Origin of the sequence: Ignatzschineria cameli, assembly GCF_003121895.1 — a bacterium.
Lineage (GTDB): Bacteria > Pseudomonadota > Gammaproteobacteria > Cardiobacteriales > Wohlfahrtiimonadaceae > Ignatzschineria > Ignatzschineria cameli.
This window is the reverse complement of record NZ_QEWW01000010.1, coordinates 1-48,328: the sequence shown is the minus strand read 5'-3', so window position 1 is coordinate 48,328 and position 48,328 is coordinate 1. Positions and strand designations below refer to the sequence as shown.

The 48,328-nt window shown below is 43.1% G+C and carries 37 protein-coding genes and 1 tRNA gene; 27 read left to right on the top strand and 11 right to left on the bottom strand.

Translation table 11 applies throughout. From position 1 onward, the window contains the following. A partial coding sequence (locus DC077_RS10980; RefSeq protein ID WP_204758306.1) for a hypothetical protein occupies nt 1-252 on the top strand: 252 nt, incomplete at its 5' end. Continuing rightward, nucleotides 174-431, top strand: a complete 258-nt coding sequence (locus DC077_RS09620; protein WP_109218001.1) for a hypothetical protein — start codon at nt 174-176, stop codon at nt 429-431. The genes DC077_RS10980 and DC077_RS09620, both read left to right, overlap by 79 nt. 68 nt (nt 432-499) lie before the next feature. Here the strand turns inward: DC077_RS09620 and DC077_RS09615 are convergent, their stop codons facing one another. Continuing rightward, a complete protein-coding gene (locus DC077_RS09615) occupies nt 500-919 on the bottom strand; it encodes a RidA family protein (protein WP_192874937.1) in 420 nt (139 codons plus the stop codon). A 168-nt stretch (nt 920-1,087) separates the two neighbouring features. Between DC077_RS09615 and DC077_RS09610 the strand changes: the two genes are divergently transcribed. After that, entirely contained in the window at nt 1,088-1,762 is a 675-nt protein-coding gene (locus tag DC077_RS09610; RefSeq protein WP_109202251.1) for a PadR family transcriptional regulator, read from the top strand. A 68-nt stretch (nt 1,763-1,830) separates the two neighbouring features. On the opposite strand, the gene DC077_RS09605 is transcribed toward DC077_RS09610, so the two are convergent. Beyond that, nucleotides 1,831-2,163, bottom strand: coding sequence for a hypothetical protein (locus DC077_RS09605; protein WP_109202250.1), 333 nt, complete (start codon nt 2,161-2,163; stop codon nt 1,831-1,833). 237 nt (nt 2,164-2,400) lie between these two features. On the opposite strand from DC077_RS09605, the gene DC077_RS09600 reads away from it, so the two are divergent. Next, on the top strand, nt 2,401-2,721 hold the full coding sequence (locus tag DC077_RS09600) for a YecR-like family lipoprotein (RefSeq protein ID WP_109202249.1): 321 nt from the start codon (nt 2,401-2,403) through the stop codon (nt 2,719-2,721). Nucleotides 2,722-2,832: 111 nt separating this feature from the next. Here DC077_RS09600 and DC077_RS09595 read toward each other — a convergent pair whose 3' ends face one another. After that, on the bottom strand, nt 2,833-3,237 hold the full coding sequence (locus tag DC077_RS09595; protein WP_109202248.1) for a type II toxin-antitoxin system HicB family antitoxin: 405 nt from the start codon (nt 3,235-3,237) through the stop codon (nt 2,833-2,835). A 389-nt stretch (nt 3,238-3,626) separates the two neighbouring features. On the opposite strand from DC077_RS09595, the gene DC077_RS09590 reads away from it, so the two are divergent. Then, a complete protein-coding gene (locus DC077_RS09590; RefSeq protein WP_109202247.1) occupies nt 3,627-4,643 on the top strand; it encodes a hypothetical protein in 1,017 nt (338 codons plus the stop codon). A gap of 51 nt (nt 4,644-4,694) precedes the next feature. Next, the gene (locus tag DC077_RS09585; protein WP_109202246.1) at nt 4,695-5,684 is read left to right on the top strand and encodes a DUF4365 domain-containing protein; all 990 of its coding nucleotides are present in this window, start codon (nt 4,695-4,697) and stop codon (nt 5,682-5,684) included. A gap of 272 nt (nt 5,685-5,956) precedes the next feature. On the opposite strand, the gene DC077_RS09580 is transcribed toward DC077_RS09585, so the two are convergent. Next, nucleotides 5,957-6,040 (bottom strand) — tRNA-Leu (locus tag DC077_RS09580). Between the two features lie 53 nt (nt 6,041-6,093). Then, complete coding sequence (locus DC077_RS09575) at nt 6,094-7,398, bottom strand: phospholipase D-like domain-containing protein (RefSeq protein WP_109202245.1); 1,305 nt, start codon at nt 7,396-7,398, stop codon at nt 6,094-6,096. 421 nt (nt 7,399-7,819) lie between these two features. Here DC077_RS09575 and DC077_RS09570 point away from each other — a divergent pair, with 421 nt between their 5' ends. Further along, nucleotides 7,820-8,782 (top strand): DNA cytosine methyltransferase, encoded by a 963-nt coding sequence (locus tag DC077_RS09570; protein WP_109202244.1) that lies wholly within the window; start codon nt 7,820-7,822, stop codon nt 8,780-8,782. Between the two features lie 131 nt (nt 8,783-8,913). Here the strand turns inward: DC077_RS09570 and DC077_RS09565 are convergent, their stop codons facing one another. Together DC077_RS09565 and mutS are read right to left on the bottom strand one after the other, a co-directional pair. Beyond that, entirely contained in the window at nt 8,914-9,687 is a 774-nt protein-coding gene (locus DC077_RS09565; RefSeq protein WP_109202243.1) for an alpha/beta fold hydrolase, read from the bottom strand. 66 nt (nt 9,688-9,753) lie between these two features. Next, on the bottom strand, nt 9,754-12,417 hold the full coding sequence (mutS, locus tag DC077_RS09560; RefSeq protein WP_109202242.1) for a DNA mismatch repair protein MutS: 2,664 nt from the start codon (nt 12,415-12,417) through the stop codon (nt 9,754-9,756). Nucleotides 12,418-12,784: 367 nt separating this feature from the next. Here mutS and DC077_RS09555 point away from each other — a divergent pair, with 367 nt between their 5' ends. The 8 genes from DC077_RS09555 (at nt 12,785) to tsaA (ending at nt 22,687) form a co-directional block, all read left to right on the top strand. Continuing rightward, nucleotides 12,785-14,371: a TerC family protein gene (locus tag DC077_RS09555; protein WP_109202241.1), complete on the top strand. Its 1,587-nt coding sequence runs from the start codon at nt 12,785-12,787 to the stop codon at nt 14,369-14,371. After that, a complete protein-coding gene (hslO, locus tag DC077_RS09550) occupies nt 14,364-15,260 on the top strand; it encodes an Hsp33 family molecular chaperone HslO (RefSeq protein WP_109202240.1) in 897 nt (298 codons plus the stop codon). The genes DC077_RS09555 and hslO overlap by 8 nt, the downstream gene beginning before the upstream one ends. A gap of 258 nt (nt 15,261-15,518) precedes the next feature. Beyond that, the gene (modD, locus tag DC077_RS09545; protein ID WP_109202239.1) at nt 15,519-16,364 is read left to right on the top strand and encodes a ModD protein; all 846 of its coding nucleotides are present in this window, start codon (nt 15,519-15,521) and stop codon (nt 16,362-16,364) included. A 137-nt stretch (nt 16,365-16,501) separates the two neighbouring features. Beyond that, the gene (locus DC077_RS09540) at nt 16,502-17,152 is read left to right on the top strand and encodes a UbiX family flavin prenyltransferase (protein WP_109202238.1); all 651 of its coding nucleotides are present in this window, start codon (nt 16,502-16,504) and stop codon (nt 17,150-17,152) included. Between the two features lie 123 nt (nt 17,153-17,275). Beyond that, complete coding sequence (locus DC077_RS09535) at nt 17,276-18,358, top strand: RDD family protein (RefSeq protein ID WP_109202237.1); 1,083 nt, start codon at nt 17,276-17,278, stop codon at nt 18,356-18,358. A gap of 177 nt (nt 18,359-18,535) precedes the next feature. Next, a complete protein-coding gene (locus tag DC077_RS09530) occupies nt 18,536-19,531 on the top strand; it encodes a cell division protein ZipA C-terminal FtsZ-binding domain-containing protein (protein ID WP_109218000.1) in 996 nt (331 codons plus the stop codon). A gap of 214 nt (nt 19,532-19,745) precedes the next feature. After that, nucleotides 19,746-21,812 (top strand): NAD-dependent DNA ligase LigA, encoded by a 2,067-nt coding sequence (ligA, locus tag DC077_RS09525; RefSeq protein ID WP_239990277.1) that lies wholly within the window; start codon nt 19,746-19,748, stop codon nt 21,810-21,812. 2 nt (nt 21,813-21,814) lie between these two features. Next, on the top strand, nt 21,815-22,687 hold the full coding sequence (tsaA, locus tag DC077_RS09520) for a tRNA (N6-threonylcarbamoyladenosine(37)-N6)-methyltransferase TrmO (RefSeq protein ID WP_109202235.1): 873 nt from the start codon (nt 21,815-21,817) through the stop codon (nt 22,685-22,687). Between the two features lie 153 nt (nt 22,688-22,840). On the opposite strand, the gene DC077_RS09515 is transcribed toward tsaA, so the two are convergent. Continuing rightward, entirely contained in the window at nt 22,841-23,197 is a 357-nt protein-coding gene (locus tag DC077_RS09515) for a DsrE family protein (RefSeq protein WP_109217999.1), read from the bottom strand. A gap of 393 nt (nt 23,198-23,590) precedes the next feature. Here DC077_RS09515 and DC077_RS09510 point away from each other — a divergent pair, with 393 nt between their 5' ends. The 5 genes from DC077_RS09510 (at nt 23,591) to DC077_RS09490 (ending at nt 30,662) form a co-directional block, all read left to right on the top strand. Further along, nucleotides 23,591-25,666 carry a RelA/SpoT family protein gene (locus DC077_RS09510; RefSeq protein ID WP_109202233.1) on the top strand — a complete coding sequence of 692 codons (2,076 nt, stop codon included), beginning with the start codon at nt 23,591-23,593 and terminating at the stop codon, nt 25,664-25,666. Nucleotides 25,667-26,533: 867 nt separating this feature from the next. Further along, nucleotides 26,534-27,691 carry a methionine ABC transporter ATP-binding protein gene (locus tag DC077_RS09505; RefSeq protein ID WP_109217998.1) on the top strand — a complete coding sequence of 386 codons (1,158 nt, stop codon included), beginning with the start codon at nt 26,534-26,536 and terminating at the stop codon, nt 27,689-27,691. A gap of 4 nt (nt 27,692-27,695) precedes the next feature. Next, nucleotides 27,696-28,370 (top strand): methionine ABC transporter permease, encoded by a 675-nt coding sequence (locus tag DC077_RS09500; protein WP_109202230.1) that lies wholly within the window; start codon nt 27,696-27,698, stop codon nt 28,368-28,370. Nucleotides 28,371-28,481: 111 nt separating this feature from the next. Further along, entirely contained in the window at nt 28,482-29,726 is a 1,245-nt protein-coding gene (locus DC077_RS09495) for an acyl-CoA dehydrogenase family protein (RefSeq protein ID WP_109202229.1), read from the top strand. A gap of 75 nt (nt 29,727-29,801) precedes the next feature. Next, entirely contained in the window at nt 29,802-30,662 is an 861-nt protein-coding gene (locus tag DC077_RS09490; RefSeq protein ID WP_109202228.1) for a MetQ/NlpA family ABC transporter substrate-binding protein, read from the top strand. A gap of 113 nt (nt 30,663-30,775) precedes the next feature. On the opposite strand, the gene DC077_RS09485 is transcribed toward DC077_RS09490, so the two are convergent. Then, nucleotides 30,776-31,351, bottom strand: a complete 576-nt coding sequence (locus tag DC077_RS09485; protein WP_109202227.1) for a hypothetical protein — start codon at nt 31,349-31,351, stop codon at nt 30,776-30,778. A gap of 265 nt (nt 31,352-31,616) precedes the next feature. Here DC077_RS09485 and dbpA point away from each other — a divergent pair, with 265 nt between their 5' ends. Both dbpA and DC077_RS09475 read left to right on the top strand, forming a co-directional pair. After that, nucleotides 31,617-33,017, top strand: a complete 1,401-nt coding sequence (gene dbpA, locus DC077_RS09480; RefSeq protein ID WP_164488754.1) for an ATP-dependent RNA helicase DbpA — start codon at nt 31,617-31,619, stop codon at nt 33,015-33,017. A gap of 300 nt (nt 33,018-33,317) precedes the next feature. Beyond that, nucleotides 33,318-38,675, top strand: a complete 5,358-nt coding sequence (locus tag DC077_RS09475) for a tetratricopeptide repeat protein (protein WP_109217997.1) — start codon at nt 33,318-33,320, stop codon at nt 38,673-38,675. A 74-nt stretch (nt 38,676-38,749) separates the two neighbouring features. Here DC077_RS09475 and DC077_RS09470 read toward each other — a convergent pair whose 3' ends face one another. After that, nucleotides 38,750-39,511: a YdcF family protein gene (locus tag DC077_RS09470; RefSeq protein ID WP_109202224.1), complete on the bottom strand. Its 762-nt coding sequence runs from the start codon at nt 39,509-39,511 to the stop codon at nt 38,750-38,752. Between the two features lie 220 nt (nt 39,512-39,731). Continuing rightward, on the bottom strand, nt 39,732-40,991 hold the full coding sequence (glyA, locus tag DC077_RS09465; RefSeq protein WP_109202223.1) for a serine hydroxymethyltransferase: 1,260 nt from the start codon (nt 40,989-40,991) through the stop codon (nt 39,732-39,734). Nucleotides 40,992-41,637: 646 nt separating this feature from the next. Between glyA and DC077_RS09460 the strand changes: the two genes are divergently transcribed. The 5 genes from DC077_RS09460 (at nt 41,638) to ychF (ending at nt 47,684) form a co-directional block, all read left to right on the top strand. Then, entirely contained in the window at nt 41,638-42,303 is a 666-nt protein-coding gene (locus tag DC077_RS09460) for a protein-L-isoaspartate O-methyltransferase family protein (protein WP_109202222.1), read from the top strand. A gap of 678 nt (nt 42,304-42,981) precedes the next feature. Continuing rightward, nucleotides 42,982-45,231 (top strand): DNA topoisomerase IV subunit A, encoded by a 2,250-nt coding sequence (gene parC, locus DC077_RS09455; RefSeq protein WP_109202221.1) that lies wholly within the window; start codon nt 42,982-42,984, stop codon nt 45,229-45,231. A 78-nt stretch (nt 45,232-45,309) separates the two neighbouring features. Further along, complete coding sequence (locus DC077_RS09450; RefSeq protein ID WP_109202220.1) at nt 45,310-45,966, top strand: 50S ribosomal protein L25/general stress protein Ctc; 657 nt, start codon at nt 45,310-45,312, stop codon at nt 45,964-45,966. Nucleotides 45,967-46,003: 37 nt separating this feature from the next. Next, nucleotides 46,004-46,564, top strand: a complete 561-nt coding sequence (gene pth, locus DC077_RS09445) for an aminoacyl-tRNA hydrolase (RefSeq protein ID WP_094567763.1) — start codon at nt 46,004-46,006, stop codon at nt 46,562-46,564. Nucleotides 46,565-46,589: 25 nt separating this feature from the next. Next, entirely contained in the window at nt 46,590-47,684 is a 1,095-nt protein-coding gene (gene ychF, locus DC077_RS09440) for a redox-regulated ATPase YchF (protein ID WP_109202219.1), read from the top strand. The last annotated feature ends 644 nt before the right edge of the window (nt 47,685-48,328 follow it).

The following is a 48,328-nucleotide window of genomic DNA, read 5'->3' as shown; positions in this document are numbered from 1 at the left end:
GGCTCCCGCCGTTCAACAAATCTTCTTAAGAATCATCTCCTCAAGAGTGACTCATCAAAAGAAAAGAGGCTGAACGTTGCCGGTCCTCACTATCACATGCTTCCACAAATCGCGCGCCGGCAGTTGGCATTATCGATGCCAAACCGCGGGCATGCACCGGTGAAAAGAACGAAATGGTCGGCTCCCGCCGTTCAACAAATCTTCTTAAGAATCATCTCCTCAAGAGTGACTCATCAAAAGAAAAGAGGCTGAACGTTGCCGGTCCTCACTATCACATGCTTCCACAAATCGCGCGCCGGCAGTTGGCATTATCGATGCCAAACCGCGGGCATGCACCGGTGAAAAGAACGAAATGGTCGGCTCCCGCCGTTCAACAAATCTTCTTAAGAATCATCTCCTCAAGAGAGACTCATCGAAACAAAAGAGGCTGAACGTTGCCGGTCCTCACTATCACATGCTTCCACAAATCGCGCGCCGGCAATCTCTATTTTTTACTCTTTTATCGATCTTCTGCCTCATCATTGATCACCGCTTGCGCTTCAATTTCAATCAACCATTCAGGAAGAGCTAATCCTGTTACTACAATCCAAGAAGAGGCCGGCATCTGCTCACCAAAAAAGGCTTTGAGGGCCGCAGAGATCTCTTCTTGTGCTTCTGGCGTATTAGCACTCTCTTTGATATAGAGACGTAACATCGCAATGGCGTGTTTGCTGGTTTCGGCGGCGATTAATACTTTTTCAATATTTTCTAAACAGATGCGTGTCTGCTCGCCCATCGTTGTAGCGATTGTTACTTGATCTTTATCGGTCGCAACTTGCCCAGAAAGAAAGAGTTGCCGGCAACCTTTCGTTAAAATAGCCTGACTAAAACCATACTGTAAGCTATTAAAGACGGTGGGGGGATTGATCAATTTATGCATTATAAGACTCCTCAATAACGGTTATTAGGTTATGAAGAGAGATTATAACGAAGGGTGAATATAGAGGAGGAAATAGTTAGAGCAAAATCTTTACATATCTCAAGACATATCTTAAGATACATATATCAACTATATCTTAAGATATAAAATCATCAACAAAAGGAGTCTATGATGAGAGAATTATCAAGAACAGAATATGATCTATTAAGATGTGAAGATCGAGCTGCACGAGGCCATCATCGCGGAAGAGGTGCCGGAAGAAGAGGGCGCCACCACTTTTCAGCACACTGCCGGAGAGATGATCGCTTTGAAGGTGGTCGCGGTGGCGGTCGGAGAAGAGAAGGCGGACGGGGTCATGGCCGTTTTGGTGGTGGAAGACGCATCAGTAGTGAAGAGCTACAACTACTGGTCTTAATGCTTCTTTCAGAAGAATCACTACACGGCTATCAGATCATTAAAGAATTAGAGGAGCGCTCACTTGGATTTTATAAACCGAGCCCCGGCATGATCTATCCCTTATTAGCCTACCTTGAAGAGAGCGAGCTGGCAGAAGTGACGATGGAGGGCGCGAAAAAAGAGTTCTCGCTCACTAAAAAAGGGAAAGAGGAGATCAGTGAAAAGCTCGATGAGGCAGAGATTCTCTTCTCTTGGCTCAAAGCTCAAGGCGAATTGATCAACGCGATGGAGCAAGCCTATGCCGTTGAACAAAAAACAGCAGAGTCGCCCCACAGAGCAAAATTGAGAGAGCTTCGTCAACTGCTAAAAGAGCAGAGTGGTAAAGAGAATGAAGCAGAAATCAGTACGATTTTAGAGGAAGCGATTGCTAAAATTAAAGCGCTCTAAGTATCGATGTCATTGATAGGTATGATTTAGATATCACAATTTAGGCGATAGCTTTGAGCTGTCGCCTACTATCTTCCAAATGAAGCAGATAAGATTAAGGGCTGAACAGACGGCTCTTTTAGCAATTGACCTGCATCATCTTTTAAAAAAAGCGTGAGCTGATGCGTTGTAGAGATCAGTTTTAGAGCATCGATCTCGGCAACCGCTTCTGTAGCGATCACTCGAGCAACATCATCAATAGTGCGATTTGCCTCAGCAAGATCACTCTTGTCAGCAATCGAGATGACAGTTTCCGGGCTTTGGTAGATTCTCCCCTCATATTCACATACACTCTGAATCGAAAGATGTGCGCGCTGAGTTTTAAGAGCCTCAAGTTCAAGAGCGTCGATATAGTGATGCATTTTAAGATCCTTCTCTATAAATCTATCTAAATTTAATCTATTCGTTAGCGTAAAAGATAAAGTGACTGCCGGCGCACGATAAGGCAAAGCGCTTTGGATCACGATGATACATTATGAAATATCATTATTAAAATATCTTTCTATTTTATATTGTGTAATAGCCGTTTTAAATTGTTATTTAATCATTTTATGAGGTATACAGGTACTCATAGCGCTAATTTAACGTAGGAGTATCAAATGACAAAACGGTTACTATTCTTATCAGCCTTAGCTTCAGTTGTGATTATGGGATGTGCAACACAAGAGGCAGAGTGGCGCGTTGGACATGCAAGCAGATCAGAAGCGATCGTTGAGATCTATGCCGAAGGGGTAGAAGGCTTTAAAAAGATAGTCACCGCTCCTGATACCGAAGCTGATGAAGAAGCCAATAAAATCTGCCAAGGATGGGGCATGAAGGGCGCGAGATTGATCGATCAGCGTGTCGATAAAAGCACTAAAAAAGAGAACGCACCGCTCGTAACAGTCGATTATGTGAAGAAGTATCAGTGTTTGGAGTAATGAGTAAAGCACGAAGATAAGAAAAACCCCAAAATTTCCGCTTAATTTTGGGGTGTCGATTCAAGTTAAAGACTGGTTTATGGGAGATTTATGGTATCTATGGGGGATCGATTAAGGATTCTGCTCAATATACTTCTTAGCCGCTTTAGCTAGAAAGCTCGAACGAGTATCAGGATGCAAAGTGGTATAGCGATCAACCTCTCTAATTAGATACTTTGGCCAACTAACATTGAAGCGTTCAGGTTTAAGCGTATAAGAAGAGGTATCAATATCAACAGAGATCAGATCAGCACCTCGATAATCAGGATGTGCCTTAATCTCATCTAATGTGAAATATTTAAATTCAGGTTCGAGACCATCTTCAAGAATCCCTGCAAGATGAAATTTGATCGCTTCCTTTGCGTTCGATACAGCCTCTTCTAGTGTATCTCCATAAGAAAAAGCACCCGCTAAGGAGGGGATAGTTACTCCATAGGTGCTATTTTCATCTTTATGAATAACTAAGTGAATTAACATCGTTTTCTCCTGTGTAAGACTATATTTAGCATTTGAAGATTAAGTTAGATACCAGCTGCTCTTATACAGAATTTATCTTGTAAACTTTATGTGACATTTCTTAACTATAGTCGATTATCTGAAGAAGTATCAGTGTTTGGAGTGGTAAGATGCTGTTGTATAAAGATCGGAAGGATGATTGGTAGAGGCTAACGCGCTGTGGGCTGACTGTTGACAGATTGGGATTAATCTAATATTCCTTCACTTCTCCAATAATTTGTTAAAGTAAAACATTAATCTGACAGATATAGTGAGGATTTTTAGTACCTATTTCTAGCTATTAAGTATTTTTGATATGCTGACTGTGTTTACATATTGAATAAAAGTAATTCTAACTAAATGGTAGCGTAATGAAGGCTTTAAAAAATGTTTTGGAGTTAAAAAAAAATCTTGAGCAGCTTAAATCTAGAATTAAAGGATTGATTGCTGGACATGCTGGAGAGAATAGCAAATTATCTAAATTAGATTCTGAGTCGATGTTGGCATTAAAGGCAGCAGCTAATAGTGCATTAGAAATCATTGATGCGATGGATAGTTTGGAGGGGCAAGATTATAGCTCTTTATATTTAAATATTAAGTTTGCAGAAAAAATGCTTGAGGATTTAACATATAGTTTGAATTCAAGAGCTGTTTATAGAGATGGAAAAATGTTGCGTCTAAGCGAGGAAGCAGGTGCTATTTTAGTCCCTCAACTTATTTCTGGATTAGTGGCTTGTTTAAATAATGCAAAAATGGATTGTTTTTTCTTTAATGGTGGCTTTTTAGGAAAATCCCCTTCGGAATATAATAAGTTTATCGATATCATAGATACAGTAGAAAATTTTGAGAGTGAAATTACAGATAAAAAAAAAGAGGCAGATATACTGCTTAAGCGAATGGAATTGACAGAAAAAGCTGTTTTAAGAGTGGGGTTAGCTGTAGCTTTTAAGCAGAGGGTATCTAGATTATTTTGGAGAATACTGGGCTTAGATTTTTTTAATTATATTACTTTGTTTTCCGTATTTATTTTAACAATAGGGATTATTATTGATTTAGAGAGTATCGGCTTTTTATCCTTTTTTCAGTTAAAAAACATAGGTATGTATGAAAGATTTTTAGTTATAGTGCCTCTTTTATTTATATCATGGTTTATTAGTAAAAGAAGTCAGTTTTTATATCAGATAAAAGAGGAGTATTCTTATAAGCAAACTTCTGCTTTAGCGTATGAGGCATACAAAAATGAAGCAGAAAAAGATGAATATATGTTAAATAAGCTTTTAGAAGTAACTATAGATAATCTGGGAAGAAGTCCTCTAGAGCAGTTCGATAAAAACTCAGATCATGCCCCTTATACTCAACTTATTAGAGAATTTAGAAAAAAAGATTAATCAATCTTATCCTGTATTTATAGTGAAATATATAGAGTGTAGAGAATAGCTATGTGGATGGACTTGCCAAATTACAATGATACAGCAGCGCGTTCAAGAAAAGGTGTTTGCTTTTTAGAAGAATATGCAGCCGATAACCAATTGATATGGAGAGAAACTTCCGGGTCGGACGTTGGTATTGATGGGCAAATGGAATATGTGAAGAGATATGCTAATGGCAAAGGAAAGGTAACAGGGGATTTATTGGCATTTCAAGTTAAAACAGGGAAATCATATTTTCAATATGAAACTAAAGATGGTTGGAAGTATTATCTAAATGATCAAGAAACAAACTATTGGAAATATTATCCTATTCCTGTAGTGCTGTTTTTATTTAATGATCAAACTAGAAAAGGGTATTTTGTAGATGTACGTCAAAAGTTAAGGTCTCGGCTTAGGAGTTCTAAAGAAAAATATATTATTGTGCCTAAAGAAAATATTCTCAATGAAACTAAGCCGGAATTATTATTTATGAATTGTGGCGTAACTGAGAATGAGTATAACTTTAAAGATTTGGATGATGTCATACAATTTATGCAATCTAAGCGTACGAAAAGTTATGATTGTTATATTTCTTTCTTTGAAATGTTTATGATGGGAATAACTTGTCAAGGAGGATCTATATTTTTTGGCATAGATTTAGTAATGAGGTTATCTGAGTATTATATTGACAAGTATTCTTCTAATTTTCCAGATTTGACAGTTAGCCCATCGATAAATTTTGAGTCAGATACTTTAATTACAGAATATTTAGATTTTTTGGTGGGTTTTAATATTATTTATTTTGATGCGTCTTATATTTATTTAGATTTAAAAGAAGATTCTATTTATCCAACATTTATAGCTAAGTTGACAGAGAAAGGCATTTTATTAAATCAATATATTAAAAAAAAGTATAGTAGTTTATTAGGGTACCCATTAAGGCTGACAATAGATGTATTGAATCCAAACTTCTTTTTTAAGTTAAAATTACTTGATAAAGTAATGCATCCAGCTGAATGATTTAGTGTTTATTTTACTAGTCTGTAAACTTATCCTTAGATGTGTAATTCGCAACTAGAAACTTTTTTGTTTTATAACTATGATTAATGATTCTAGTTTAGCTTACTTAAGTTAATATACAGATAATAATTATTTATATATTATTTTTAAAAGTCAAAGAAGTCATTTCATTATCATTATCGATACGAATCATTAAAAGTATCTTTCTATATATCCTAAAACAAAAAAGAAGCTTGCAATCTATTGATATGCAAGCTTCTTTTTATTAAAAATGGTACCGAAGAAGAGACTCGAACTCTTACGCCTTTCGGCAAGGGATTTTGAATCCCTCATGTCTACCATTCCATCACTTCGGCGCTATTAAGAGGGGTATTTTAGAACCTTGAGACCTTTTTTGTCAATGAAAATTTTAGTCATTGATCAAATCAAACCTAAATTTAGGTTTAGTGATAACTTCAGGGCAGGCCTCTATCTTAGATTGTAATTCTATTTTCCATTTTTCGAAGGCGTTTGTATCTGCTAAATCTATTTTGAAGTTATGATTATCTAATCTAACGATCTTTAAAGAATCCACACCTAATAGCTGTAGTTTCTCCATAGTCAAAGGCTCTTTAGGTTGTAAGCCAAAGACATCATGAAGTATCCATTTTCCGAGTATTGATTGTGGATTGGTCTGTAAACCTTTTCCATTATCTTGAGTGACGATAGCCGTAATTTTATCACCACTGGGTAAGTGTAAGTTAAATCCTGTTGTTGCGGCTTTCCGTCTTTCTTGAGGATCTAATGCATTAAATCCAAAGAAAGAGGGAAATAGTTGGTGAATCCAAATAGGAATAGGGATATAGGCCTCATAATCTGGTCTTGGTATATTAGATCCTTTAGCTTTTGGGGCGGCTAAAGAGGCATTGAATCCAGATTTTTCTTCAACCTTATAAGATCGATCGGAATAGATCGGTAAATAGATTAAGTTATCTTTTTCATGAGTTGAGGATGGCGTATTATCCATCTGAATTTGTGCTAAAAGCTCAAAAGGATCTGTAAATTGTGTGATAGGAATGGTATGAGAAATAATTGAAGGGGAGGCATCAAACTCTTGTAATAAAACGCTTTTACTAGCATAAAATTTATATTTTTTATGCTTATCTTCAAAGTCAAAGACACCTTTATTGTTGTTCCCATTTATGATCTTTAGGGACTCTAAGTCGATATAGTCATATTTACATTCTACGATATTCATTATATTGCTATCACGAGTAATATTGTGATAGATCATATGATCTGTTTTATAGAGACGTTGATCTAAAGCGATTCGTTCATTTCTAAGAGTAGCGATGGTCTGAGCGACTTCAAGAGAAGAGGCATTTTCAATGAGAGGGCGAATGACTGTATTTGATAGCTTATTAAATTCAGCAACTTTTTGGAAAGTGATCGCTCTTGAGTGAATCCATGTTTTTAATCCTATCCCTATTCTTTCTCCAGATATTAATGCTATTGCATCAAAGGCAGAATCGAGTCGAGTTAAATCTTCTACATCAAATACTCTAGCGAATAGTTGTTCATGATTACGGTAATATAGATAGGGTTTATCTGCATTATCTCCATTTTCAATATCTTTAAAGAGTCCCGATAATGCACCGAAAATTTGTAGAAACTTTATATATTCCTGTTTTTCATTTCCCGGTAGATGATTCCATAAGTTGAAATAATTAGACATAGCATTACACCCTTAACAGTTTTATTTTCACTATGCTAAACAATTTAGCATGGATAGATTTTTAATTTATAAGATCTCAGTATAGAGTGATTTTTGAAATACACAGATGTAATTTTTATTGCATCTATGTAATAATTGATATTTCATTGATACTTTCATTATTATTTTGAGTTTCGGTGCAGGAATTGTTGAAGTTTAATAGATAGTTAAATTGACTTAAACAAGATTGGACAGGCCAATATATTGGTCGATTTAGGAATCTATTGCAAAAAAATTAAGAAAGTGTCTTAGAAATATGTTTATATATCCTACCGTTTACTCATAAGAATGTAATTGCAAAGCAATAGTCTTAATGATGTTGCGCTATAGATTATTGCATTAGGTTGTAGGGCTACAATTTTGTTTAAGAAAGGAAGTAAACATGAAGTGTGCCTCATTTTTCGCTGGTGTTGGCGGAATTGATATAGGATTTTCAAATGCGGGCTTTCAAACCGTCTATGCAAATGAGTTTGATAAGTTTGCTGTAAAAACATTAAGGGAAAATTTTGATTTTATAATAGATGACAGAGATATCCGTCATGTATCTGAAAATGATGTTCCCGATTTCGACATTATGCTTGCAGGATTTCCTTGTCAGGCTTTTTCGGTTGCCGGCTATAGACAAGGGTTTGATGATGAAAAGGGGAGAGGAAATCTCTACTTTGAATTAGAAAGAATATTTATCGCTAAAAAACCATCTGTAATTTTTTTGGAAAATGTAAAGAATTTAGTCTCTCATGATAAAGGAAACACCTTTAGAGTTATTTTAAATTCTTTGAAAGAGAATGGCTATCATGTGTCATACGCGGTTTTAAATGCAGCTGAATATGGCAATATTCCTCAAAATAGAGAAAGAATATATGTCGTTTGCTTTTTAGATGAAGAAGCACATCACCGTTTTACTTTTCCAAATAGAGTTCTTTTGGATAAGCAAGTAAAAGATATGTTGCAAGATGAAGACTCAATAGATGATAGATTTTATTACACTGATAAAACACCATTCTTTGATCAATTAGTCGATGAGATTAGAGATGCCGAGACTTTATATCAGTGGCGTAGAAAGTATGTGCGAGCTAATAAGAGTAATTTGTGTCCAACCTTAACTGCCAATATGGGAACAGGTGGACATAATGTTCCATTATTAAATGTTCAAGGTAAATCTGACACTATTAGAAAATTAACGCCAAGAGAGTGTTTTAATTTTCAGGGTTTCCCAGAGGATTATAAGCTTCCAGAAAATATCAGTAATAGCCATTTATATAAACAAGCTGGAAATAGTGTCGTCGTTCCTGTTATAGAGCGGATTGCTCTGCAGATTAAGGATGCACTCTGTTACGAAGATTAACGGAGTTGTAAGATCGGCAAAACCCTCATTAAATAGTTAATGAGGGTTTTTTATTGAGATATCAGTTTACTAGTTTCAACTAGCTTACAAGTGCTACATTTAGCATTACTTTATAGTTCTTTTGTAACCACCTATGCCCGATCTAAAAAAGTTAAAATAGCTTTTACCACAAGATCTGTCTTTTGCGCATGAACCCAATGTCCGGCGCCGGCGATGATGACGGCTGTTGCATTGGGGAATTGGGCTTCGACTTCTGCTTGATACGCTTTTTGAACATAATTGGAATCGCCCCCGATAATAAAGAGGATTTTTCCTGGCCAAGCGGGGACCTTTTCCCAGCCGGATACGGCTTCATATTGGGTATCGATCACGGGGACATTGAAGCGAAATGCACCATTTCTGAAGGATTTGAGGAGAAATTGGATCACAAAATCCCCTTCGGAGATATACTCCTTCATCAGCTCAGCCGCTTCCCGGCGATCGGTAATGCCACTTGCTTCTACCGCTTTAAGGGCCGCTAAAATATCATCATGCCGGCGCTCTTGATAATCGACCGGTGCGACATCGATCACAATGATCTTCTCAATACGATCAGGGATCAATTTTGTGACGGTCATTACCGCCTTTCCGCCCATTGAGTGACCGATAAGAATGACTCTATCGATCTCAAGATGATCGAGTAGGGTGACGATATCTTGCGCCATAAGATCGTAACTCATCTCATCACTATGGAAAGATTCCCCATGATTGCGAGCATCGATCTGAATAACGCTATATTCATCTAATCCGCGTGCGATCATGCCAAGATTATTCATATCGCCAAATAATCCGTGCATGATCAAAATGGGGGTTTCATGTTTTTTCACTTCAGGATGTGTGATTTTGTAATTGAGTAGTTGTGTCATTTCTCTTTCTCTTTTTTATCTTTCTTGTTCGCTCTTTTTCTACATTTTTCTAGAATTGTCTAGTCTTTAAGAGCGTAATTTTTTTTGCCATTGATAGATCAGATCGAGCGCCATTCTCGGCGTTAAATCATTGGGATCGAGCTTTTTGATCTCTTCTTCAATCTCAGAGGGCATCGCTTCCATAAAGAGTGGCAGTTCCGCTTGAGGACTCTCATATTGTGGTGTGCGCTTTTTGCTCTCCACTTTTGCCGGCGATGTCGGCACTTCTCTATCGGGTGTATCATCATCTACCCTTTGATGTCGCTGCGTTGCAACTTGGAAGCTCTTTTCTAATTCGGCTAACTTTGCTTTTGCCGCATTGATCACCAATTTAGGGACGCCGGCAAGGGCCGCAACTTGTAGTCCGTAGCTTTTAGAAGCAGCGCCGGGCTTAACTTCATGCATAAAGATAATCTCATCTTTATACTCCACCGCATCGAGATGGAGATTGCGCACCGTTGGGTAGAGCTCTTCTAGTTCTGTCATCTCAAAGTAATGGGTGGCGAAGATGGTCATCGCTTTCGCCTTCTCGGTTAGGTAGACTGCGCTACTCCAAGCAAGAGAGAGGCCATCGAGCGTTGAGGTTCCGCGCCCAACTTCATCCATTAAGACAAGGCTCTGCGCCGTTGCGGCATTGAGGATGGTTGCAGTCTCTGTCATCTCCACCATAAAGGTCGATTGCTCTGAGTTGAGATCATCTTGCGCGCCGATTCGGGTAAAGATGCGATCGATCGGGCCAAGTTCTACCCGTTCTGCCGGCACAAAGCAGCCGATATGAGCGAGTAGGACAATGAGCGCCGTCTGTCGCATATAGGTCGATTTTCCACCCATGTTCGGTCCGGTCACAATCAACATATTCGATTCTGGATTGATGGAGAGATCATTGGGAATAAAGGGGCGCGTGAGGGTTCGTTCTACAATCGGATGGCGACCTTTAACAATCTCAATGCCCAACTGCTTCTTAAAGTGGGGGCGACACCAATTGTAACGATTCTTCAATCGACCTAAGGTGATAAAGATATCGATATGGGAAAGCGCATCACTTAAGAGACGCAACTCGGTCTGATAGGGTTCAATATGATCGAGAAGCTGATCCCAAAGCACTTTTTCGAGTGCGAGCGAACGCTCTTTTGCCGAGAGAATCTTATTCTCAAACTCCTTGAGTGCCGGATAGATATAGCGTTCGACATCTTTTAAGGTTTGGCGCCGTACATATTCAGCCGGAACTTTATCCGCATGAATTTTTGAGACCTCAATATAGTAACCATGGACACGGTTATAACCTACTTTTAAGGTCGGAATATTGAGCCTTTCTCGTTCCTCGATCTCCAGATTTAAGAGGAATTGATCCCCTTTAGTACTAAGGTTGAGAAGCTCATCGAGATCACTATTGTAACCCTCCCGAATCACGCCACCATCGCGAATGAGAAGAGGCGGCTCATCAACAATTGCGCGCTCTAAAAGATCACATAGCTCTGTTTGCGCCTTGAGCCAATCGAGCCAGAGCGGATCGATCTTTGCCACTTCAATATTATTGGCAACGGCATCAACAATCTGTGGGGTATTTTGTAAAATTTTACGAAGCTGAGTAAGATCGCGAGGGCGGGCTGTTTTAAGGACGATTCGAGTCACAAGACGCTCAAGATCACCAATCTCCGCAAGGGCATTTAAGATCGTTTTATGATCACTCTCCGCTTCAAATGCTTCAATAAGATCGAGACGTTGATTGAGCGTTTGATGATCTCTCAGAGGACGATTGAGCCAGCGCGAGAGAAGGCGTGATCCCATCGGCGTTTGACACTCATCGAGGAGCGCGCGCACCGTATGGTTGGTCTCACCATAGAGCGTGCGTTCAATCTCTAAGTTTCGGCGCGTTGTCATATCGAGAATTACGGCATCATCGATCGACTCGAGAGTGATCTGATCGATATAACTGAGAGGATCTTTCTGTGTCTCTTTCACATAGGTGAGAAGGGCGCCGGCAACTTGTGTCCCTAAATCGTGATCTGCAATGGAGAAGCCTTGTAGGCTCTGTGTCTTAAAGTGTTCACAAAGTAGCGTATAGTTACGCGCTTGATCGAAGTGCCAATCGGGATAGGGGGTGAAGTGGCAGAGTGAACGAATCTTGCCCGGAACTGTTAACGATTCTCGCACCACAATTTCAGAAGGTTTGATTCGAAGTAACTCTGCTGTCATCGCCTCTTCTGAAAGAGGTGGCATCACAGCAAATTGAGCCGCGGCAAGATTGATCCAAGCAATAAGCCATTGATCATCGACCTGATCGAGCGCAACGGTGATACTTTCATTTTTAGCATCTAAGAGATAATCATCGGTGAGCGTTCCCGGCGTTAAGATTCGGACAACATCCCGCTCTACCGGCCCCTTTCCAGTTACCTCTCCTACTTGTTCGCAGATTGCAACAGACTCTCCCTGCTTGAGTAAGCGGGCGAGATAGCTCTCAGAGGAGTGATGGGGAATTCCGGCCATCGGAATGGGCGCGCCGGCAGAGTTACCCCGCTGGGTGAGGGTGATATCGAGGAGTCGTGCGGCTTTTTTGGCATCCTCATAGAAGAGCTCATAGAAATCGCCGAGACGATAGAAGAGCAACATATTGGGATAGCGCTCTTTAATCTCCCAATATTGCTGCATCATCGGGGTATGTGCTTTTAGATCTTGCTTTCTCTCTGTCATTCGTCTTGCTTCTTTTTATTCAAATCAGTTATCAAAATGTTCTGCTTAATGAATCGCTTGATTAAGTCTTTTGTATCAGCCTTTCGTATCAGATCTTCATATCAGATCTTCATATCAGACTTTCATATCACTCTTCGTCTCATTCTTATTTTGCTTTTTATTCCATTTTTATCTCATTTTCATCTTATTTTTATCCCATTTTTCATCTCATTTTCTAAAATCAGGCTTAAATCTGATTGCGCTTATTAAGTTTTTTAAAAATGGTGTAAAATAAACGCTCCTGTCTGTTATCTAATTTCGACTAAGCGTTATGCTTAGCGACATTCTTTGCATAACTTGTATACCATATATTCTTAGAAGGAGAATCATGGAAGTATTTTTGGGATCGTTGATTGATCCATCAGTGTGGGTATCGCTCGTTATCCTTCTGTTATTAGAGGTGATATTAGGGATTGATAACCTAATCTTTATTGCAATTCTTGCCAATAAGCTTCCACCCCAACAGCGTAACAGAGCCCGGGTTATCGGTCTCTCTCTCGCTTTAATAATGCGCATTATCTTGCTCTCTATTATGAGCTGGCTGATTACGCTAACAGAGCCTCTCTTTGTCGATCCAATCTTCCACCATCCCTTCTCATTTAGGGACATTATAATGGTCTTGGGCGGATTTTTCCTGATTCAAAAAGCCACACGTGAATTGCACGAGCGGATTGAAGGGGAGATTGAGCTGACAAATCGCTCTAAAACTTACGCAAAATTTTGGCCCATTGTTGTGCAGATTATTGTGCTCGATGCGGTCTTCTCCTTCGATGCCGTTATTACGGCCACCAGTATTGCCAATTACCTTTGGGTGATGATCTTAGCGGTTACCATCTCTATGGGAATGATGATCTTTGCGGCAAAAGCCTTGACGATCTTTGTACATAAACATCCCACCATTGTGGTGCTCTGTTTAAGTTTTCTCTTGATGATCGGTTTAACCTTAGTGGTAGAAGGTTTTGGCTTTGAAGTACCGAAAGGGTATATCTATGCCGCGATCGGCTTCTCCCTCTTTATTGAGTTGATCAATCAGTGGATCAATCGTAAGCAAGAGAGCGCTAATAACCAATACTCACGCCGTGAGCGGACTGCGAACCTTGTTCTTCGTCTATTAGGCAATCAGCCGGAAGAGTCTGATGAAGAGGATAGTGAAGAGAAGAAGGATGAAGAGGCGCCGATTCTCTTTGGAGAAGATGAACGTAATATGGTCAGCGGTGTCTTAACGCTCGGTGAGAGAACGATTCGTTCCATTATGACGCCGAGAAATGAGATCTCTTGGATCAATATTCAAGATTCCAAAGAGCGCCTGCTTGAAAGCATGAATGAGAATCCCCATAATCAATTTCCGATCTGTGATGGCACCTTAGATAATGTAAAAGGCGTCGCGCGATCGAAAGATATTGTAATGGATCTTATCGAACATGGGCGCATTCAAGAGGAATCGATTAAACATGTGATCTTCTCCCACCGCTCGACGAGTGTCTTGAAGATGATGGATATCTTCCGGGAGAGTAAAGCGCACCTTGTTGTCGTTACCGATGACTTCGGGGGTGTTCAAGGGGTTATTACACTATTAGATGTCTTTGAAGCAATTGCCGGAGAGTTCCCTGATGAAGATGAAGGGCTCTCTATTGAAAAGGTCTCCGATGATGAGTGGAATATCGATGCAGGCTGCGATCTATTACTGGTAGAGCAGACACTCAATATCCGTGGGCTAGTTGATGAAGATGGTGATTACAGCTCATTGGGAGGCTTGATGGTCGATCAATTTGACAGCCTTCCAGAAAAGGGTGATTCTCTAGATATCGAAGGTTTCCGTTTTGCGGTGACAGATGTAGATGACAAGCGAATCTTAATGGTCAATGTGAAGCGGCTTGAAGAGAGCAGTGACAATATAGAGGAAGAGCATGATTAATAGTAAAGAGAAGACTGTGGATCATTTAGATCGTTTTATCTTTGATCAATTACCGATTCGGGGCGAGCGTGTTCTATTAGAGCATACTTGGCGCGAGCATTTAGTGCGTCGTCACTATCCTAAAAATGTTGAGAAATTATTGGGTGAGTTGATAGCAACGACCGCTCTTTTAGGCGCAACCATTAAGATTGAAGGGCGCTTAACGGTACAGATCGAAGGGGATGGTCCGGTGAGTCTTTTAGTGGTTCAGGTCAATCATCTCCACGGATTGCGCGCAACGGCAAAAATTGATGGTGATGTGGAAGGTTTAACCACCTTAAAAGAGCTCTGTGGTGAAGGGCGCGTAGTGATTACGATCGATGCTGCTCACTTTAAACAACCCTATCAAGGGGTGATCTCTCTTACCGAGGAGAGTATCGCTAAAGCGATCGAGTATTACTTTGCCACATCAGAGCAACTTCCTACTCGCCTCTTCTTAGCGACGGGTCCAAAAGCGGTGGGTGGCTTGATGATTCAGCGCCTTCCAGGAGAGATCCATAATGAAGATCTCTTCAATCGCGCCATTATGTTGGCCGAGACGGCAACGGAAGAGGAATTATTAAACCTCTCAACAGAAGAGCTTCTCTATCGCCTTTATGAGACCGATGAAGAGCTTGCAGTTCGTCTATTTGAACCTGAACAGTTCCACTTTGAGTGTAACTGCTCTAAAGAGCGCTCTTTGACGATGCTCTATCACTTAGGGGAAGAGGAGTTACGCGAACTCTTAGAAGAGCAGGGGGGAAGTGTCTATGTCGATTGTGGTTTTTGTGGTAAACGCTATCTCTTTAGTGAAGGGGATATCGATTTTTCACTCTGTACCCCTGAAGAGCAGCGCGAGTTAGATGCATAAAATAGCGGCTCACGAAAGAGTGAGTTGAGAGTTGTTAATCGCTTAATAGCTTAATAGCTTAATAACCAATCGTTAATAGCGCTTAGTAATAAAGCGATTAACGTTTCTTATAGTTTCTTATTTTATGATAAAAGTTATGATGAAAGGCGTTCTATGACCTGTCATGGAACGCTTTTTTATAAGGGCTCAGACAAGAGTTCGGATAAGGGCTTGGATAAAGGCTCTAGAAGAGCTAAGAATATTGTGAAGGAGTAGCATATGTTTATGACCACAGCGGCTATTGAGCGTCTGATTGAGGAGGATATCCCCTATATCGATCTCACCTCGCAACTATTAGGGATTGATCAAGCACCGGCGGAGATCGATTATATTACGCGAATGACGGGAGTCGTTGCCGGAACAGAGATTGTCGCAAAGCTCTGTCGTCATCTCGATATTGAATTAATGTCGATGAAGCGCTCAGGCGAGACACTTTCAGCGGGGGATTCCCTTCTTAAAGCAAGGGGAAGTGGCGCGGCGATTCACACACTCTGGAAGGTGGGGCAAAATATTCTCGATTATAGCTCCGGCGTTGCGACGATGACGCGAAAGATGGTAGATATTTGTGAAGTCGCCTCTCCGAAAGTCGCATTACTGACTACACGAAAGAGCATTCCAGGCACAAAATCTTTAGCGATTGCCGGAATTGTTGCCGGAGGTGCCGTTCCTCACCGTTTAGGCTTGTCGGAGACAATCTTAATCTTTAAGCAACATCGACAATTTTTAGGTAGTGATGCGGCATTAGCTGATAAAATCGCCGAGATTCGGCACCTTGCCTGTGAAAAACGGATTGTCATTGAAGCAGATACGCTCGAAGAGGCACGCCGTTTTGCTAAGATGGGCGTCGATATTATTCAGTTTGATAAGCTCTCAGTTGAAGCATTAAAATTAGCGGTAGCAGAGTTGCGATCAAAGTATCCGACACTCCATATTTTAGCGGCGGGCGGGATTAATGGGAGCAACATTGCGCAATATTGTGAAACCGGCGTCAATGGCATTGTGACAACCGCTCCTTACTATGCAAAAGCGCTCGATATTAAGGTCGAGATTAGATCTGAGGCGTAGATTAGTAGCGTTATTATTTGTGAGCTTTGTGAGCTTTGTGAGCTTTGTGAGCTTTGTGAGTTTTTTGAATCACAATTTCGAGAATATTCAGGTCGAGAAGATTAACCTTTAGAAGCAAGAAGAGAAGAGTTTAGAAGATGGGAGATCGTTATTATAAAGCACCGAGTAAACCCTATCAGGAGCGAGATCGCGTCACTGTGGCGCTCTCCGGTGCTTCAGGTGCTCAATATGGATTGCGTCTTATTGAGGTCTTAGTCCAAGCGGGATATCCCGTCAATGTTCTCTTAACACAGGCAGCATTGATGGTATTAGCGTTGGAGATGGATATTCACCTCGGGAACAGAGGGGCAGAGCAGAAGCAGCGTCTCATGCAGCGATTTGCGATCACTGATCCCGATTTGATTCATCTCTATAGTGAGAAGGAGTGGACCGCACCACTAGCTTCAGGCTCAAATATCGCCTATGCCATGGTGATCTGTCCTTGCTCGATGGGGATGTTAGCCGCCGTTGCTTCAGGGCAATCGAATAACCTGATCGAAAGAGCGGCAGATGTGATGATCAAAGAGCGTAGAAATTTGATGCTCGTGGTGAGAGAAGCCCCCTTCAACCAGATCCATCTAGAGAATATGTTGCGCTTAAGTCAGATGAATGTGCAGATTATGCCGGCAAATCCAGGATTTTATCACAGGCCACAATCGGTGGAAGATATTATCGATTTTATGGTGGCGCGCATCTTAGATCAGCTCGATATTCCCCATCAATTGATGGCGCGTTGGGGTGAGAGATGATTAAGGTTCAAAGGGATAGGGAGAGACTCTAAAACCTTACTTTAAGGTGTGCTAAAATGGGGCGAAATTATCGATCATCTGTTGATCATTATGATATATCACAAATAAGATTGGAAAAGACCGATGAGTAATAGAGAGAAGAGCAGAAAGTATCAGGTTCGTTTTACCGGTGAATTACTGCCGGGGTTTGCTAAAGAGCAGGTCATTTTAGCAATTGCAAAAGCTTACAATGTTGCACCGGATGAGATCTCTAAATGGTTTGTGCCAGGTGGCGTAACCTTAAGAGAGAATGCCTCTGCAGAGGAGGTTGCGCAACTTGAGGGCTTCTTTAAGACCCAAGGATTACGTCTTGAGGTGATCGATCTCTCTAATGAGGTTGAAAGTGTACGACCAAAACTCGATGAGAGTGCGGTGCATGAGCGTAACAAGAGCGATGATGAGCTTCTATCGAGCATTGAGAGTGCGCAGGATTCAGAGCAAGCGAATCGATCCATTGATGAGCCATCGATGCTTTCCCCTTCAGAGCAGGAAGCCTCTCGCGAGGAGCCTTATAGCAATCAACATCATAATATTCCCGATATTAAGCTCAATGAGTTGAGTAAAGAGAGTCTTGAGCAGATGTTTTCGCAGATGAAGGCGATGTTGATTCCACCCTCTCTTGCAGGTTTTGTGCCGGCAGCATTAGGGCGAAGAACATTAGCCTTTATTCTCGATTATCTAATTATCTCTTTTCTCTCCTTTGTGGTGATCTACCTTTTAGGGATGCTGAATTTAATCGATATTACCCCATTTCAAGAGTATTTTACCTTAGCAAAAGGGCATCTGTCGGTAGAGGATCTGATGGTTAATCCAGAACTTCAGCCAATTATGCAGGAGATGATCTCGGTCCTGACGATCTGGGTGAGCCTCACCTTTGTTCTCTATTTTGTTCTTCTTGAGAAACTCTATGGTGCTAGCCTTGGAAAACGGCTCTTCAATATCCGGGTCTATAGCTTAAGAAGTGGTGGATTGATGAGCTGGAATGTAGCAATCTTTAGAACGATGCTCTTCTATATTGGACTCAATTTTTTAACCGCGATTCCTATTGTGGGCGGCATCCTCTTTTTAATCACCCTCTTATGGGCGACGAGAGATCCACTCTTTAAACGGACACTCTATGATCTCTTTGCCGGAACGATAGTGGGAACGCTCCCTAATCAGAAGTAGAGAGGAATTTAAGAATTTAACGAGCGAGCTTATTTTTTGCAAAAATCGCTCTCAAGGGAAGTAATCGGGTGAAAAATAGGGTAATATTTAGAGAATGTGTGTCGATCTAAGATGCGGCATACCGCTTTATTCTTTATTACTTTGCCATCTTAATTTAGTAGGAAGTCATCAACTATTATGATCATTGTCTATATCTTAATTGCGCTTCTTTTGATTGCGGCAGCCGTCTACTGGGTTCGCCTAGAGCGAAATAATGTCAAAGAGGAAATTGCAGATAAAGTGGAGCCGGATTTAAAGGATCTCTTTATCGATGGTGAAAATGGGGAAGGCGTTGAGATAAAAGAGCCCTCCATTGAGAATCTCACTTTCGAAGAGATGCCGGGAATCGATCATGATGATCTCTCCTATCGCCCAAGGGCAGAAGATTCCGCACAGGAGAATCTCAGTGAGAGAGCAGTGAGTGAATCTTATTCGAGCGATTCACACTTAAATCAGCAATCTGAAGCGGTATCGAAAACATCTGAAGCAATGATCAAGGAAGATGAGCCGATCTTTGTGGCAGAGGAAGAAGTAGTGATCGATGCGCCCCTTCGTAGTGATGAAGAAGCGGCAAAGGGTGGATTCTTGCAGAAAGTTTCGGAGTTTTTCCGTGGCAATCGAACAGAGCTAGATGACTATAGTGATGATGGTAATTTGATGCGTCCTGCGGCGGTAGAGACGGTAGCACTCATCTTAAGCGCTGCGCCTGATCAACCTTATACCTTTAAGGAGATCTTAACGGTGGCCCATGAGCTCGATCTTCGGGTAGAAAATGGGGGCTTTATTCAGCTGTTAACCACAACACATTATGGTGATGAACCGATGTACTCTATCGGACACCTTCTAGGTGAGGGGATCTTTGATGAAAATCTTGTGCGCAATCATCTCGATGATACAACGCCGGGGTTGATCTTCTTCTCTAAAATTCCAGGACCTGATCCCGATATTAGTACCATTGAGCAACTGCTCGCAGGAATCTACCACTTCAGCTCAGCGTTAGGGGGAACAATCTTAGATACCCATCAGCGCCCGATGAGCCGTGAAGATCTTATTGAGCTATTCCATAAGGTTAATCAATTAGATAATGAGGAGTGGGAGCGGGCATATGAGGCGTATGAGCAGCGTCGCCGCTAATGTTGAGAAATTATATTTCTAGATGATTTTCTCTAAAGTGAGAGAGCAAGAAGACGAAAATGAAGAAGTGCTGTTACAATAGACAGCACTTTTTTTATGAGCCGACATATGAACCGACATATGAATCGACATATGAGCCGATAATGAGCTGATAGTGATATATGAGCTACGGTATAGGCCGATAAATTGATCGATAAGCGTAGAAAGGATAAAGATGAGTAGAGAGATGAGCCCCGAGAAGAAAGCATCGACAGAGGCATCGATAAAAGAGCGTATAGCTTACTTAACAGAGACCATCAATCGTCTAAATTATAATTATCATGTCCTCGATGAGACCCTTATTCCTGACCATGAGTTTGATCAGCTCTTTCATGAGCTAAAAGAGCTTGAGGCGCAATATCCTCACTATAAAGATCCTAATACGCCGACAGAGAAGGTAGGCGGACGAGTTCTATCGGGTTTTACTGAGATTAGACATGAGCGCCCGATGCTCTCGTTAGATAATGCCTTTAATGCGGAGGATCTTACCCACTTCCATGAGCGAGTTTTAGAGCGCCTTGCCGGAACAGTGACTACAATTGAGTATTATGCAGAGCCTAAATTAGATGGTTTAGCCGTTAGTATTATCTACGAAAATGGCCGTTTATTGCAGGCAGCAACGCGTGGTGATGGAGTCACCGGCGAGGATGTGACAGAAAATATCCGCACTATCCGAAGCCTTCCTCATCAATTAAAGGGGGATTATCCTGCGCGCTTAGAGGTGCGTGGTGAGGTCTTTATGCGTAAATCGGTCTTTGAGAAGATCAATGAGCAACAGTTGAAGAGAGGGCAGAAACCTTTTGCTAATCCACGAAATGCAGCGGCAGGATCGATCAGGCAGCTCGACTCAAAGATCGCCGCATCTCGACAATTGAGCTTCTACTGTTATGGCGTCGGGCTCTATGATGCCGTACCGGTTGAGATTACGCGCCATTCTGAGTGGCTCACCTATGTGGAATCGTTAGGGATTCCTATCTCCCCACTCAATGAGAAGATCGATACTCTTTCGGGGATTATCGATTATTACCAAAGAATTGAATCCGCTCGTGATCAGCTTCCCTTTGAGATCGATGGGGTTGTAATCAAGGTGGATGAATTGCTTCTCCAAGAGCGATTAGGCTTTGTCTCCCGCTCTCCCCGATTTGCTATCGCGGTTAAATTCCCTGCGATGGAGGCGCGTACTCGCCTATTAGATGTTGATTTCCAGGTGGGGCGAACCGGCGCGATTACTCCGGTTGCACGTTTAGAGCCGGTAGAAGTAGGCGGTGTTGTTGTGGCGAATGCTACGCTCCATAATCAAGATGAGATTGCTCGCTTAGGAGTGATGATCAATGATGAGGTGATGATTCATCGTGCCGGTGATGTGATCCCGAAAGTGATTCGAGTGGTTGTTGAAAATCGTGATCCTGAATTGGTCAAACCGATTCTTTTCCCCACCGAGTGTCCCATTTGTGGCTCACCGATCATTCGTCTTGAAGGGGAAGCGATCGCCCGTTGTAGTGGCGGTTTGACTTGTGATGCGCAGAAGTTAGAGGGATTGAAACATTTTGTCTCCCGAACGGCGATGAATATCGATGGTGTTGGAGGCCGTTGGCTTGAGGTATTGCTGCAAGAGAAGGTGATCGACTCAATTGCTGATCTCTACCATATCGAAAAGACCCGTCTCTTAGAGCTTCCACGGATGGGGGAGAAATCTGCAGAGAAGATGATCGCCTCTATTGAGGGAAGTAAACAACCGGCATTTGCTAACTTTATCTATGCGTTAGGTATTCGGGAGGTGGGAGAGGCCACGGCTCGAACTTTAGCGCAACATTATGAGAGTTTAGAGGTGCTGATGCAGAGTGATGCTTTGGAGTTGATGCAGCTTGAGGATATCGGCCCAATCGTGGCAGAGCGCATTGTTGAATTCTTTGCATTGCCACATCATCAAGCCTTGATCAAAGCGCTCTTAGATGCCGGCATTGAGATTCAATATCCTGAAAAGATTGTTGCAACAGAGAATGCCGCCCTCCCATTTTTAGGGGAGACATGGGTCATTACTGGAACACTCCATAATTTCGATCGAAATGGGGCGAAGGAGAAGCTGATCTCATTGGGGGCGAAGGTGACAGGTTCTGTCTCTAAATCGACAACACGCCTCTTAGCTGGGGAGAAAGCGGGCAGTAAATTAACACAGGCAGAGAAGCATGGCGTGGAGATTATTGATGAAGATCGCTTCTTGGAGATGATTGCGGGGTTTTAAAGATGGCGCATGAGAAATCAGCCGATAGTGAGCAAAGAGAGAAGGATCTAGCATGGGATCTTGAATCCTGGCGCCGGGAGAATAGTCGGAGCATTACGCCGATTGCTTGGATGGAGAGCTGCTTTCCAGAAAAGTTTGGCGTCCCCCGACAGGCAGGAATTGTGCCGGCGGCAACGGGAGTGATTCATCTTATCCCCCCATTCAATCATGAGACCTATTTGACCGGCCTTGAGCTCTCAAGCCATCTCTGGATCACGTTTGGATTTCATCAAAATGAGTGGAGAGGGCGCGCAACGGTGCGACCACAGCGTTTGGGCGGTAATGCGCGAATGGGCGTTTTTGCTACGCGTAGCTCCTTTCGCCCCAATGGATTAGGGCTATCAGCCGTTAAGATTGAGAGAATCGATCAAGCTGCGGGAAAGATAGAGGTCTCAGGACATGATCTTGTTGAGAAGACGCCGATCTACTGCATCAAACCCTATATCCCCTTTGCTGATGCGATTGCGGAGGCAAAGAGTGATTTCGCTCTCAGTCCGCCAGAACGTTATCCCGTTCTCTTTACGCCAGAAGCTGAGGCCACATTACAACTCATTCTTCCGCTTGCACCCGATCTGAAAAAGCTAATTGAAGAGGTGATCTCCCAAAATCCGCTTCCCCAATTTCATCACGATTTTTCCCGTATCTATGGCGTTGAGCTTCAATATTGGAATATTCAATTTCAGAAGATCGACCTTACGCAGGAAGCATTGCTCTCAAAGAGTGAGCAAGCGGCGTTAAAGTCTTGGAATGCGTCTAATAATCAATCAAATAGCGAGATGATCGGCTTTAGAGTGATAAAGATCAATATTGCTAAGGATAAAATAGGGGATACTTAGTGGAAAGCGAACTTCGTTTTTTAATTCCTATTGAGTGAGTAGTTTACCCCTTACGATCATCCGATCCTAAGGGGCTTTTTTTATTCCTTATTTTATTCCTTATTTTTTATTTCATAATTAAATAAGCAGCTTATGCTTTATGCAGCTTATATTTTATGGCTTAAGGTAAGCAAAACCATTATTTTGATCTTCCACAATGCTGATAATTCCAACAGGAACAATCTCAATCTTTGAGGGCGTCGTGGGAGGATTGAGCATCTCCGGCGTCACATTTTGGCCAACAAGTGAGTTATTGCAAGCAAAGAAGTGGATATTAGGATCATTAATGGCGGTGATCTGCTCTCTAATTTTAGGGTCAAGATAGCCTTGAATCGCATTGACATTCGCCACAACATGAATGGTATAGCTATCGCGCAGACCTTTCACTGAGTTGTTGATATTGTTGATAACAGTCTGCCACTTTTCGAGATCACTAATATGAATGACTAATTTAAACATATGAGTAGACATATGAGCTCCTTATAGGAATGCTTAAAATGGGGAATGCTTAAAAAGGGGATACCCCCACGAATGAAGCAATGTGAGAGATCTTCAATCTATGATTATCTTTCACCTCTTCAATTATCTATATTATAGTGTTGTAAAGAGGTTGTATATATAATCGATGTCATACGGATGATCATTATGGATGCCATCTAGAATAATATCTAGAGATTAACTGGAGATTATCTTTGAGTATCGAGGTGAGTGGAGATTTTAAAGGGATCTCTACTGAAAATGCCCATTTGTGCGCTATTTCACCCTGTTAAATATTTCTTAGATCATTGCAATAGCTCGGTGAATTGCTTACTATTTTTGGGTATAAAAACTAAAATAAAACAAAATTGAGATGGAGAAGTAGATGTGTCAAAGTCAATTACATTGACCGCTCTCCTTGAGTGGCTACAAAGTAAAGAAGCGACGTGGAAGCCGGAATATTATGAGGCCTGTATTAAACATCAGGAGCACCCTCTCTTTAAGATGGCCTTAGAGACGGCATTCTATCTAGAACAGTTAGAGATTGAGGCGATGCCGCAAGTGGCGCTGATCCTCTTTGTTTTAGGCGTTCCGGTTGAAGAGCAACCTGAAGGCACACGAAAATTTATCCAATATCTTGGTGTTGTTAACTTCTTAACCTCAGGGGCGATCTCCCATGAGAAGTCGCCAGAGACTTTGAGGAAGATGTTTTTAGCCTTTGCAGAAGATGTGCGCGTGATTGTGGTGATGCTCGCCTATCAGGTAATTGTAATGCGCAATGCCCGAGATTCTCAGGAGGAGAAGCAGCGCCTTATTGCCCAAAATACCAATACAATCTTTGCCCCCATCGCCAATCGTTTAGGACTTGCGCAGATCAAATGGGAGCTTGAGGATTACGCTTTTCGCTTTTTAGAGCCCGATTTTTATCGAGAGATCGCCTCTAAGCTTGATGGTAAACGGCAGGTGCGTGAGCAATATATCTTAGATGTGATCGAGATGATCGAGCGATTATTAGCAGAGCATCAGATTGAAGGCGAGGTGACAGGGCGCGTTAAGCATATCTACAGTATTGCCCGGAAGATGCGGCAGAAGAATCTTGCATTTGAGCAGCTCTATGATATTCGAGCCGTTCGGATCTTAGTGGATAGCACTGCAGATTGTTATGCGGTATTGGGAATGATTCATGATCTTTGGACCCCGATTCCTCGAGAGTTTGATGATTATATCGCCAATCCTAAGCCCAATGGTTATCAGTCGCTCCATACGGTAGTTTTAGCGCCGGAGGATCGTACACTTGAGGTACAGATTAGAACGCATCAGATGCACAATGATGCTGAGAAGGGGGTTGCCGCTCACTGGAAATATAAAGAGGGGCGCGGAACTTCGATCGATCAAGCGGACCTTAACTGGTTGCGTGATCACTTAGATCGTGTTTTAGAAGAGGGTGAAGAGCAGATTACTGAAGAGAGTATCTTCAATGAGAATGTCTTCGTGATGACGCCTGCCGGTGAGCCTATTGAGCTGATCGCCGGTTCAACGCCTCTCGACTTTGCCTATAAAATTCATACCGGTTTAGGGAATCGCTGTCGGGGAGCAAAGGTCAATGGTGCAATTGTTCCGCTCACCTATGTGCTGCAAAATCGGGATGTTGTTGAGATCTTAACAGGTAAGCTCCCTAATCCTAGTCGTGATTGGATGTCGCCCCATTTAGGCTATACCGGCTCGAGCCGAACACGTTCTAAGATTCGTGCTTGGTTTAGAGCGCAAGAGATCGAAAGTAATCTGCAAGCTGGAAAGCAGATGGTGGAGAAAGAGCTTGCACGCCTCAATGTTCGCCTCAGTGATGAGGAGTTACGCCGTCTTGCAAGTCGATTGCACTGCACGAGCCTTAATGATCTCTATGCCAATATCGGTGCCGGTGATATCACGATCGCTCAACTTCTCTCTCGATTGCCGGGGGAGAAGCCTAAGAATAACTTCGATCCGGAGTTGATGGTTCGTCCACAGAGTAAAAAGGCACAAAGTGGTATTCAGGTTAAGGGAATGGGAAAACTCTTAACCAATATTGCCACTTGCTGTAAACCCGCACCGCCCGATCTTATCGGGGGTTATATTACAATCAATCGTGGCGTGACGATTCATCGCATCAACTGTGTTAACTATCAAAATATGTTAGAGCAGCATCCTGAGCGGGAGATTGATGTGGATTGGGGCTCTACTGATGAGCGGGTAGTACAAGCAGATATTCATGTTACAGCTTATGCGAATGTGGATCTGCTCCAAGAGATTAGTCAGTTAGTCTCTGCCGAGCATCTGAAGATCACCAATATGAATATGAAGAGTGAGGCCGATGATACGCGTTCGATCAGCTTTACATTAGAGATCAATCATGTGGATCAATTGAGCCGGCTCTTAGATCGAATCAACCAGATCCCCGCAGTTTTACAGGCGTATCGAAAATAGTTGCTGCAGTATCGGAACTTCAATCAGTCATGCGGCATCAGAAGAGATGCTAAAGAGATGCTGACAGGATCATGAAGAGTCTATATGAGGAGTCTACTTTTAAAGTAGGCTTTTTTTTTGGATCAAAGTCCCTATTAGGATCTACTAGATGGATCTATTAGGCTCTACTGGCAAATAGATTGAGCGGTAGAAGAGAAGTGGGAAAAAACCAATTACCTATTGTTTTTATATGATAAGTATGCTTTATTATAGAGACTCTCTAAAAGAGTGAGCGAAAGGTATTGATCGAATCTCTATTAAGCAGTGATCGAACTCTGATCGAACATTAATCGACCATTGATTAGGAAGATCGGCAAAGCCCTCTTTGAGAGTTGAGAAACAATCATCCGTGAGAAGAGTACTCGTGAAGATTGCGCTTTCACGTAAAAGATTGAATAATTGTGGGTTGTCATCGAGTTTGATGATGGCACTAATGGGTAGAGTAGAGATCGTTTTGATCAGCAATCGTTGAGTTTATCACCTGATGAAAGTTGAAGGTGGGATGAATCCGCCAAAGAGTCAGACAAAGCGTTAGTCACAGCGTTAATAGAAGTAGTTGAACGATTGCATCTAAAGAGCGATTTAATTGAATTGAAAAGGAACAATAGAGATGAGTGGAGAGATAGAGCGACCGCTATTGAGAAGAGTAGGCCCCCTTATTGGCGTAGCGCATTTCGTTGTGTTATCGATGAGTATGATGATTCCTCGGTTGATGATGACTTCGCGAATGCTTTGCTCGATGGCACGCTGTTGTCATTTTTATCAATCCCTATTTCAGGCTTTATTTCAATTCTCTTTACACCTCGTTAATAAAATGGAGAGACCCCAGTGATTCAATTTAAAAATATTTATAAAACATACCTCCGCAATGGTGTTGAGACTGAAGCGTTAAAGGATGTCACGCTACATATTGAAAAGGGTGATATTTTCGGCGTTATCGGCTATAGCGGTGCGGGGAAGAGTACCCTGATTCGTCTAGTGAATGATATTGAGAGCCCGACAAGGGGCGAGGTTATTGTTGATGGGCGCAATCTTGCTACCTATACTCCTAAAGAGCTACGTTTAGCGAAGAAGAATATCGGCATGATCTTTCAGCACTTCAATCTTTTAGAGACAAAGAGTGTTGCTGAGAATATTGCTCTTCCGCTAACACTCAATGGTAAGCATTCAAAGGCGGAGATCGATGCGCGAGTTGAGGAGTTGTTAAATTTTGTCGAGCTTCCTGATAAAAAGCACGCCTATCCACGAGAGCTCTCTGGTGGACAGAAGCAGCGAATCGGTATTGCACGAGCGCTTGCAAATAATCCTAAAATCTTACTCTGTGATGAGGCGACATCGGCGCTCGATCCACAGACGACCATTGCGATTTTAGATCTTCTTAAAAAGATCAATCAGGAGCAGGGGGTTACCATTATGATGGTCACTCACCAGATGGAGGTGGTGGAGTATCTCTGTAATAAGGTCGCGGTGATGGAGAAGGGGCGTGTTGTCGAAACTGGCCGTACAATCGATCTCTTTGGTAATCCTGAGCAACCCACGACAAAGAGCTTTGTCCGTACCGTTATTGGCGATTCGATTCCTGAGCGGGTATTAGCTAACTTAGATGACCCTTCCATTGAAGATATCTACCGCTTTGAATTTTTAGGTCGTTCAGCGCAGGAGCCGGTGATCAATGAGTTGATTTTGAAAGGGGATGTTGTGATCAATATTCTCTTTGCCAATATGATCGAGATTGAGGGGAATATTTTAGGAAGTACCTTTGTGCAGATGAAGGGCGCGCCGGAGAAGGTTGCAGAGGCGATCGCTTTCCTTCGATTCCATGGCGTTCGTGTAACACATGAAGGATCGAAGAAGTCGATCAATATGAGTCAACGGACCTTAAACCTAAATAGTAATGCAAATGATGCAAATGATGCAAATGGTGCAAGTGATGCGCGCAAGCAGCAAACCGCTGCAAGAGAATCCACAAATAGAGTAGAGGAGTAGCGAGATGTTAGAGTGGTATTTAGAGAAGTTTCCAACGCAGATTACATTAGATCAATTTCTACAAGCGTGCTGGGAGACAGTGGTCATGGTGAGCGTTTCACTCTTGATCGGTATTATTATTGGCTCCTTAATTGGTATCACCTTAGTATTGACTCGCCCAGGAGGAATTCGTCCTCATAATGGGATCTACGTGGTTCTTAACTGGATTGTCAATATTACAAGATCGCTCCCCTTTATTATTCTTTTAGTGGCGATCCTCCCCTTTACAAAATGGTTAGTACAGACTTCGATCGGAACACCGGCGGCGATCGTTCCTTTAGTGGTCTATATTTCCCCCTTTATCGGTCGATTAGTAGAGAGCTCTCTGCTTGAGGTGGATAAAGGCATTATTGAAGCGGCAAATTCCATGGGTGCAACGACATTTCAAACAGTTTGGAAGTTCCTCTTACCTGAGGCGCGTGGCTCATTGATCTTAAACTTCACCACAGCGATTATCGGTTTGATAGGAGCAACAGCAATGGCAGGCGCAGTAGGTGCCGGCGGAATTGGGGATTTAGCGATTAACTACGGCTATCACCGTTACGATAATGTTGCGATGTTTTATACCGTGATCACCTTGATTATTGTGGTTCAGACGATTCAATCATTAGGAAATTTCTTAGCAAAACGTTATCGCTAGGATCTAACTACTTGCCTCTATCGGCAGATTAGATCGATCCATTCATCACTCTATTTTTATCTATCTGTACGCTCTTTAGCGTGCATTCGGTCAACTCATCTTGGAGAAAGTATGACAGCACAATTTGACGGAGAATTTCCGGCAGAATCTCAGATCGAGTCTCAGGAAGAGGCAACATCGACACTACTTAAAGCGGCGATTGCCGGCGAGATCAATCTTTTAACCCTAACTAGTCGTGAACGCTTAGCTATCGTTGCAAAAGTGGCACGCTACTTTAAGGCGCATGCCGAGAAACATGATCGTGCCGGCACCTTTCCTTTTGAAAATTATCAATTATTGCGGGCGATTCGCTTCCCGGCATTAACTATTCCTAAAGCGCTCGGTGGTGGAGGGATCTCCCTAGAGGAGATGTTACGACTACAGGCGGAGATCGCTAAAAATGATGGCTCAACAGGATTGGCGATCGGCTGGCATATGGGGATTAGTAAACATCTTGGGGAGAGTGATCTTTGGGAAGAGTCGCTCTACCGGGAGTTTGCCCAAGAGGTGATTGCGAAGGGCGCATTGATCAATAACGCAGCAACAGAAGCCGCAACGGGAAGCCCAACACGAGGGGGAAGGCCGGAGACAACAGCGGTAAAAGAGGGGGAGAAGTGGCGTCTTAATGGTCGAAAAACCTTTACTACGCTCTCACCGGTTTTAGATTATTTTGCCGTTAGCGCCTCGATTGAGGGGAGTGATCAGGTAGCAAGCTTTCTTGTGAGAAGGGAGCTTCCCGGTGTATCGATCGAGGAGAGCTGGGATTCGATAGCGATGAGCGCAACCGGCAGTCATGATCTCGTTTTAGAAGATGTTCTTTTAGAATCACGCGATTTAGCTCAATATCTCACGCCGGGCGTTAAGGTACCACAAGGGTGGTTACTCCATATTCCTGCGGTCTACTTTGGGATTGCAACCGGTGCTTATGAGGAGGCGCTCTATTTTGCAAATCATTATCGTTCAAATGCGATGCCGGCGCCGGTGGGGAGCTTTCCAACGGTTCAGCAGAAGTTAGGTGAGATCCGCGTTCTGCTACTGTCGATGGAGTATTTCCTCTTTGGTGTTGCAGCAAAGTGGGATAGTGCCGATGCCGAGATTCGAGCAACAATGGGGGAAGAGCTGAGTGCAGTGAAGGTCACAATTGTTAATCAAGCTTTGAAGGTTGTAGATCTTGCTATGCGTATTGTCGGCGCAAGAAGTCTCTCTCAAGCTCATCCGCTATCGCGGGCTTATCGCGATGTCCGCGCCGGTCTCCATAATCCGCCGATGGAAGATATGGTCTACACCCAACTGGCAAAGAATGTTTTGGCGTTCTAGAGCGATTATCGCCAAGAATTGATCGAAGTTGTATGTAATTGTATATACGTAATTATAAAAATAAGGAGAATAAAGATGAGGGTCTGGTCGGAGTATTTGAGAAAGCGATTATCAAAAAGAGGGATACAGTTTTATAAGAATATTAGTCGATGGGCATTAGTGATTGTGATTGGTTCCTTAGTGATGGCATGTGGAAAGTCAGATGAGAAGACGATCGTTTTAGGATTCGGCCCCTCTACTTATGCTGAGCAATTTGAGTATGGGATAAAACCTATTTTAGAGAAAGAGGGATATGATGTTCGTGTGAAGATTTTTTCACAAAATATGCAGATCAATCCAGCATTAATCGGTGGAGATATTGATGTTGCCGGTCATCAGAGTGAAGCGTATATGAAGAAGATGAATCAGGAGCTTAAAGGGAATATGGTAAAGCTTGCGGATACTGCTAGCGCACCACAATCTTTACGTTCTAATAAATATCAATCTTTAGATGAGGTTAGAGCAGGAATGAGAGTTGCAATTCCTAATGATCCTGTCAATGGAGAGAGAGCCGCTCGAATATTAGAATCGATTAGCTGGGTTGAGGTGACAAATGATGATGTCTCAAGATTTAGTGTCAATGATATTAAATCGCTCAATGGTATTGAAGTGATAGCCTTAGATCCAGCGCAAGGCTTACGTGTTCTAGATGAGGTGGATTATGCCGTGATTAATGGTAACTATGTTGCAAGTGCTGGTTTAAAAATTAGTGATGGTCTGGTCGTTGAGAAGACGCCGGCAGAACATGTTGTTATTATTGTCATTAGAGAAGATGATGTAGAAAAACCGTGGGCGCAAGCACTTAAGTCAGCTTATGAATCTTCGGAATTTGAGAGTTATATTAAAAGTGAACCGCTTTTCGATGGTTTTATTCTCCCAAAAGCCTGGGAGCGATAGGATTGCTCTGATCATAGGCTTCATGATATCGATGTAGTTAAGCGTTAGTATCCGCATCACATCAGTATCACATCAGCTTACATCAGAGAATGAGAGGGGCATCGCCCCTTTTTTTATTTCTGTTGCGGCTGTTGTTTCTGCTTCTGTTGCTGTTCGATTCTCGTTAATACCGCTTTCCGTCGCGCTTCTCGCCTTTGTTGAAGATATTCACTCACTGATCCCTCTTCAATAATATCGATCAGCGTTTTCACTTCTGATGCTACCTTTTTCCCCTTTTTAGGGGATGATCTCGATTTTTTCAGGGGTGTTGCCGGTTGCGCAGGGAGTTGTAGTTGCATCTCTCTCACTGCTTTTGCTGGAGAGTGTTTTTCTTTCAATCCCGTTTGTAAGTCTGAATGATTGCCGGCGGGTGGCTCGGGCTTTTTGGGATTTCCAAATCGATAATGATGGACCACTTCAATAATATAGACCGAGAGAAAATATCCGATTGCAGAGCCGATCAGGATGAGAAAGAGTAAGAGAAGCTCACTTGAGATGAGTGCAAAGAAGCCAAAAGTGGCATTGATGGAGATGCCAGCAGTCGGGCGAAGAAAGGTATTATATTCCTGCGAAAATAGGGAGCTGATCATCGGTATGAGGGTAAAGATCGTGATTAAAAGTAGAATGCCATTACTATTGATTGAACTCATCGATCTTCTCTCCGCTTTAAATATCAGATTCTCTTTTCAAAATTTTGACTAGAGAGGGCTAACTAAAAGATCATTATTATAACCTATTGATCCTATGTCGATCTATTTGTTGTCAATCATACTATCGCTACATAAGGTTGATGATCAGGGTCAGGATCGAGGGCTTGGTGGGATTTGAGATGCAGGAGAGAGGAATAAGAGATGTTATTCTGGCTAAATTTCAGTATCATCTCTCTTTGTTTCTATTGATAAGTGAGTCCTATTTGTGTCTACTATAAATTTTACTGATCTCTCCCTTCCTAAAGCGCAACTACAAAATTTAGAGGCGTTGGGATATCACCAGATGACCCCGATTCAGGCGAGTTCGCTCCCGGCCATCTTAAAGGGGCAAGATCTGATCGGTCAGGCGCAGACAGGAAGTGGTAAAACCGCGGCTTTTGGTATCGGCCTTCTGGAAAAGATCGATCTGAAGCGCTTTACAACACAAGGATTGGTGATCTGTCCGACAAGAGAGCTTGCTGAGCAGGTTCGTCAAGAGATTCGGCGATTAGGGCGTTATCTGCCCAACTTAAAAATTTCGGCAATCTGTGGAGGCGCTCCGATTCATCGGCAGATTCACGCTCTTTCACAACATGCACCCCATATTGCTGTCGGAACGCCGGGGCGATTGCTCGATCATTTAGGGCGCGGTACGCTCGATCTTTCCGAAGTAGCGGTCTTAGTACTCGATGAGGCAGATCGGATGCTCGATATGGGATTTGCCGATGAGGTTGCTCAGATCATTAGTTACCTGCCTAAAAAGCGACAGACGCTCCTCTTTTCCGCCACTTTTCCAGAAGAGATACGCCGAATGAGCCGTCAATTTCAGCATCGACCGAAAGAGGTGGTTGTGGAAGCGGTTGCAGAGAATCAGCCTAAAATTGCCCAATCGGTCATTCTGCTCGATGATGGGCGCGATAAGCTTGCGGCGACGGCAGCACTTCTTTATCAATATCAGCCACCCTCTTGTGTGATCTTCTGTAATACCATTGCAACCACCATTGAAGTGGCCACATTTCTGCAAGAGCAGAGAATTGATGCTTTAGCGCTCCATGGCGATCTCGATCAAAAAGATCGAGACCAAGTCCTTATTCAATTTAGCAATCGGAGTTGCCGAGTCTTGGTGGCCACCGATGTTGCTGCAAGAGGGCTCGATATTGATGATCTCTCTTTGGTTCTTAACTTTGATGTCCCCTTCGACCCTGAGGTCTATATTCATCGAATTGGGCGTACAGGACGAGCAGGGAAGGAGGGGCGCGCCTTTACCTTCTCTTTGACAGAGAAGCAGCAACGGATCGAGATGATCGAAGCGGCATTAGGGGAGACCATTTCCCGTTTATCGGCAACAGAATTAGATGAGAGATCTACCGCTCCTAGAGCGCCCTTAAAAGCAGAGATGGTCACGATTGAGATCAATGAGGGACGCAAAGCGAAGATCAGTGCCGGAGATATCTTAGGTGCGCTTACTGCTCATCAAGAGATAGCAGGCAGTGATGTGGGGAAGATTACCCTTATGCCGATGAAGGCTTATGTTGCCGTGAGCCGTAAGGTGGCAAAATTAGCGGTAGATCAGATCTGGCGTCGCCCAATTAAGGGGATTGAGTGTCGTGCGAGAGTCTTAAGATAGGGTGGAATATTAATAAGATTATTAATAATACTATTAATGAGATAAATAATATATCAGAAAGATACTTTAGAGATGTTGAAGAGATGTTGGGGAGATATCAGAGAGATATCAGATCTAGGTCAGGAAATCTTTAAATTGAATCTCATGATATGACATTGAGGGTGATTAAACTCTTTTAGGTAGATATTTTAGTGGAAATTTATGTCATAATTTCCACTATTTTTTTGTGATTGTGATTGTGATTGTGATTGTGATTGTGATTGCGATCTCCCTTTTACTTTCTCCTCTGATAAGGCCTCTATGAAAAAACTGACCCTCTCGCTAGCGATGACCTCTCTTCTCTATCTCTCCTCTCCTAGCGCGATGGGTGATATCGTTTCAGGATTTGATGCCTTAATAGCAGGCGAGGGGGAGCAGGCGTATCAACACTTTGTCGCAGAATCAGAAAGCGATAGTAATGCCGCCTTTATTGTGGGGATGTTCTACTACTATGGGGTGGGTGTTCCGCAAAATGATCAGCAAGCGACAAGATGGTTACTCAAAGCCGCAGAGGCGGGAAATGCTGAGGCGCTCTACAATTTAGGCTATCTCCGTTTGGCAGAAAAATTACCGGTAACAGAGAAGGATCGATCGGGGTTAGAACTTCTATTAGCGGCAAGCGATGCCGGGATAGAGGATGCGGTGATTCTTCTAGCGATCAATATGATTGAAGAGGAGGGGGTGCCGGCAACATTCTTTACAGAAGCGTTGAGAGATCGTCTCTTTAAACAATTAACGGAGATTTTAGCAGAGAATGGCTCTAATGCCGGGTTAGCGGGGATGATTTTAGCAAGTCTATCGATCTATTCCTTCCCGTTTAATGATTCAGAGCCTAACTATCCGCGTGCGGTAGCGCTACTCGAAGAGAGTTATGCCAAGGGTTTTATGCCCGCTGTGTTGGGGCTAGCAACACTCTATAGCGAGGGGGGATATGGCTTAGAGATCGATCCGATCAAAGCAGCAACCTATGAAGCGATCATATTAGAGAACTTTGCGATATTCACGCAATTGACCGATCTTTTCCCCAAAGAGCACTCTTTCTACCGCATTATGACCCCTGAGCAGTATGGTCGCTATCTAACTAATTTAGAGAGTGCTGGGACAAAGGGCTCTGTTCCCGCCTTACTGCAACTGATCTATCACTATGAAGGGGGCGAAGGGAGCGAGAAAGATCCTGCAAAAGTAGCGCATTATAGGGAGATGCTTGCCCATTTAGGAACCGGCGAGGCATGGTATGCATTAGGATTGATGCAGGTGGAGGAGAATGATTCACAAGCGAAGCAATCGATGCAGTTAGCAGCAAAAGAGGAGTATCTTCCTGCGATTCATTGGCTGAGTGATTCTTTCAACTATGGATGGAATGATGATAGCTCTGTGATTGCGCAATATGAGTTGCAAGGCGCTCGCTTAGGAGATTCACGCTCCATTAAAGCTGTGGTTGATCGTCTCTATGATGAGCTCTCTAATGTAGGTTGGTGGAATGAGAGTAGCCGACCGCTTGCAATAATTGAGAAGGAGCTCTACGAGTGGCTGATTGAGTGGCAGCGGGTTGCCCCAAATGAGTCACAGCCCTATCTTGAGTTAGCAGAGGCTTATAAGCAAGGGTTAGGGGTTACTAAAGATCCTAAAATGGCATTGAAGATGCTACAGCAGGGAATTGACAATGTAGCGTCACATCAACAATTACTTCTCGATCTAGCCGATTATTACCGATTAGGTTTTGGTGTGGAGCGAGATCCTAGTGCGGCGATGGGTTACTACTTGCAATCAGAAGCGATGGAGAGCACCTTGCAAGGGTTAGAAGGGGTTATAGCGCTCTATCTTGAGAGTGATGGTTTTCAGCAGATCTTGCCGTCAAATAGTGATCACTCTAATCATGGTAAGGATAGAGAAGATGAGATCAAAGCGCGTAGGACTGATCTATCGCCAATAACGCTGTTAGAACTCTATGAAGTTGCACTTATACCAGCGCTTGCTGAGAAGATGGCACTAGAGGCAACTCAAAAAGGTGCACTTTTAAGCGATGAGGCTATCTCAACACTTCTCTTTGATCATCTATTAGATCGCCTAGAATTACTGCTCGGGATTGAAGGATATGAATCACGTTATAGTTATCTTCTTGCAGATCGATATATGGCGCAATATTGGACTCTACTAGCACAAGTGAAAGAGGATCACTGTGTCACAGAGGATCAAGCGGAAGCATTAAATCACCTATTAGAATTGGCAAGCAGTTACTATCGCGGGGCTTCTGATCTCAGTGAGCAGGCTCATCTTCATGCGGCAGAGGCAGAGATTGCATTAGCTAAAGTGCCGATGTTGTTAGCTTCAGGGGAAATGGGTGTTGATGAAGCGGTTCAAGAGCGCTACCTGAGAGCCGCGAGCCACAATCTACAACAAATTCAGACACTTTTCTTAACAGAAGCGGAGCTTGCCGAAGCTTTTTTAGATCTTCAAGAAAACTTTGATGATCGTTCTCGATTTCTCAATAGTGATGAGACTGATCGGGCTTATCAGAGCCTATTTCAGGTGATAGAGGAACTTCCTGCGTTACAGAGTTGGTATGGTGAGCAGTTGATCCCGAGTAATCCTGCTGCCTTTGAAGCATTGAAGACTCATTATGAGGCTAAAGCAGGTGAGCTACCTGAATTTGCTCAATACTATATTGCACGCAATCAGATTATGACGGGCGATGGTGCGGGATATCTTATAGTGCAGAAGTTGGCGAAGAATCATTATCTTCCGGCACTCTATCAGTTAGCAGATCGCTATTGGGAGGAGGATGCCCTTCTAATTGCCACCTTGGGGGGATCTCAACAAGATCGACTCTTTTGGTTAGAGCAGGCGGCACAATTAGGGGAGGATGAGGCGCTCTATCAGCTTGCTGAGATCTACTACGAGCAGAATGCGCCTACCCTTTTAGCGCCGGGAGAGAGCGATCGCCAAGCGATTCTCTATTATCAGCAATTGAGTGATCCCGATTATCGATTTGCTAAGTATCATCTTCGAGAAGCAGAAGAGCGGTTAGAGCGATATGAGGCGATTCAGCAAGGCGTTGCGCAAAATGATGCTGAAGCACTCTATCTACAATCTCAGATCTACCGTTATGGTGAGTATGGTGCTTTAATTGATCTTGAAAAGGCTGACGCTCTCTTGATCGAGGCTGCAGAGGCGGGATCAATAGCAGCAATACAGGCTTACTACAATCAATATGCATACGAGATGACGCTAGATGAAGCAACGCGTGAGCGCTTCAATCGTTACCATATTATCTATGTTGAGATTACTCATCGAGACTGGGAGACACAGCGTTTAGCGGATCGCTATCTTAAAGGTGATCGTATTGCCGAGAGTCGAGAGAAGGCGCGTTACTACTATCAATTTGCGCTTGAGAATGATCCCAATAGTAGTGCGAGCTACGATCTTCGGCAGATGGATGCTTTTGATCACAATATCCTCCTCGCTCAGAAGGGCAATGGTCAAGCGATGTTGGAGGTGGGTCGAGCATATCAAAATGGCATGGGGGTGAAAGAGGATCAAAAACTGGCATATGAATGGCTACAGCGTGCGGCGGAAAGTGGTGATCGAGATGCTGCCTTTTACTTTGGTGTTATTGCTCAAGAGGGGGTGATCGATCAGCAAGGAACGGTTGTTATTGCCCCAAATTGGGAGTTAGCACTTGCCTGGTATGACAAAGCCTCTCCTCGCTTTAAAGGGGCGATTGAGGGGCGAGTAGAGCGCTATGAAAGCCTCTACCAACCAGCCGCGGCGGGTGATCCTACGGCACTATTAGCCTTAGGGGATCATCACGCTCAGCAATATCGCTCAGATGAAGGTCCTTATGATCTTTCAATGGCACATTACTACTATGAAGCGGCGCTTCAAAAGGGAGAATTAAAGGCGGAGCTAGCGCTATTGCAGCTCCTCGAGGGGGAGGAGCGTGCCGATTATCTTGAGCGACTCTTAAAGCTCAGCGATGAGGATGAGCGCTATCAACAGCCCGATTTTCAAGTTGCACTGATGGCGATTTTAGTAGCACAATCTCAGCGGGCATTAGATGCTAGCTCGAATGAAGCGATGGATGCCAGATTAGATCTTGAGCAGCTACAATTTGCCATTACCCAATTGCAGGCTATCGCGGCAGAAGAGAGAAATGAGACCGCGACGCGAATAGCAGCTCTTCGTACGCTTCTTGCTCTCTATCAGCGCGATTATAAGATAGCTGGCGAGCAGATGGCAGCGCCTGGTTTTGAAAAGAGTTATGCAATTGCATTAGAGTTGGGAAAATCGCAACCGATCGTTAAACGATTACTTGCCGAGACCCGTTATGCTCAAAGGGAGAAAGAGGCTCAAGCAGAAGCTTTACAGCTCTGGCAAGAGGCGGGCGAAGAAGGGGATTATATCTCTCTGATTCAGCTCTATCGCCATCTTTTACCTCGCACCTATGATAAGGTCAGTTTAGCTGATCTTGATGCCTTAGATTCACTCTCTCGACAATATTTAGCAATTGCGCCTGAGTATCCTATCGGCCCAACTGCTTATCAGGAATTTATAAAGCGCAATGATGAGATAGAGGGCATTCTGGATAATAGCGCACGGGCAGAGATCTGCTTGATGCTTGCAGAGCTCTGGCAGGAGAATGGGATCGACTTTATCGGTAATCCTCAAAAAGCGCACTATTGGTATCAACAATCTCTCAAATATACGGTGGATAATAAGGTGGTAGCAAAACTCCTCAAACAAGCAGAGAGTGAGTATGCAGCGCTGACAGAGAAGCTAGCGCCATCAGCTTCAGAGAGTCGTATTGCAACTTCGGCGTTTCTCTATTCAACGCCATATTCGCTCCCATATTTAATGGAGATCTACCTCTATGGCGCTACTTTAGAGCAGCTTTCAGCGTTAGATTATCCTTTTGATCTTTTAACGCCGCCACAACGATTTGCGCTCAGTCAGTTAGCAGAGCGTTATCAAAATCGTCGCGATTATCCTGATCAATGGGTGATAGTAGAGACCTTACAAGATCTCGATGCGGGAAATCATTACGCAGCCTATCGTATGGGGGAGTATTATCTCAATGGCCGTTATATCCGTCCTAATCTTGAAAAGGCGCTCTATTACTATCAATTAGCGGGTGAGTTGGGGATTGCGGATGCCTATAATCGTCTTGGAAATCTCTATCGAGAGGAGCAGTATGGAATAACACCCGATTATGTGAAGGCACTCTCCTACTTTGAAAAGGGTGCTGCATTAGGGGATAGCAATACCGCCCATCTTGCCGGTGATTTACTCTACTTTGGGATAGGGGGGATAACGCCCGACTATCAGCGCGCATTCGATTATTACGATCAGACTGATCTGATGACAGGAAGTCACCATGCTTTAGCTAAATATAAACAGGCAGAGATTCTATATCGGGGATTATTGAAGCCGATGACGCTTGAAGATTTTGCAGAAGCTCAGCGTCTCCTCTTAGTGGCCGCTCAACATGGCAATTCATTGGCGATAGAAGCACTCAAGGATTGGAGTTATGAGGCAGGGTTAGCGGCTTCAGAAGAAGCAGCGGCAGAAGTAGCGGAGGAGATCGAGATGGAAGCAGAACCTGAAGCAGAGATCAAATAGAGAATAAATAGAGACTAAATAGGGGGTTGACTCTCTTTTAAAGGGTTGTGAGCGGCTACTTTTACGTTCTATTTTTACTCACTATCTTCACTCTCCATTTTAACCGCTTGTGGCGCTGATTGATTGTCGGTGAGTGCTTCTGTTTGAGGATAATCTCGTAACCAAGAGTTAAGGTAAGCGAGTGGTTCGCGAATATGGGCGATCAACCAAGGTTTGATTCTCTGGGGCGTTGGGCTCCCTAATCCATAGATTGCCTCCCAAGGGAGTGCGCTTCGCTGTGCTAACATCAATGATCGAGGAAGATGAAAGTCATTGGTGATAATTAAGGGGTTTTTCACCGTAATCCCCGCTTTTTGTAGCACCTGATCGCTCTTGATAAATTGCTCGGCAGTTCGGGTAGAGCTCTCTTCAACTAAGATCTTCTCATCGGGAACGCCAAGATCGAGGAGATAACGCTTCATCACGGTGGCTTCACTCTCTGGCAGTGAGTCAGGGTAACCTCCAGAGGTGATAATAAGCAGATCAGGATGTTGCTGCCAATAGTGAAAGGCTAAATCGAGACGTTCTGCCAATGTGGCTGTTGGGCGAAGGGGATCGCCTTCAATCTTTGCGCCTAAGACAATGATCAGATCGATCTTCTCAGTTGCCTTATCGCTTAATTGCCGATATTGCTCGCTCTGATAGTGAATAATAGTATTGCCGATGATAAAGAAGAGCAGGAGTGCAACTAAAAATCCGATCAAGAATCCGATCAAGAGGCGGCGTAAGCGATCTATCTTTCGTGGGAGATTGCTCTTGGGAGCTAAGGTCTCTTTAAATGCTCGGTTCTGGGACATGGTCAAGCCTTCTAAGTCTTCTATAAGTAGTTATAAATCGGTTATAAAGCGGCTATAAAAAAGGTTATCCCAGCGAAGGGATAACCTCTATTGAATGGAGTGTCGTTAGCGATTTAGATCTACATCTGTTCTACATCTGATCGAGATCTAAACGCATAACTCTCTTTTACTCGATTCTTCTTTAATTCTTCTCTAATCGATGTTCTTTTTGCTACTTTTATTACACCACTGAGTCCGGATAGACAGGGAATTTATCACAAAGAGAGACAACATTTTTCGCAACACGCTCAATCACCGAGTCATCATCGATATTATCTAAAACATCGCAGATCCAGTTTGCAAGAAGATCACATTGTGCTTCTTTAAAACCACGTGTAGTGATTGCAGGTGTTCCAATACGGATACCTGAGGTGACAAAAGGAGATTGCGGGTCATTGGGAACAGAGTTCTTATTGACGGTAATATTTGCGCGACCTAATGCTTCATCCGCTTGTTTACCTGTTAAACCGCGATCGATCAGATCTACTAACATTAAGTGGTTATCAGTTCCGTTTGAAACAATTTTATAACCGCGTGATTGGAAGACGCGAGCCATTGTTTTGGCATTAGCGATAACCTGCTTTTGGTACTCGACAAACTCAGGTTGTAATGCCTCTAAGAATGCAACCGCTTTCGCTGCAATCACATGCATTAATGGACCGCCTTGAATCCCTGGGAAGATTGCTGAGTTGAGCTTCTTCTCAAGTTCTGGACGATTTTTACAGAGGATAAGACCACCACGAGGACCGCGAAGGGTTTTGTGGGTTGTGGTTGTGACCACATCAGCATAATCGATCGGGTTAGGATAGAGACCTGCAGCGACTAAGCCGGCAACGTGGGCAATATCGGTAAAGAGATAGGCACCTACTTTATCGGCAATTTCACGGAAGCGTTTAAAATCGAGTGTTTTTGAGTAAGCAGAGAAGCCGGCAACAATCATTTTAGGTTGATGTTCAAGCGCAAGGCGCTCAACTTCATCATAATCGATTAAACCATTATCATCGACACCGTAATGGACGGCATTGTAGGTCTTACCAGAGAAGTTGACCTTAGCGCCATGGGTTAAGTGACCCCCATGATCGAGGCTCATTCCCAAAACGGTATCACCAGGGCTTAAGAGTGCAAGGTAGACAGCACCATTTGCTTGAGAGCCTGAGTGCGGTTGGACGTTAGCATAATCTGCCCCAAAGAGTTTCTTTGCGCGCTCAATGGCAAGATCTTCAGCGATATCAACAAATTCACAGCCACCGTAGTAACGTTTACCCGGATAACCTTCAGCATATTTATTGGTTAATTGTGAACCTTGGAGTTCCATCACAAGTGGTGAGCAGTAGTTTTCAGAAGCGATCAACTCGATATGATCTTGTTGACGACGATTTTCTTGCTCAACAGCCTCAAAAAGGGCGGGGTCGAACGCTTTTAATGAGATATTTTTAAACATGAATCATTCCTTAGGGGTTAAGAACAAAAGATGTGGTGCGCTCTTAGTTTAGTTTTTCCGGCATAAGCTTGCAACTTAATTGTCATATCTGCGCTCAATGTTACTGCCTTAGAGAGCGGTGATTACCATAAGTTTCTTCACCGATATTTTACAGCGATCTTGATAGTGATCTTGATAACAATCTTTGTGGAGATCTTTATGGATTTCTTCTTTTAAGTCTCTGCTTAAAATAATCATCTGCGCTCCTGATAAGGGAGGGGCTGAAATGAGGGAGAGCAGGCTGAGAGATTGATGCGTGTCGATTTGTGCTTGAATAATTTCAATGAACTTTTGAATGGTGGTATGATGTGAGGCTTATAAAGTTAATTTAAGACTATTTGAGAAAACGATTCGGAAACGATTCAGAAACGATTCAGAAACGATTCAGAAACGATTCAAATCTATTTAAAAACAATTTAAAATTATTTAAAACAAGTTAACCGTGTCAATAATTGCTCTTTAGTGGGGTCGGTGAGGATCTTAATTATCCTTAAAATGCTTCTTTGATAGCATGCACCAAATTCAGTGATAACCGGTCAAATGGTCGCCGGCATAAACTGAGAAGAACGATTTCAGTGACGATTATTCGCTTTGGAAAGGTGGAAAAATGTTAGATAACGAACTTAAAATCCAACAAGCTCGCACAAATATGATTCAGCAGATGTTGAGACCTTGGAATATCCTCAATCAACGCGTCCTTGAGGTTTTCGATGTGGTACCACGTAATCATTTTGTCCCTAAAGAGTATGAAGGTCTTGCCTTTTCGGAGACAAGAATTCCACTCAATGAGACCCATTTGATGTTACCGCCTACGTATGAAGGTCGTTTTCTTCAAGAGATCCGTATTGAAGATCATGAGCGCGTTCTTATTGTGGGAAGTGGTAGTGGATTTTTAGCAGCTTGTGCTTCTCGCTTAGGTAATGAAGTGGTTGCGGTTGATATTGTTGAGCGTTTTAATGTGAATGCAGAAGCGATTACTCGTGAATTGGGATATACCAATATCACCTATCAAACAGGGGATATTCGTGAGATCTATGAGACTTTAGGCTCTTTTGATGCCATCATCTTCACCGGTTCTCTGCCAGAGATGCCAGAAGCATATTTTGAGCTTCTCAATGAGAAGGGGCGAATCTTAGCGACAGTTGGTAAAAAGAATGCAATGCATGTAACACTCTTTACAAAAGTTGCGGGCGAAATTAGAACCGAGCCGGTCTATGAGCGTGATCTTGAGCGCTTAATCGGTTTTGAAGATAAAGCTGTATTTGAGTTTTAAGAAGATCTTACAACAATGATCTTGCAACACCATTCTTGCAACACTATTAAATGGTCGATACACCTATCGGTCGTCTTATAGTTTACTCGATATGTAGATTGATATGATTATCTCCTCAACCCATCTATCTCTTGGGATTAGATGGGTTTTTATTTACCACTATTTTATAGCGCCTTGAGATGCTCTTTGTGGTGTTGATTGATCTTATCGCTGCTATCATCGTAAATTTTTAGAGGCGCGAATAGATCTGTTGCCTGAATCTGTTGTCTGATCATCAATTTAGTAAATTTTACTTTATTAAACGTCATAAAATGTTATAAACCTACTTCTTTCTTACTTTCTTATTTTCTCACACACTTACTCGCTGATATCTCTGAGGAGCAATAAGCGTAAGTTAGTTGCTAACCTTTATTCGGCATCATTCTATTTAGAATCATCTTTATGATCGAATAGGCCTTAATCGAGATCGGGTTGAGGTCAAATTGAGGTCAAATTGAGGTCAAATTGAGGTCAAATTGAGATTTTAGTTGGGATTTTAGTTGGGATTCAGTTGAGATCTAGTTGAGACGAAAGATAAGTAAAGAGCATTGCAGACTCGATCGATCGAGTTGCAAGACACAATTGAAGCAATTGAGATAATTGAATGACTGTGTATTAATGTGAACAAATGGGAAGATTATGAGCCATCTAGCGAATAAAAACTTTGAAGTACAACCTGTCGCCGACTTTGCGCAAACAGCCTACTTAAACTACTCGATGTATGTGATCATGGATCGTGCACTCCCTTATATCGGAGATGGATTAAAGCCGGTTCAGAGACGGATCATCTATGCGATGAGTGAGTTAGGTCTCAATGCGTCAAGTAAACCGAAGAAATCAGCGCGGACGGTGGGAGATGTATTGGGGAAATATCATCCTCATGGTGATAGCGCCTGTTATGAAGCGATGGTCTTGATGGCACAACCCTTCTCCTATCGTTATCCGCTTGTTGAGGGGCAGGGGAACTTCGGTTCGCTCGATAATCCAAAATCATTTGCGGCGATGCGTTATACCGAATCGAAACTCTCCCGCTATGCGGAGCTTCTTCTTAAAGAGCTAGGGGAGGGAACGGTCGATTGGGTTCCTAATTTTGATGGTTCTCTCGATGAGCCTAAATTATTGCCGGCGCGCGTTCCCAATATTCTGCTCAATGGCGGAACCGGGATCGCAGTGGGAATGGCCACCGATATCCCTTCGCATAACTTGCGAGAAGTGGCGAAAGGGGTCTGTGCTCTCATTGATACGCCGGAGCTAACGGCTAAAGCGTTGCATAAAATTATCCCTGCACCCGATTATCCGACAGGCGGGGAGATTATCACACCGAAAGAAGAGCTCCTGAGCATCTATGAGAAGGGGCGAGGTTCGGTGCGCGTACGTGCAAGATATCGTGTTGAGAATGATGAGATTATTATCTATGAGCTTCCCTATCAGGTCTCAGGGGAGAAGATTCAGCAAGATATAGCGGCACAGATGCAGGCGAAAAAATTGCCGATGATCGATGATATTCGAGATGAATCCGATCATGATGAACCGGTGCGAATTGTGCTGATTCCCCGTTCAAATCGAGTCGATGTCGAGATGGTGATGAATCATCTCTTTGCTACAACGGATCTGGAAAAATCATTTCGTGTCAATATGAATATGATCGGCCTTGATCTTAAACCGAAGGTGAAATCATTAATTGAGATCCTTCGCGAATGGATCGAATTTCGCCGAGGAACAGTGATTCGTCGCTTAACATTCCATAAAAATCGTATTGAGAAACGGCTACATCTCCTAGAAGGGCTCTTAATCGCCTTCTTAAATCTCGATGAGGTGATCCGTATTATCCGCTTTGAGGAGGAGCCTCGGGCGGAATTGATCGCGCGCTTTGATCTCAGTGAAGCGCAGGCAGATTATATTTTAGAGACAAAATTGCGTCAGCTTGCCAAATTAGAGGAGATGAAGCTTAAAGGGGAAGAGGCTGAACTTCGAGCTAAATTAGAGGAGATTATGGCGCATCTTAATGATCCGGCGATGATCGATGCTTTGATTAAGCGGGAGATTACGGAAGATGCTGAAAAGTATGGCGATGATCGACGCTCTAAAGTTGTTGAGCGAGAGGCGGCGGAAGCGATTGATGAATCCACATTAGTCTCGAGTGAGCCGGTGATGGTTGTATTGTCGAAGATGGGTTGGGTGCGTGCTGCGAAGAGCCTCGATATCGATCCTGAAGGCTTAAGTTATAAGACAGGAGATGGCTTTTTGACCGCCTGTATCGGGCGGAATAATCAGCAACTGGTCCTCTTTGATAGTACCGGTCGTTGCTACAGTACGCCGGCCCATACACTTCCCACAGCTAGAACGCAGGGTGAGCCTATTACTGCGCGGATCAATTTAGCAGATGGTGCGAAGATTGAGCAGATTATCCTCGATAAAGAGGAGAGTCACTATCTCTTGAGCGCTACAAATGGTTATGGCTTTATCGGTAGTTATAGTGAGTTTTTAACCCGTCAGCGTGCGGGGAAAGCGATGATCAATCTCAATGATGGCGCGGTGATGCTCCCGCCCCAAAAAATTGAGGATATTGAGAATCAATGGGTTATTGCCGTAAGTGAGCAGGGGCGTTTCTTAGTCGTGCCATTACGTGAATTGCCACAGATCGCAAGAGGAAAGGGGAATCAGATTATCGGCATTCCCGGCGCTCAATTTAAGGCGAAAAAGGATTCTCTTGTTGCAACTTTAGTCTTCTCAAATGAGGATACGCTTGAGGTTGAGTATGGCAAGCGTCGCTTTAAATTAACCCCAAGTGAGTGGCAACCGTTGATTGATGAGCGGGGCAAAAGAGGGGAAGAATTACGCGTTAATTTGAAGTTAAAGTCGATTACGATTGCAAATAGAGCGGAATAGACTTATAATTTCGGGCTTAATAGTTACAACTGGTCGCGGTTGTAACGCATTTTAAACACTTTTAATTGGAGCTAACCAATGTCAAATTACTATTTTGAAGGTACCGTACGTTCGGATATGGGTAAAGGTGCGAGCCGCCGCCTACGTCGCGAAGGTAACATTCCTGCAATTATCTATGGCGCAGATAAAGATGCTGTAAGCCTCGTTTTAAACCATAACGAAGTTTTAAAGCGCTTCCGTCATGAAGATATCTACACTTCAATCGTTGATGTGATTATCGATGGTAAAAAAGAGTCTGCGATCCTCCGTGATGTTCAGCGCCATCCTTATAAGCCAATCATCACTCATTTAGACTTTATGCGCGTACGTGCAGACGAAGCAATCGTTGTTGATATCCCTGTTGTTCTCCTTAACGAAGAGAAAGCAAAAGGTGTTGTTAACGGTGGTATCGTTTCACTTCATGAAGCGACATTAGCTGTTTCATGTTTACCAAAAGATCTTCCACATGCGATCGAAATCGATATTGCTAATTTAGATGTTGGTGAGCATCTCATGATCTCTGATATTCCTGCGATCCCAGGGGTTGAGTTTGTGAATATCATGAATGAAGAAGAGATGAATGATCAGCCTGTTGTTGCAATTGTTGAGCCACGTGCTGCAGTTGAAGCAACTGAAGAAGAAGGCGAAGAAGCAGCTGCTGAAGAAGCAACAGAAGAAGCTGAAGATAAAGAGTAATTCATCACTCTTGTTACTTTTAACTGAGTAATAGATAATGATTAAAATGATTGTAGGTCTTGGGAATCCAGGACTTCAATATGCAAAAACCCGCCACAATGCGGGTTTTTGGTTTATTGATAGTATTAGGAATGCACCACTTTCTCTCAATAATCGCTTTAAAGGATTGGTGGGAGAGCAGCTCTTTGGCTCGCAGAAAGTCTATCTTTTAGAGCCTGAGACCTTTATGAATAAAAGTGGTGATGCCGTTGTTGCACTTGCGCTCTTTTATAAGATAATGCCAGAAGAGATCTTAGTGGTTCATGATGAACTCGATCTTGCGCCGGGTGTTGCTCGCTTTAAAAAGGGGGGCGGACATGGTGGCCATAATGGTTTAAAGAGCATTATTGAACGATTAGGCTCCCGTGATTTTATGCGCCTTCGCATCGGAATTGGGCATCCTGGGCACGCCTCATTGGTATCGAGCTACGTCTTAACGAAGACGCCAGAGAAGGATGAAGCTGAGATCTTCCAAGCGATAGATGCTGCTCGCGCGGTTTTACCGCAATTTGTAGCAGGTGAATATGAGAAAGCGATGAATGAGCTTCATCGTCGATAGAACAGTTTGAGTTAAAGGAAATTTTATGGCTATTCAGTGTGGGATTGTAGGTCTTCCAAATGTTGGTAAGTCGACACTTTTTAATGCATTAACAAATGCGGGCATTGATGCCGCAAACTATCCATTCTGTACCATTGAGCCCAATGTTGGGCGAGTCAATGTTCCTGATGAGCGCTTAGCGCCGTTGGTAAAGATCGTCAATCCTGAGCGTGTTCAACAGACCTATATCGACTTTGTTGATATTGCCGGGTTAGTTGCCGGCGCCTCAAAAGGTGAAGGTTTAGGGAATCAATTCTTAGCAAATATTCGTGAAACAGATGCGATTGCACATGTGGTTCGCTGTTTTGAGAATGATGATATTGTTCACGTTTCAGGGCAGGTTAGTCCGATCGATGATATCGAGGTGATCAATACAGAACTCTCTTTAGCGGATCTTGCAAGTGCTGAGCGTGGTTTACAGCGTCTTGAGCGTGTTGCTAAGGGGGGTGATAAGACGGCTGTTGCTCAGGTAGCGCTCTTAAAAGAGAAGGTTATTCCAACCCTTAATGAGGCAAAGAGCTTACGTTCTTTAGGCTTAGATGCTGATGAGCGTCTTCTCTTAAGAGATTTCCACTTCTTAACCATGAAGCCTGTTATGTATATTGCAAATGTGAATGAAGATGGATTTGAGAATAACCCTCTTCTTGAAGCAGTAGAAGCTTATGCCGCTGAGGAAAACTCCTTTGTTGTGCCGATCTGTGCGGCAATTGAAGCTGAGATCTCGCAGTTAGAAGATGAAGATAAAGAGATGTTTTTAGCTGATATGGGCTTTGAAGAACCCGGTTTAAATCGCGTTATTCGTGGTGGTTATCAACTTCTTGATCTTGAAACCTACTTCACTGCCGGTGTGAAAGAGGTGCGTGCATGGACCATTAAAAAAGGTTCAACAGCGCCACAAGCGGCCGGTGTTATTCACACAGACTTTGAGCGTGGCTTTATTCGTGCTGAAGTCATCGCTTATGATGATTTTGTTGAGTTTGGTGGTGAAAACGGTGCGAAAGAGAAGGGTAAAATGCGTCTTGAAGGAAAAGATTATATCGTGCAAGATGGCGACATTATCCACTTCCGTTTCAACGTTTAAACGTTGAAATTCAATATTGAGGTTTAACATTTCAATGATTATTTGCTATTAGTGATAAATGACGGATTATTTACGAACAGTTATTGATAGATATTGATAGCTACTAATAGCCATTATGTAAAACGGTAAAACCTCGTTTATCTCAGCATATGAGAGAAGAATCACTGCACTATTGCAGTGATTTTTTTTGCTTATTCGGCAGTGAAGATGCCAATTGGCGGGCATGCATTTGTTATAAGAATGAAATAGTAGGTTCCCGCCGCTCAACAAGTCTTCTTAAGAATCATTCATCAACAAAACAGGCTGAATGCTGCCGGATCTTACCATCGCGTTCTTCCACAAATCACACGCCGGCAGTCGGCAATCATTCGATTGCCAGAATCGTTCTTATCTTTATAAAAGCCGATGAGTTGCCGGTCCTCACTATCGCATTTTTCCATCAATCGCGCGCCGGCAAATATTGCTACTTTAGCGATATAATCCTCGGTGATGAAAGCGCCGACTGGCGGGCATGCGCTTGTTATAAGAATGAAATAGTAGGTTCCCGCCGCTCAACAGATCTTCTTAAGAATCACTCATTAACAAAATAGGCTGAATGCTGCCGGATCTTACCATCGCGTTCTTCCACAAATCACGCGCCGGCA

Bases quoted from the DNA above. Each gene is read 5' to 3' on its own strand.
- DC077_RS09620 (WP_109218001.1), top strand. From the start codon at position 174: ATGGTCGGCTCCCGCCGTTCAACAAATCTTCTTAAGAATCATCTCCTC.
- DC077_RS09615 (WP_192874937.1), bottom strand. From the start codon at position 919: ATGCATAAATTGATCAATCCCCCCACCGTCTTTAATAGCTTACAGTAT.
- DC077_RS09610 (WP_109202251.1), top strand. From the start codon at position 1,088: ATGATGAGAGAATTATCAAGAACAGAATATGATCTATTAAGATGTGAA.
- DC077_RS09605 (WP_109202250.1), bottom strand. From the start codon at position 2,163: ATGCATCACTATATCGACGCTCTTGAACTTGAGGCTCTTAAAACTCAG.
- DC077_RS09600 (WP_109202249.1), top strand. From the start codon at position 2,401: ATGACAAAACGGTTACTATTCTTATCAGCCTTAGCTTCAGTTGTGATT.
- DC077_RS09595 (WP_109202248.1), bottom strand. From the start codon at position 3,237: ATGTTAATTCACTTAGTTATTCATAAAGATGAAAATAGCACCTATGGA.
- DC077_RS09590 (WP_109202247.1), top strand. From the start codon at position 3,627: ATGAAGGCTTTAAAAAATGTTTTGGAGTTAAAAAAAAATCTTGAGCAG.
- DC077_RS09585 (WP_109202246.1), top strand. From the start codon at position 4,695: ATGTGGATGGACTTGCCAAATTACAATGATACAGCAGCGCGTTCAAGA.
- DC077_RS09575 (WP_109202245.1), bottom strand. From the start codon at position 7,398: ATGTCTAATTATTTCAACTTATGGAATCATCTACCGGGAAATGAAAAA.
- DC077_RS09570 (WP_109202244.1), top strand. From the start codon at position 7,820: ATGAAGTGTGCCTCATTTTTCGCTGGTGTTGGCGGAATTGATATAGGA.
- DC077_RS09565 (WP_109202243.1), bottom strand. From the start codon at position 9,687: ATGACACAACTACTCAATTACAAAATCACACATCCTGAAGTGAAAAAA.
- mutS (WP_109202242.1), bottom strand. From the start codon at position 12,417: ATGACAGAGAGAAAGCAAGATCTAAAAGCACATACCCCGATGATGCAG.
- DC077_RS09555 (WP_109202241.1), top strand. From the start codon at position 12,785: ATGGAAGTATTTTTGGGATCGTTGATTGATCCATCAGTGTGGGTATCG.
- hslO (WP_109202240.1), top strand. From the start codon at position 14,364: ATGATTAATAGTAAAGAGAAGACTGTGGATCATTTAGATCGTTTTATC.
- modD (WP_109202239.1), top strand. From the start codon at position 15,519: ATGTTTATGACCACAGCGGCTATTGAGCGTCTGATTGAGGAGGATATC.
- DC077_RS09540 (WP_109202238.1), top strand. From the start codon at position 16,502: ATGGGAGATCGTTATTATAAAGCACCGAGTAAACCCTATCAGGAGCGA.
- DC077_RS09535 (WP_109202237.1), top strand. From the start codon at position 17,276: ATGAGTAATAGAGAGAAGAGCAGAAAGTATCAGGTTCGTTTTACCGGT.
- DC077_RS09530 (WP_109218000.1), top strand. From the start codon at position 18,536: ATGATCATTGTCTATATCTTAATTGCGCTTCTTTTGATTGCGGCAGCC.
- ligA (WP_239990277.1), top strand. From the start codon at position 19,746: ATGAGTAGAGAGATGAGCCCCGAGAAGAAAGCATCGACAGAGGCATCG.
- tsaA (WP_109202235.1), top strand. From the start codon at position 21,815: ATGGCGCATGAGAAATCAGCCGATAGTGAGCAAAGAGAGAAGGATCTA.
- DC077_RS09515 (WP_109217999.1), bottom strand. From the start codon at position 23,197: ATGTCTACTCATATGTTTAAATTAGTCATTCATATTAGTGATCTCGAA.
- DC077_RS09500 (WP_109202230.1), top strand. From the start codon at position 27,696: ATGTTAGAGTGGTATTTAGAGAAGTTTCCAACGCAGATTACATTAGAT.
- DC077_RS09495 (WP_109202229.1), top strand. From the start codon at position 28,482: ATGACAGCACAATTTGACGGAGAATTTCCGGCAGAATCTCAGATCGAG.
- DC077_RS09490 (WP_109202228.1), top strand. From the start codon at position 29,802: ATGAGGGTCTGGTCGGAGTATTTGAGAAAGCGATTATCAAAAAGAGGG.
- DC077_RS09485 (WP_109202227.1), bottom strand. From the start codon at position 31,351: ATGAGTTCAATCAATAGTAATGGCATTCTACTTTTAATCACGATCTTT.
- DC077_RS09475 (WP_109217997.1), top strand. From the start codon at position 33,318: ATGAAAAAACTGACCCTCTCGCTAGCGATGACCTCTCTTCTCTATCTC.
- DC077_RS09470 (WP_109202224.1), bottom strand. From the start codon at position 39,511: ATGTCCCAGAACCGAGCATTTAAAGAGACCTTAGCTCCCAAGAGCAAT.
- glyA (WP_109202223.1), bottom strand. From the start codon at position 40,991: ATGTTTAAAAATATCTCATTAAAAGCGTTCGACCCCGCCCTTTTTGAG.
- DC077_RS09460 (WP_109202222.1), top strand. From the start codon at position 41,638: ATGTTAGATAACGAACTTAAAATCCAACAAGCTCGCACAAATATGATT.
- parC (WP_109202221.1), top strand. From the start codon at position 42,982: ATGAGCCATCTAGCGAATAAAAACTTTGAAGTACAACCTGTCGCCGAC.
- DC077_RS09450 (WP_109202220.1), top strand. From the start codon at position 45,310: ATGTCAAATTACTATTTTGAAGGTACCGTACGTTCGGATATGGGTAAA.
- pth (WP_094567763.1), top strand. From the start codon at position 46,004: ATGATTAAAATGATTGTAGGTCTTGGGAATCCAGGACTTCAATATGCA.
- ychF (WP_109202219.1), top strand. From the start codon at position 46,590: ATGGCTATTCAGTGTGGGATTGTAGGTCTTCCAAATGTTGGTAAGTCG.